Source organism: Pseudomonas sp. AN-B15 (assembly GCF_019056475.1).
GTDB classification, from domain to species: Bacteria; Pseudomonadota; Gammaproteobacteria; order Pseudomonadales; family Pseudomonadaceae; genus Aquipseudomonas; species Aquipseudomonas parakoreensis.
The window spans coordinates 513,906-571,576 of record NZ_CP049737.1 but is presented as its reverse complement, the minus strand read 5'-3'; the positions used below and the strand labels follow the sequence as shown (position 1 = coordinate 571,576).

The 57,671-nt window shown below is 61.0% G+C and carries 40 protein-coding genes (1 of these 40 only partly in view); 14 read left to right on the top strand and 26 right to left on the bottom strand.

The window, feature by feature from the left end:
• Window positions 1-1,799, top strand: the 3' portion of a protein-coding gene (locus GTQ41_RS02505; RefSeq protein WP_047290947.1) for a bifunctional O-antigen ligase/aminoglycoside phosphotransferase family protein. The gene continues 64 nt to the left of window position 1, outside the view; the window shows 1,799 of its 1,863 coding nt (coding positions 65-1,863); the start codon falls outside the window, past its left edge; the stop codon is at window positions 1,797-1,799.
• On the top strand, window positions 1,799-3,016 hold the full coding sequence (locus GTQ41_RS02500) for an acyltransferase (protein ID WP_047290946.1): 1,218 nt from the start codon (window positions 1,799-1,801) through the stop codon (window positions 3,014-3,016). The genes GTQ41_RS02505 and GTQ41_RS02500 overlap by 1 nt, the downstream gene beginning before the upstream one ends.
• Before the next feature lie 18 nt (window positions 3,017-3,034).
• On the opposite strand, the gene GTQ41_RS02495 is transcribed toward GTQ41_RS02500, so the two are convergent.
• The 16 genes from GTQ41_RS02495 to GTQ41_RS28760 all read right to left on the bottom strand — a co-directional run bounded on the left by GTQ41_RS02495 (window position 3,035) and on the right by GTQ41_RS28760 (window position 21,344).
• The gene (locus GTQ41_RS02495) at window positions 3,035-3,919 is read right to left on the bottom strand and encodes a glycosyltransferase (RefSeq protein ID WP_047291028.1); all 885 of its coding nucleotides are present in this window, start codon (window positions 3,917-3,919) and stop codon (window positions 3,035-3,037) included.
• A gap of 14 nt (window positions 3,920-3,933) precedes the next feature.
• Window positions 3,934-5,088, bottom strand: a complete 1,155-nt coding sequence (locus GTQ41_RS02490) for a glycosyltransferase family 4 protein (protein ID WP_047290945.1) — start codon at window positions 5,086-5,088, stop codon at window positions 3,934-3,936.
• Complete coding sequence (locus GTQ41_RS02485; protein WP_047290944.1) at window positions 5,085-6,521, bottom strand: PIG-L family deacetylase; 1,437 nt, start codon at window positions 6,519-6,521, stop codon at window positions 5,085-5,087. Before GTQ41_RS02485 ends, GTQ41_RS02490 begins: the two co-directional genes overlap by 4 nt.
• Window positions 6,522-6,529: 8 nt before the next feature.
• Window positions 6,530-7,426, bottom strand: a complete 897-nt coding sequence (locus GTQ41_RS02480; protein WP_047290943.1) for an antimicrobial resistance protein Mig-14 — start codon at window positions 7,424-7,426, stop codon at window positions 6,530-6,532.
• Window positions 7,426-8,556: a glycosyltransferase gene (locus GTQ41_RS02475; RefSeq protein ID WP_047290942.1), complete on the bottom strand. Its 1,131-nt coding sequence runs from the start codon at window positions 8,554-8,556 to the stop codon at window positions 7,426-7,428. Before GTQ41_RS02475 ends, GTQ41_RS02480 begins: the two co-directional genes overlap by 1 nt.
• Window positions 8,540-10,297: a carbamoyltransferase gene (locus tag GTQ41_RS02470; protein ID WP_041065832.1), complete on the bottom strand. Its 1,758-nt coding sequence runs from the start codon at window positions 10,295-10,297 to the stop codon at window positions 8,540-8,542. The genes GTQ41_RS02475 and GTQ41_RS02470 overlap by 17 nt, the downstream gene beginning before the upstream one ends.
• 171 nt (window positions 10,298-10,468) lie before the next feature.
• Entirely contained in the window at window positions 10,469-10,804 is a 336-nt protein-coding gene (locus GTQ41_RS02465) for a YceK/YidQ family lipoprotein (RefSeq protein ID WP_047290941.1), read from the bottom strand.
• A 213-nt stretch (window positions 10,805-11,017) separates the two neighbouring features.
• On the bottom strand, window positions 11,018-12,469 hold the full coding sequence (locus tag GTQ41_RS02460) for a lipopolysaccharide kinase InaA family protein (RefSeq protein ID WP_047290940.1): 1,452 nt from the start codon (window positions 12,467-12,469) through the stop codon (window positions 11,018-11,020).
• Window positions 12,469-13,221: a lipopolysaccharide kinase InaA family protein gene (locus tag GTQ41_RS02455; protein WP_047290939.1), complete on the bottom strand. Its 753-nt coding sequence runs from the start codon at window positions 13,219-13,221 to the stop codon at window positions 12,469-12,471. Before GTQ41_RS02455 ends, GTQ41_RS02460 begins: the two co-directional genes overlap by 1 nt.
• On the bottom strand, window positions 13,218-13,952 hold the full coding sequence (locus GTQ41_RS02450; protein WP_041065844.1) for a lipopolysaccharide kinase InaA family protein: 735 nt from the start codon (window positions 13,950-13,952) through the stop codon (window positions 13,218-13,220). The genes GTQ41_RS02455 and GTQ41_RS02450 overlap by 4 nt, the downstream gene beginning before the upstream one ends.
• On the bottom strand, window positions 13,952-14,758 hold the full coding sequence (rfaP, locus tag GTQ41_RS02445) for a lipopolysaccharide core heptose(I) kinase RfaP (protein ID WP_047290938.1): 807 nt from the start codon (window positions 14,756-14,758) through the stop codon (window positions 13,952-13,954). Before rfaP ends, GTQ41_RS02450 begins: the two co-directional genes overlap by 1 nt.
• The gene (locus GTQ41_RS02440; protein ID WP_047290937.1) at window positions 14,759-15,880 is read right to left on the bottom strand and encodes a glycosyltransferase family 4 protein; all 1,122 of its coding nucleotides are present in this window, start codon (window positions 15,878-15,880) and stop codon (window positions 14,759-14,761) included. It lies immediately after the preceding gene.
• Complete coding sequence (gene waaC, locus GTQ41_RS02435) at window positions 15,880-16,941, bottom strand: lipopolysaccharide heptosyltransferase I (RefSeq protein WP_047290936.1); 1,062 nt, start codon at window positions 16,939-16,941, stop codon at window positions 15,880-15,882. Before waaC ends, GTQ41_RS02440 begins: the two co-directional genes overlap by 1 nt.
• Window position 16,942: 1 nt before the next feature.
• Entirely contained in the window at window positions 16,943-17,977 is a 1,035-nt protein-coding gene (gene waaF / locus GTQ41_RS02430; protein ID WP_047290935.1) for a lipopolysaccharide heptosyltransferase II, read from the bottom strand.
• 305 nt (window positions 17,978-18,282) lie between these two features.
• A complete protein-coding gene (glnE, locus tag GTQ41_RS02425) occupies window positions 18,283-21,222 on the bottom strand; it encodes a bifunctional [glutamate--ammonia ligase]-adenylyl-L-tyrosine phosphorylase/[glutamate--ammonia-ligase] adenylyltransferase (protein ID WP_047290934.1) in 2,940 nt (979 codons plus the stop codon).
• Window positions 21,219-21,344, bottom strand: a complete 126-nt coding sequence (locus GTQ41_RS28760; protein WP_256198919.1) for a hypothetical protein — start codon at window positions 21,342-21,344, stop codon at window positions 21,219-21,221. The genes glnE and GTQ41_RS28760 overlap by 4 nt, the downstream gene beginning before the upstream one ends.
• 262 nt (window positions 21,345-21,606) lie before the next feature.
• On the opposite strand from GTQ41_RS28760, the gene aceE reads away from it, so the two are divergent.
• The 5 genes from aceE (at window position 21,607) to msrA (ending at window position 31,680) form a co-directional block, all read left to right on the top strand.
• The gene (gene aceE / locus GTQ41_RS02420) at window positions 21,607-24,252 is read left to right on the top strand and encodes a pyruvate dehydrogenase (acetyl-transferring), homodimeric type (RefSeq protein ID WP_003220999.1); all 2,646 of its coding nucleotides are present in this window, start codon (window positions 21,607-21,609) and stop codon (window positions 24,250-24,252) included.
• A gap of 11 nt (window positions 24,253-24,263) precedes the next feature.
• A complete protein-coding gene (gene aceF, locus GTQ41_RS02415; RefSeq protein ID WP_047290933.1) occupies window positions 24,264-26,222 on the top strand; it encodes a dihydrolipoyllysine-residue acetyltransferase in 1,959 nt (652 codons plus the stop codon).
• A 274-nt stretch (window positions 26,223-26,496) separates the two neighbouring features.
• Window positions 26,497-27,894, top strand: coding sequence for an alkaline phosphatase D family protein (locus GTQ41_RS02410; protein ID WP_047290932.1), 1,398 nt, complete (start codon window positions 26,497-26,499; stop codon window positions 27,892-27,894).
• A gap of 253 nt (window positions 27,895-28,147) precedes the next feature.
• Window positions 28,148-30,844 carry a bifunctional diguanylate cyclase/phosphodiesterase gene (locus GTQ41_RS02405; RefSeq protein WP_047290931.1) on the top strand — a complete coding sequence of 899 codons (2,697 nt, stop codon included), beginning with the start codon at window positions 28,148-28,150 and terminating at the stop codon, window positions 30,842-30,844.
• A gap of 170 nt (window positions 30,845-31,014) precedes the next feature.
• Window positions 31,015-31,680 carry a peptide-methionine (S)-S-oxide reductase MsrA gene (gene msrA / locus GTQ41_RS02400; protein WP_047290930.1) on the top strand — a complete coding sequence of 222 codons (666 nt, stop codon included), beginning with the start codon at window positions 31,015-31,017 and terminating at the stop codon, window positions 31,678-31,680.
• 124 nt (window positions 31,681-31,804) lie between these two features.
• Here the strand turns inward: msrA and GTQ41_RS02395 are convergent, their stop codons facing one another.
• The 4 genes from GTQ41_RS02395 to putP all read right to left on the bottom strand — a co-directional run bounded on the left by GTQ41_RS02395 (window position 31,805) and on the right by putP (window position 37,508).
• Complete coding sequence (locus GTQ41_RS02395; protein ID WP_041065871.1) at window positions 31,805-32,644, bottom strand: 23S rRNA (adenine(2030)-N(6))-methyltransferase RlmJ; 840 nt, start codon at window positions 32,642-32,644, stop codon at window positions 31,805-31,807.
• Between the two features lie 319 nt (window positions 32,645-32,963).
• Complete coding sequence (locus GTQ41_RS02390) at window positions 32,964-33,668, bottom strand: DUF4123 domain-containing protein (protein WP_047290929.1); 705 nt, start codon at window positions 33,666-33,668, stop codon at window positions 32,964-32,966.
• Window positions 33,658-35,673: a type VI secretion system tip protein VgrG gene (locus GTQ41_RS02385; protein WP_047290928.1), complete on the bottom strand. Its 2,016-nt coding sequence runs from the start codon at window positions 35,671-35,673 to the stop codon at window positions 33,658-33,660. Before GTQ41_RS02385 ends, GTQ41_RS02390 begins: the two co-directional genes overlap by 11 nt.
• A 350-nt stretch (window positions 35,674-36,023) precedes the next feature.
• Window positions 36,024-37,508 carry a sodium/proline symporter PutP gene (gene putP / locus GTQ41_RS02380; protein ID WP_047290927.1) on the bottom strand — a complete coding sequence of 495 codons (1,485 nt, stop codon included), beginning with the start codon at window positions 37,506-37,508 and terminating at the stop codon, window positions 36,024-36,026.
• 456 nt (window positions 37,509-37,964) lie between these two features.
• Here putP and putA point away from each other — a divergent pair, with 456 nt between their 5' ends.
• Together putA and GTQ41_RS02370 are read left to right on the top strand one after the other, a co-directional pair.
• Window positions 37,965-41,918 carry a trifunctional transcriptional regulator/proline dehydrogenase/L-glutamate gamma-semialdehyde dehydrogenase gene (gene putA, locus GTQ41_RS02375; protein ID WP_047290926.1) on the top strand — a complete coding sequence of 1,318 codons (3,954 nt, stop codon included), beginning with the start codon at window positions 37,965-37,967 and terminating at the stop codon, window positions 41,916-41,918.
• A 260-nt stretch (window positions 41,919-42,178) separates the two neighbouring features.
• Window positions 42,179-43,981, top strand: coding sequence for an acyl-CoA dehydrogenase (locus tag GTQ41_RS02370; protein ID WP_047290925.1), 1,803 nt, complete (start codon window positions 42,179-42,181; stop codon window positions 43,979-43,981).
• Window positions 43,982-44,123: 142 nt separating this feature from the next.
• Here GTQ41_RS02370 and GTQ41_RS02365 read toward each other — a convergent pair whose 3' ends face one another.
• From GTQ41_RS02365 to GTQ41_RS02355, 3 genes are all read right to left on the bottom strand, one after another.
• A complete protein-coding gene (locus tag GTQ41_RS02365) occupies window positions 44,124-46,061 on the bottom strand; it encodes a methyl-accepting chemotaxis protein (protein WP_047290924.1) in 1,938 nt (645 codons plus the stop codon).
• 99 nt (window positions 46,062-46,160) lie between these two features.
• A complete protein-coding gene (locus GTQ41_RS02360; RefSeq protein WP_007967308.1) occupies window positions 46,161-46,463 on the bottom strand; it encodes a cell division protein ZapA in 303 nt (100 codons plus the stop codon).
• A complete protein-coding gene (locus GTQ41_RS02355; protein WP_007967306.1) occupies window positions 46,460-46,690 on the bottom strand; it encodes a hypothetical protein in 231 nt (76 codons plus the stop codon). Before GTQ41_RS02355 ends, GTQ41_RS02360 begins: the two co-directional genes overlap by 4 nt.
• Window positions 46,691-46,968: 278 nt before the next feature.
• Here GTQ41_RS02355 and GTQ41_RS02350 point away from each other — a divergent pair, with 278 nt between their 5' ends.
• The 4 genes from GTQ41_RS02350 to selO all read left to right on the top strand — a co-directional run bounded on the left by GTQ41_RS02350 (window position 46,969) and on the right by selO (window position 55,437).
• Window positions 46,969-48,594, top strand: a complete 1,626-nt coding sequence (locus tag GTQ41_RS02350) for a methyl-accepting chemotaxis protein (RefSeq protein WP_047290923.1) — start codon at window positions 46,969-46,971, stop codon at window positions 48,592-48,594.
• Between the two features lie 200 nt (window positions 48,595-48,794).
• Complete coding sequence (locus tag GTQ41_RS02345; protein ID WP_041074130.1) at window positions 48,795-50,537, top strand: potassium/proton antiporter; 1,743 nt, start codon at window positions 48,795-48,797, stop codon at window positions 50,535-50,537.
• Between the two features lie 34 nt (window positions 50,538-50,571).
• Window positions 50,572-53,925 carry a mechanosensitive channel MscK gene (mscK, locus tag GTQ41_RS02340; RefSeq protein ID WP_047290922.1) on the top strand — a complete coding sequence of 1,118 codons (3,354 nt, stop codon included), beginning with the start codon at window positions 50,572-50,574 and terminating at the stop codon, window positions 53,923-53,925.
• A gap of 48 nt (window positions 53,926-53,973) precedes the next feature.
• Window positions 53,974-55,437 carry a protein adenylyltransferase SelO gene (selO, locus tag GTQ41_RS02335; RefSeq protein ID WP_047290921.1) on the top strand — a complete coding sequence of 488 codons (1,464 nt, stop codon included), beginning with the start codon at window positions 53,974-53,976 and terminating at the stop codon, window positions 55,435-55,437.
• 6 nt (window positions 55,438-55,443) lie between these two features.
• Here selO and GTQ41_RS02330 read toward each other — a convergent pair whose 3' ends face one another.
• Together GTQ41_RS02330 and GTQ41_RS02325 are read right to left on the bottom strand one after the other, a co-directional pair.
• Complete coding sequence (locus GTQ41_RS02330) at window positions 55,444-55,845, bottom strand: type II toxin-antitoxin system HigA family antitoxin (protein ID WP_047290920.1); 402 nt, start codon at window positions 55,843-55,845, stop codon at window positions 55,444-55,446.
• A complete protein-coding gene (locus tag GTQ41_RS02325) occupies window positions 55,842-56,138 on the bottom strand; it encodes a type II toxin-antitoxin system HigB family toxin (protein WP_047290919.1) in 297 nt (98 codons plus the stop codon). The genes GTQ41_RS02330 and GTQ41_RS02325 overlap by 4 nt, the downstream gene beginning before the upstream one ends.
• Before the next feature lie 193 nt (window positions 56,139-56,331).
• Here GTQ41_RS02325 and trxC point away from each other — a divergent pair, with 193 nt between their 5' ends.
• Entirely contained in the window at window positions 56,332-56,766 is a 435-nt protein-coding gene (trxC, locus tag GTQ41_RS02320) for a thioredoxin TrxC (RefSeq protein ID WP_047290918.1), read from the top strand.
• A 113-nt stretch (window positions 56,767-56,879) separates the two neighbouring features.
• On the opposite strand, the gene GTQ41_RS02315 is transcribed toward trxC, so the two are convergent.
• Entirely contained in the window at window positions 56,880-57,650 is a 771-nt protein-coding gene (locus tag GTQ41_RS02315) for a ParA family protein (protein WP_041074859.1), read from the bottom strand.
• Window positions 57,651-57,671 lie beyond the last annotated feature (21 nt).

The window sequence follows — 57,671 nt, the reverse complement described above, 5'->3', positions numbered from 1 at the left end:
TCCCCACCGGTTATTTCCTGCTCCTGTGCGCGCTGTTCTTTTTGCCGGGTCGAAGCCTTCATCACAAGTTGTTCTACGGGCTGTTCAGCATTCCGACACTGATCGCACTGTGCCTGCGCCCGCGTGAGCTCAAGGAGCTGCTGCGCGAGCCGGTTTTCGTCGCGGTCCTGCTGTTCGCTGCATGGGCGTTGCTCAGCCTCGCCTGGGGGCCGGGCGGGGAGCCGCTCGGCGGAATGTTCAAGCCGCCGCTGCATACCTTGCTGCTGTTTGCCGGCTGCTACCTGCTGGTGCGCTACCGCAGCGACATCCTGCAACCCTTGCTGTTCGGCGCAGCGCTGGTCGCCCTGATTGCTACCACCATTTTCCTGTTCATGTTCGCACGGATTTATGAACCGGGGATGCGCCTGATTGGCGGCGGCGCCTTCGATAATCCGCTGCTCAGCTCTCACCTGTTCGGGTTCTTCAGCGCCTACTGGCTGAGTGTGACCATGACCTGCAAGCGCCGCCAGATGATGTGGCTCAGCGTCCCGGCGATGGCCGTCATGTTCATGGCGGTGATCGGCACCGGCTCCAGAACGCCGCTGGTAGCACTGACCATGGCCGCGTTGTGGCTGTGTTTCATTTGCTGGAACCGACGCTCGGTAGGGTTACTGATCGCGCTGGTCCTGAGTGCCGCGACCGTTCTGACCCTGTTTGCGCAGATGATCATTGAACGTGGCGATTCCTACCGCCTGGAAATCTGGCAGAAAGTGCTGCACATGATTGCTGATCACCCCTGGATCGGCCATGGCTACAGCGCCAGCCTGGCTGTCGACCCCGGCAACGGTGTCAGTTTTCAGGAGCCGCACAGTTTTGTCCTGGGGGTTCTGTATTACGTCGGCATCATCGGCCTGCTGCCATGGCTGTTCTTCCTGCTATGGGGCCTGCTGAGCAGTTGGCGTCAGCGTGTACAGCCCATGCTGATCATTGCTTCGACCTGGCTGATATTCGGTATCGGCGCAGGCCTGACGGAAGGTGGCGGGATCATTTCGCGGCCCAAGGAGCACTGGTTCCTGCTGTGGATCCCGCTGGCACTGATCGCGGCGCTGAGCATCAATCAACGCGCGCGTCGGCTGTTGACCCTGCCCGTGCAAAAGCTGTCGGTGACAGGCCTTGAGCAATTGAGCCGCGAAGCCCGGATCATTGAAGAAGACGGCCTGGGCCCGAAAGTCCTGTGCCTGAACGATGGCAGCTTCCTCAAACTGTTCCGTCGCCGCCGCTGGTACACCTCCGGCAGCTTCAACCCCTACTCCGAGCGGTTCGCAGTCAACAGCGAACAACTGCGCCAGATGGGGATTCCCACCCCGCAAGTATTGAACGTTTACCGTCTCGATGATGGCAGCAGTGCCGTGCATTACGCACCGTTGCCTGGCCACACCCTGCGTCAGGTGCTGCAGAGCATTACCGCCCCGGCGGTGCGTCAGGCGTTGATCGAACGCTTCGGCAAATTCATGGCGCAATTGCATGAGAAAGGCGTGTACTTCCGCTCGCTGCACCTGGGCAACGTACTGGTACTGGAAGATGGCGAGTTCGGCTTGATTGATCTGGCCGACCTGCGCATCTACCCGACCCCGCTCAGCCTTTCGATGCGTCAACGCAATTTGCGTCATATGCAACGTTACACTGTCGACAAACGCTGGCTGTTCGAGGATCACCTCGATGCCCTGCTCCAGGGATACGCTGTGACGGCGTCCAAATCCGCAGTTGAAAATCTGCACAGGCAAGTGCTGGCCGGCAACACCCCGGCCCGAGTTCAGTGATGATCGAAACCAATCCTCTTATTGCGCTGGCAGCCTACCTGCTGGCCATCGTCACCTCCGCCCTGCTGTTGCGCGCGGTGCCGAAAATTGCCCGGCACCTGCAGCATTCCGGCGAAAGCCGCTATGCCAGCATCGACGGTCTGCGCGGCTATCTGGCGTTTGGTGTATTCGTGCACCATTCGATCATTACCTGGATCTTCTTGCGCACCGGCGTGATCGACTTCCCCCCGAGCAACTTCTATTCGATGCTGGGCCAGGGCAGCGTCGCGCTGTTCTTCATGATCACCGGGTTCCTGTTCTGGAGCCGCTTGCTCGCGCAGGGCCGCAACCACGACTGGCTGGCATTCGGCGTTTCGCGGGTTTTCCGCCTGTACCCGCTGTACCTGCCATTGATGCTGCTGGTGTTCGTCTCGATCTTCCACTTGCAGAGCTGGCAATTGAAAGAGCCGGGGCTGGAACTGTTCAAGCAGGTGCTTGCGTGGCTGACGTTCGACCGCCCGGACATCAACCAGTACCGACACTCCGGCATGCTGATATCCAACGTCACCTGGACGCTGGCCTATGAAGTGTTTTTCTACCTGGCACTGCCACTCGCCGGACTGGTGTTCATCTACCGCGGCAACTGGTTGCAGGTGGTGCTGTGCCTGATCGGCATCTACGCGCTGTACCAGATCATCGGTTGGGAGCATTCGCTGAAAAAGCACTTTCTGGCGAGTTTCCTCGGCGGTATCGCCGCCGCGTACTGGATTCGCCGCCCGGCGCTCGTGGCATGGAGCCAGTCACGCCTGGCGAGCATCATCGCCGTGCTCGCGCTGGTGGTTGCGTTCACCGCGTTCAGTCGGGCGTTCAAGACTGCGCCGCTGTTTTTGCTGACGCTGTTTTTCGTGATCGTGGCGTCCGGCAACAACCTGTTCGGCGCGCTGAAACCACGCAGCATTCGCTGGCTCGGCGAAATCAGCTACAGCACTTACCTGCTGCACGGTTTCGTCCTGTGGCTGATGGTGCAACGGCTGCCGCTGCTGCTGGATATCGATGCGCGGGAAGCTTCGGTGTACCTGCCCCTGGTGGCGATCTGCACGTGCCTGCTGATTCTGATCAGCAGCGTGACCTTCCTCTATATCGAGCAACCGGGCATGGCTGCCGGCAAGAAGGTTGTGCATTGGTTGCGCCAGCGCCAGAAGGGCGAAAAGGGCCTGCCGGAGAAAGTCGCTCGCTGAGTGTGAGCGACCAGGACCTCAGTCCTTTTCCAGCGGAGAAAAGAGCAAGCGCCCCAAGCCGCGCCAGGTCTTCTTGTTCCAGGCCTTGAACGGGATCTGCGCCAGCAGTTCGCGGGCCAGCTTGCGATTGCGGTTGGCGGTCTTGAGGAACATTGAGTTCAGCGCCTTGAAGCGTACTTCGTCATACAGCGGATGATCGCTGAACAGCGCATAGGTGCGCAGAATGTTCTCGATCATGAAGCGATGGTTCTTGTACGAGTTGGTAGCGTGCTTGCGGTAGCGCGCCATCACCACGTTCAAACCGTCGATGAAGTAGCCGGCGCGGGTCACTTTCAGCTCGATGTACAGGTCCTCAAGGCGAATCGTCGGATCGAAGCCACCCACCTTGTCCAGCGCCTCACGACGGATCATCAGCGTCGGTGCCGGTGGATACGGCTTGCGCTCAAGGAACATATCGTCGAAATCCAGACGGCGGAACGGCACGTCACGGCGCTGACGCTTCTCCGGGTAAAGGCTGCCATCGGCGTGCATCAATTCGATGTTGCCGGCGCAGATCCCGACTTCGGGCTTGCCGTCCATGTAAGCCACCTGGGTGGCGATTCTCTCCGGGTACATGATGTCGTCGGAGCCGAACGGCACGATCAGGCTGCCCTTGGCACGAGCGATGGCGCCGTTGAGGGTATTGGTCAGGCCCTGATTCTGCTGCACACGAAAATCGAAACCGTACTGCGCCTGCAACGCGCTGATGCGCTCGACACTGTCGTCCTTCGAACCGTCATCGACCACCAGCAGCTCGATGTTCTTGTAGGTCTGATTGAGGACGCTGAGGATGCTTTCCTCGATGTACGGGGCGTGGTTGTACGAGGCGATGATCACGGTGACGAGGGCGTTGGCTTCGCTCATGACTTGTTCTTCGCTCACGGCTGCTCCTTGCGGGCCTGCTCGAGGCCAGAGTCGATCAGGTCCAGATATTGCTGACGGAACACCTCGATGTCGTGTTGTTCCTGCAGGTAGCGATAAGCCTGCTCGCCCTTGGCCTTGAGTTCTTCATCCGATAGCGCGAGATAGTTGTCCAGCGCGGCGACCAGACTCGGTACATCCTTGGGTGTAATCGCCAAGCCACCGGCGCCTTCGATCAGCGGCAACATGGCCGGCACATTCGAGGCGATCACCGGCAGGTGTCCGCTCATGCCTTCGAGCAAGGCCAGGCCGAGGCCTTCGGCCAGCGAGGGCATGGTCCAGATGTCGAACGCACGCACGTATTGCAGGGCGTTTTCCTTGAACCCCAGCAGATGCGCACGGCCGCTCAAGCCCAGTTGCTCAATCTCCGCCGCCAGCGGCGCTTGCAGGCGTCCGGCACCGATAATTGCCAATTGAGTGTTCGGGTATTTGTCTTTCAGCGCGGCGAAAGCTTGCAACAGATAGGTGTGGCCCTTGACCGACACCAGCCGCCCCAGCGCGCCAATCAAACGCACATTCGGGTCGAGGCCCAACAACTCGCGGGCTTTGTCGCGGCTGTGCTGCAAGCCTTCGGCCTGCTCGATGTCGATGGCATTGGTAATGGCGTAGGTGTTCTGGTCGGTGAAGCCGCAATCGCAATCGAGCAGGTACTTTTTGACCGCCGGCGAAACGCCGACAAAGCGCCAGTGCCGATCGATCAGGCGCTGGGTCTGGCGGCGTCGGTAAAAGCGGTCGTATTCGCCAAAACCGTGGGAGATGCCAATGCACAGCGGCACCTTCAACCAGCGGTTGAGCGCCAGCATCATGTTCACCGGCTTGAAACGGTTGCAGATCACCACATCGAACTTTTCCCGACGGCAGAACTTGTACAGCTGCCACATCGCCCGCAGGCGCATGCCTTTGAGCGACTTGTCGGAAAACTCGAAGTACACCGAACGGTCAGCCCGGCTCACCGGCTCGCCCGGCCCCGGTTTGCCGCGCAGGAACGCCGCCGTGACTTCATAGCGATCCGCCGGTAACGCCTTGACGATCTGCTCGGCCAGGTCGGCGAAATCATGGGCTTTGACGTTGTAGTCGGGTTGCAGCTGCAACACCTTGGACCGTTGACTCATGACTCTCCCCGCTGATCGCCCGGTTCACCGTGTTTCAATAACCAGAACAATTCCTGGCGTCTGACCGCTTTTCGAAAAAACTCGTTTTCGCCGTACACCGACGCGGCCCGCCCGGCGAGCACACGCTGGATAACTCGGCGCAGGCGCCGCTTGAACGGTGCCGGCGGCTGCAGGTCATGCATCATGCCCAGCGCCATGGCCTTGTCCCGCTGCAACTCGATGGACAGCGACAGGCACAGCGGCTGCATCGGCACCGCCGCATCGAAGGCCGGCGGCAAGGCAATGCCCTGCCCGGTGTTGCCCATCGGCCAGCGGTCGTTGTCGTGCAAATGGTTGGCGTAACCGAGCAACGTCGGCTGCCAGTCGAGACTTTGGAGCGCCTGCAAAACCGCTTGCTGGGCGCAGACATGATCGGGATGCGGATCAAGGGTCGGGTGCGGCAACACGATCACGTCCGGACGGGCGCGCAGCAGCACTTCACGCAGGTCGGCCAGCAGGTTGTTCCAGGTCGGCGCACCATCGGCGTCGCCCGGCAGAGTGAACGGATTCAACTGACGAAACAGGCGCGTGTCATTCAAGTCCGCTTCGCGCGAACCTACTGCCTGATTCGGCGCAGCTTGCATCGCGGCCAGTTGCAGACAAAAGTAACCGAGCTGCACGCAGTGTTCCTGCGGGACACCGGCCCAACGCGGCACGGCGAGGCTGTCCCAGGCGCGCAACCGGCCCTTGAGCCGCGCCGCCTCGACCTTGTTCATGCCCATCTGTTGATAGTGTTCGGCTTCGATTTCGCCTGCGGTCAGGGTAACGATCCAGGCTTCGTCGGCCTGACTGTACAAGCCATAGGCCGCCAGTTCGGCGTCGTCGGCGTGCGGGGCAATGACCATCACCCGCTGACGACGGTAATCAGGCTGTTCCAGCGCCCACAACACCGGTTCGCCGGACACCCGGCAAAAGCGCCCGCGCAGGCGCAACTGGCCTTGCGACAGAGCTTGCGCCTGACCGCTGAGATTCAGATAGCGCAGGCCATTGACCCCGCGCTCGAAGGTTTGCGCATCCGGATTAGTCCCGCCGAGCAGTTCCACGCGCGGATCAAAGAAGCGTCCGAGCCAACTGCTTTTGACCTTTACCGCGAGGATCAACGTCGCTTCGTCGACCAGCATCACACCTTCATCCAGACGCAATTGTTCGCCGTTCAGATGCACCTTCGGCTGCGGCGTGAACGGTGGAAAGCTGTACTGGTAATCGTCTTTCGGCGAATAGAACAGGTGATCGGCAAACCACGCCTCGTGGGCGATCCAGCCAAGCACCGCGAGCACCAGCGGCAACCACCACGCCACCAGCACCCCGAGCGCGATCAACACGATCAGGGCGATCAGCAAGGTAATGCGTTTATTGCGCCGATGACGCTTGAGCAGTTGCTGTTTGCGGCTCATGGGCTGACTCATACGGTGAACACCGGCACAGGATTGCACCAGCGATCCTTGTATTCACGGTCGGCGCGACCGAAGGAAAACCGCAGCGGCTTGTTCAGTGCTCGCGCGTGCTCCCAGGCGCTTTGCGTATTGAGGAAGCTCAACACACTGCCAGGGCTGAATTCGCGGGTCTCGGGGTCGACGCCGCCGTTGATGTACTCGACGCTGATCCACTCCGGCGCTTCGACGCGGTACACCAGTTGAATGGCGATCGGCGCATCATTGAGGAAAATCACCGAGCCGATCAACAGTTCGCGCAGCAGCCCGATGACGTCGGCCATGCGCGCCGCGCCGGTGGCCGGAAAGCCCCAGCGGCGCTGGAACAGATCACAGTAGATCGCCGCCAGTTCGGCACTGGAAAACTCACTGACCGGACGCACCAGTCCACCCGCCTCTTCCAGCAAGCGCAGTTCGCGGCGCTGGTTGTAGCGAAACTTCTTCGACAATTCTTCGGGGGTGCGGGCCATGGCCAGTTGTTCGGTCTGCAACTTGAGGCCGCTGAAGCGGTTTTCGTTGAGCGCCGACAGATAGCGGGCGCGATGGCGCAGCGGCGCCTGGGCATCGGCGGCGGCCGGCAGGATCAACTCGGCATTGCCGAGGTCGAACAGGCCTTTCTTGCCGCTGCGCTTGAGCACGTCTTTGGACAGCGCCAAATCACGGCCCCAGGTCGGGATTGCCGCTTTGACTTCGCCGTCCTGCTCCCAGGCCAGATAACGCACCGGGATACCGGCCAGATCCGCCAGGCGTTCGACCACCAGCGGATGGGTCGCGACACTGCCGCCAAAACGCTGCCAGGCGCTGGCATAGGTGGAGGCGTCAACGGGCGACCAGCCACGTTCGCGCCAGCCTTGAAATCGGTTGAGCATCAGCCCCTCGGTGCCAGATCGGTAACTTGCGGCAGACGCCAGAAGGTGTCGCGCACCGCACGGTCGGAGAAACGCTCACGCAGACGATCGAGCATCAGCTCGGCGCACTGCCGGCGTTGCTGATCATCCATACCGGCCAAATGTTGCAGGCCTTGTGCAAGGTGTTCGGCATCGCCCAGCGGAAACAGAATGCCCACGCCTTCGACCACTTCCTTGGCCCCGCCACAGGCAGTGGCGAGCAAAGGCACGCCGGCGGCCATGGCTTCGAGCAGCACCATGCCGAACGGTTCGTGATCGGAGCTCAGGGCAAACACATCGAAGGCGCGGAAGTAATTGCGCGCGTCCGGCACCTGACCGAGAAACAACACCCGATCACCGATGCCCAGTTCGCGCGCCAGTTCCTTGAGATCCTGCTCCAGACGGCCCTTGCCGAGAATCACCAACTGACTGTTGCCCGGCAGACCCGGCAACGCGGCAGCAAAACCGTGCAGCAAGGTGGCCTGATCCTTGTCCGGGTGCAGCCGTCCAACGTTGCCGACAATGAACGCATCCGCCGCCAGACCGAGGGTCTCGCGGGCTTCGTGGGCTGACACTTGACTGGCCTGCAAGGCCGGCACATCGATGCGGTTGTACAAGGTCTGGATACGCGTCGACGGCCATTTCGGCAGGCAGCGCCGCATGTCGTCGCGCACGGCATCGGAGACGCCGAGCAGGCTCAGGCGCTTGCGGAAAATGTGCGCGAACAGCTTGCGCGTGCCGCGTTTGTAATCGTCAAACGCGTGGTGCACGCCAATCACCGGCAGCGACGTGCCGAGCAAGGCGATGTAGATCGGCTTGAAGCGATGGGCGATGCAGAAACTGAAATTGCGTGAAGCGGCGATCTTGCGCAAATCGCCGATGGCGCCCAGCTTCAGGCCACGAATGGCCTTGGAGCTGTATTCCATGAACAACACTTCATCGGAAGCACACGCTGCGGCCACCTCGCTATCGGCGGCCCCGGTCAGAAAGACCGTGGTCACCCGATAACCGGTGCCCGCGAACAGGCTGGCGTACTGCCGTGCGCAGTCGAGGAACGGCCCGTCATAGCCGTGACAGAACTGCAGCACATGGCGTTCAGCCGAGCGAGTCATAAGCGTTTGCGCCCTCTTTGACCACCAGAATGTCTTCCATGATCAGGTACTGAAGATCGGAACCGAAGAACATGTTCAGGGCATCGGTCGGCGAGCAGATCATCGGTTCACCACGACGGTTCAGCGAGGTGTTCAGCGACACGCCGTTGCCGGTGAGATTTTCCAGCGCCTTCATCATGTCGTAGTAGCGCGGGTTGTATTCGCGCTTCAGGACCTGGGCCCGGGAAGTGCCATCTTCGTGGACAACTTCCGGCACGCGGGTCTTCCACTCTTCCGCCACTTCGAAGGTGAAGGTCATGAACGGCGCCGGGTGATCGATCTTGATCATCTGCGGTGCAACGGTGTCGAGCATCGACGGGCAGAAAGGCCTCCAGCGCTCGCGGAACTTGATCTGGTGGTTGATGCGATCAGCCACACCGGCCACGCTCGGGCAACCGATGATCGAACGACCGCCCAGAGCACGCGGACCGAACTCCATGCGGCCCTGGAACCAGGCCACCGGGTTGCCATCGACCATGATTTTGGCGATCTGCTCCGGCATGTTGTCGAGCTTGCGCCAGGTCGGTTTGTTCTCGTGACGGGCGCACGCGGCGATCACGTCTTCGTTGCTGTAGGACGGGCCGAGGTAGACGTGTTCCATCTTCTCGACCGGCACGCCACGGGCGTGCGACACATAGGCCGCGGCACCGACTGCGGTGCCGGCGTCGCCGGATGCAGGCTGTACGAACAGCTCTTTGACGTCGTCACGGGCGATGATTTTCTGGTTGAGCTTGACGTTCAACGCGCAGCCACCGGCGTAGGCCAGCTTGCCGGTTTCCTTGAGCACGTCGCCCAGGTAGTAATCGATCATCTGCAGCGCGATTTTTTCGAACAGTGCCTGGATGCTGGCGGCGTAGTGGATGTACGGCTCGTCGGCGATGTCGCCCTCGCGCTTGGGACCCAGCCACTCGATCAGTTTCGGCGAGAAGTAGTAACCCTTGCCCTTCTCCTTGTAGCGACGCAGGCCGATCACGTTGGCGTAGTCAGTGTTGATCACCAGCTCGCCGTTCTCGAAGGAGGCCAGGCGCGAGAAGTCGTATTTGCTGGCGTCGCCATACGGCGCCATGCCCATGACCTTGAACTCACCGTCGAGCATGTCGAAGCCGAGGAACTCGGTGATCGCGCCGTACAGGCCGCCGAGGGAGTCCGGATCGAAAAATTCCTTGATCTTGTGGATCTTGCCGTTTTCGCCATAGCCGAAGAAGGTCGTGGCGTACTCGCCCTTGCCGTCGATGCCGAGGATCGCGGTTTTCTCTTTGAAACCCGAGCAGTGGTAGGCGCTGGAGGCGTGAGCCAGGTGGTGCTCGACCGGCTCGATCTTGATCTTCTTCGGATCAAAGCCCAGTTGCTCCAGGCACCAGACGATCTTGTTGCGATAACGCTTGTAGCGACGGTTGCCCATCAGGATCGCGTCGAGTGCACGATCCGGGGCGTACCAGTAACGCTTGGCATACTGCCAGCGGGCCTTGCCGAACAGGCTGATCGGGGCGAACGGAATCGCCACCACGTCAACGTCGGACGGCTTGATGCCGGCCTGTTCCAGGCAGAACTTCGCCGATTCGTAGGGCATGCGGTTCTTTGCATGCTTATCGCGGACGAAGCGCTCTTCTTCAGCCGCCGCCACCAGCTTGCCGTCGATGTACAAGGCGGCTGAAGGGTCATGGCTAAGGGCGCCGGACAGGCCAAGAATCGTCAATGCCACAGGGTCTAGCCTCTTTAGTCTGCATTCAGGCGCGATGCGCCTTGAAAATTGATGTGCCCTCGCACCGGGCGAGAGACAGCTAAAGGGCGGGATTATAGCGTAAACGTGGCGGGAATGACCCTGTGCGAATTGCCCTTGGTGAATCGGCCCGGTGAAACCTTGCTTTCACACTCAATAACCGCCCGCGCGCCAATAGATACCGAGATTGCCGTCACTGGCTTGGCGGTAATTCGTAGACGGCAACACCACCGTATCCAGCACCCCGGACAACGGCAGGTCGAGCAGCACGAACGGCTCCAGGACGCCGGAGGGGTCTGGGGACGCGTGGAGTACGCAGAAGTCGAACGCCAGCCCGCTGTAGCTCCGTGGAATCGACTGGCAATAGGTTTTCTGTTTGCGCAGGTCGCGGGCGACGTCAGCGTCCATCTGCCATACCGGGGCGGCAGTGCCGGAGCCGGATAAAAGCCATGCGCAGGTGCCCAGTGTTACAGCGCTTTGGATGCTCAAGGTTTGCCCTCCGAAGTGGTCAGGGCAAGCTGGCATCGGGGCTGGAACGGGCACAGCTCATGGCTTCTGGAGAAGCTGCAGGACACGTCAGTGGAGTTCGTCCGCTGTTGCTTAACCGGATTTTTTGGCGGCTTTAAAGCCCTATCGCGAGCAGGCTCACTCCTACAGGGGAATGCTTTCCCATGTGGGAGCCAGCCTGCTGGCGAAGGCGGCTCATGCCGCGCTGGAGATGTCCTTGGGCAACCGCTGATCGATCACCTGATACAACGCGCTGCTCTCGGGCCAGTTGCGCATGAACCGTGCCCGATCCCGTGCATAGGCCGCTGCGAAACTTCCGACAGAGCCGTGCTGACACATCGAATCCAGGTCGATCAACGCCCAGCGACCTTCCTGCCAGAACAGGTTATGCCCCTTGAAGTCGCCATGACTGATGCGCTCGGCAATCAATCGGGCGAACAGTTGATCCAGCGCCTGCAGCTCGGATTCCGGCGCCGCACCGCTTTCAACATACGGCGCAAAGCGCTCGATGATGTCCGGCCCCGGCAGAAACTCGGTCACCAGATAGGCGCGACTGCGCAGCCACAGAAAGCGCTTTTCCAGCACCGCCAGCGGTTTCGGTGTGGCGATACCGAGGAACGCCAGGCGATTGCCTTCACACCACGAGTGCCAGGCGCGGCTCGGGCGCCAAAAGCGCTTGAGCCAGTGCGCAAAGCCTTTGATGTTGTAGCGCTTGATCACCAGCGTGCGCCCGGCCACTTCGACCTTGCCAACACTCGCCGCGCCGCCGGTCTTGTACAGATGACCCTGATCGAGCAGCACATCGGCTTGATCCAGCACCGGCAGCATGGCTGCCTCTTCCTCACGACGGACTGCCCGCAAGCCAAACGCACCGCGCTGCACACTGAACAATGTGCACTCGCGGCCCACCTTGATCAGATAATCCTTCAGGCGCCAGGCGCGCACCTTGGCGATCTGTTTCTGCAGGGCTTCCAGCGGCAACGCATGCTCGCTGTTGCTCAGCAGGTAATACACCAGCAATTCTTCGGTGAACGGCTCCAGTGCCTTGGGCAACTGGGCGAAAAACACCCCGAGGTTTTCCAGCACCTTGTGCCGCGACAACGGCTGGCCAGCGGTCTCGGCACAGATCCCGGCACCGTCGATCAAGTACAACTGACCGCCCTGGCGCAGCAGGTTGTCGAGGTGCAGATCTTCCTGCCACAAGCCTTTGCCATGCAGTTGACCGATAGCGCCCAGTGCCTCGGCGAGCACCGCCGATTGCTCGTCCGCCAGCACCGGCAGCGATTCGACCTTCTGCCAGGCATCACCGAGGCTTTCGGCACCCTCAAGAAATTCGAACAGCAGCCAGCCGCCCTCGCCATCCTTCAGGCCATCCGCCAACAACAGCGGCGTGGTCAGTCCTTGTTCGGCGAGCAGTTTGACGCCCGTCAGCTCGCGCTGAAAATGCCGTGCAGCCTTGCTGCCCACCAGCAACTTGGCCAGCACCGGTCGCCCGCGCCAGACCCCGGCGCCGACATAACGCTGTCCCGGCAACACCCGCAGCAGGCTCAGCAACTGCAAATCCGCAGGACCGGCCGCATCAGCGAGGCTGATCGTCAGCGGCAGACTCGGCGCACGCCCGGCGCTTTTCAGTTCAGACAAGCGCATCAACGGGTCTCCTTGCGACTGCGCCGTGCGGTCAGGCGCGAAACCCAGCTGTCGACCAGCGAACTGTCGACGGTTTGATCGAGGTACGCCGCGAGCAACTCGCGCAATTGCGCCTCGCTCCATTCCGGCGCGCGACGCAGCAGCGGCTCCAGATCCTTGACCCGATCGCGCATGCCGAACAGCAGGGGCCGGGTCTTTTCCAGGTCGATCAACTGCGCCCGATAAGCGTCGCCCTCAGCCTGCAAGAAAATGTGCTTGGGATAAAAACAGCCGTGCACCTGACGCACGCCGTGCAGCTGGCGCGCCAGTCGTCCACAGGCTTTGAGAATGGCCGAGTGCTGCGCGGCGCTCAGCTCGGACCAGCGTTGCAACAGCGAGTCGAGATCATCCCAGCCGTCGAGGGCTCGGGTCAGCAGGATCGCCTGAACATCGCCCTTGACCTTGCGCTCGCCGAAAAACGCCGCTTGCAGTGCAGGAATTCCCAGCTTGTTGTAGCGGCTGATATTGCGAAACTCGCGGGCAAAACTCGGCTCGCCGAACGGCGCATGCAGGGTGCGGGTCAGGTAATTGCTCTGCCGTTTGAGATAGTAAGCCCGCCCTTCCAGCTCCAGACGGAACACGCTGCTCCAGCCACCGCCATCGGTGTTCGGTTCGTCCACGGCTTCGAGCTGCTTGGCCCAGAGCGCGTCGAAAGTGCCGAGGCCATGACGCTCAAGCAGCGCCCGGTCTTCAGCGGCCAGGAAATCAGTCATTCGCGTCCCTCGAAAAATCTCACCACGTGGCGAATCCGCTTCTTGTCGGCGGCATTGAGCCGGTCACGTCCGCGGTATTGCAGGTAGAAGCGCAGGCGCTGGGTGTTCGACAGGTGATATTTGGCCACCTTGTCGAGACAGGCCAGATCCTTGGTAATCCGGTATTTGAGCCAGAAGCCGCGCCAGAAATCGCCGTTCGGGCAGTCGATCAAAAACAGCTGCGCCTGATCGTCGATGAGCAGGTTGCGCCACTTCAGATCGTTATGGGTAAAGCGGTGGTCATGCATGGTTCGCGTGTAGCCTGCCAGTTGCCGGCTGATGCCATCGACCCACAGACGATCCTTGAGTTTCGGATCGTTGCGTTCGGCCAGCGCCGACAGGTCTTCGGTGCGCGGCAGCTCGCGGGTGATCATCGCGCCACGGGCATAGGCCGCGCCACGTCGCTCCAGACCCCAGGCCACCACTTCTGCCGTGGGAATGCCCCACTTGGCGAAGCGCTTGAGGTTCTGCCACTCCATCTTCACCCGCGGCTTGCCCAGGTAGCGGCGCAAACCTTTACCGGCGCCGACGTAGCGCTTGACGTAGTAATTGACGCCGTTGCGCTGCACGCGGATGACTTCGGACAGCGGATCACGGGTCAAACGCTCGCCCTGCAGGGCAAACACCGCTTCGAGGCTGCCGAAATCTTCGCTCAGTTCGCTGTATTGCGGCTCAAGAGTCCAACCCGCCATCAGAGCGCATCCCCGTATCGCTGTTTGCGCGCATAAAGCTTGTTGGCCTTGCCTTCGAGCCAGCTCAACAGCGGCGCTTCTTCTGCCAGGATCTGCCGCAGCGGTTGCTGGAAGTAGCCTTTGAGGAAACGCAACTTGTCGCGACGGGTCAGGCCGATGTCCAGCGCCGAAAAATACAGCGCGGCCAGATCCTTGTTGCGCCAGCGTTGCGTGATCTTTGCACGGGTCTGGGCGCGGTGCAGGTCGATCACCGAGAGCTTGAAATCGTCCGGCGTGACCGGTTTGTCGGTGTGCAGCAGGAAGTGGCAGATGTAGCAGTCGCGGTGGTTGACCCCGGCGCGGTGCATCATGCCGGTCATGCGTGCCACTTCAGCGATCAGCGCACGCTTGAGTTTCGGCTGCGGCGGGTTCTTGACCCAATCGATACTGAAGTCTTCGAGGCTGACGGTCGGCGCCAGCTCTTCGGTGACGATGAACGAATGCTGATCCGCCGGGTTGCTGCCCTTTTCGCCGTAAGCCACGGCGGTCATGGTCGGCACGCCGACTGCCTGCAAACGCTGGATCGCCTGCCATTCCTGCCCCGCGCCGAGCACCGGCAGCTTGGCGGTCAGCAGGTTCTTGAAGATCTCGCCCCAGCCGATGCCCCGGTGGATCTTGACGAAAAATCCGTTGCCGTCGACTTCCGTGCGCAGCGTGCGTCGAGCTTCCAGCTCGCGATAGACCTCGCCCTGCAAGCCTTCGACTTCGGCGAACGGGTCGCGTCCGGCCCACAGGCTCTTGAACGGTTCAGCCAGCATCAACTTCATTTAAGCGTGCTCCGCCAGAATCACATCGGCCGCGTGCTGCGGCATGCTGTAGAGGTCGGCCGTCTCGGCGAAGGCCAGACCATTGCGACTCCAGGCCGCGCGTGCAGCGTCGTCATTCAACATGTCAGTCAGGTACTGCGTCAGTTGCGCCTGCTCGAACGGTTCGTCCAGCACGCGCCCGGCGTCCGCCTCGGCGATGTAATGGGCGTAACCACAGACCGCGCTGACCAGCACCGGCAAACCGGCCACCAGCGCTTCGAGCAGCACGGTACCGGTGTTTTCGTTGTACGCCGGGTGGATCAACAGATCGGCGCCGAGCAGGAAACGCGGGATATCGCTGCGGCCCTTGAGGAACGTCACGTTTTCGCCCAGACCCAAAGTTGCACTCTGCATCTGGAACAATTTGGGGTCATCCTGGCCGATTACAAACAGCCGGGTGCGTTTCTTCAGTTCGGCGGGCAATGCGGCCAGCGCCTTGAGGCTGCGATCGACGCCCTTGGTCTTGAACCCGGAGCCGATCTGCACCAGCAGCAGTTCGTCGTCCTTGAGGTTGAATTCGGCGCGGAAACCGGCGCGAATCTGGTCGGCATCCGCCGGCCGTCGACGATCCTGGGCGATACCCGGCGGCAGCAGATGGAAGCGCTCCAACGGCGTGTCGTAGTGCTTGATGAACAGCGGCTGCTGCACTTCGGAAATCATCAGCACTTCGGTTTTCGCCTCTTTGGCGAACACCGCGCGCTCGTACTCGGCGAAGTGGCGATAGCGACCCCAGCGGCGGTACAGCGAATGGCGCAGGTTCTGCGCCTTGTCTTCGAAGCAGCCGTCGGCGGCGTAGTAGACATCCAGCCCCGGCATCTTGTTGAAGCCGATCAGCCGGTCCACCGGACGCTTGGCCAGATCCGCTTCCATCCATGCGCTGAGTTTCTCGTTGCGCCGATGGTTGAAGAACGCCTTGACCGGCGCCACCAGCACTTCGAAACCGGGCGGCACGTCGCCTTCCCAGATCAGGGTGTAGACTCGGATCTGGTGACCGCGCTTCTGGCATTCGAGGGCGATGCGCATGAAATCGCGCTGCAAGCCACCGAACGGGAAATATTTGTACAGGACAAAAGCCAATTGCATCAGCGCAGCTCCTCAGCCATTAACAACGTGCTCAGACGGCTGGCGACACGCTCGGGATTTACACGCGTGAAGCACAGAGGCTGCTCGCGCTTGAGGTCAAACTGACGGGCATCCTGCGCAGTCGGTTGGTAGGTACATTTCTTTTGCAGGCACGGAGCGCAAGGGAAATCACTGGCCATGTGAATCTGCACCTTGCCGTAGGCGCCGGTCAGGCCCGGGTTGGTCGGGCCGAACAGCGAAATCGTCGGCACATCCAGCGCGGCGGCAAGGTGACCAAGACCGGTGTCCACCGCCACGCAGGCCTGCGCACCGGCCAGCACTTTGCCGACCCCGGCCAGATTCAGCTTCGGCAGCACTTCGGCGTGTTTGAAACCGGCGGCAATGCGTTCGGCGCGGGCCTTCTCCTGCGGGTTGCCCCACGGCAGCTTGACCCCGACGCCCAGGTAGCCGACGCGCTCGGTCAGCTCGCGCCAGTAGGCTTCCGGCCAGTGCTTGGTGTCCCACGTGGTGCCATGCAGGAACACCACAAAGGCACTCTTGCGCGGCAATTCCACCAGACGCTCGACGTTGAGGCCGTAGTCGCCCAACCCTTTGGGCAGGTCATAACCAAGGGCGATGGCGAACAACTGACGCACCCGTTCGACCGCATGCTGCCCACGGGCTACCGCCAGTTTGCGGTCATAGAAACGTGCAGCGATCGGCTCGCGCGCCGAACCCTTATCGAGACCAGCCACCGGGGCTTTGACGTAGCGCGTCAGCCAGGCACTTTTCAGCAGGCCCTGAGCGTCGATCACCAGATCGTATTGGCTGGCGCGCACGCTTTGCTTGAAGCGCTTCCACTCGCCGCTCTTGAGGGTCTGCCAGAGGTTCTTGCGCCAGCGACGGATCGCCACCGGGATCACCTTGCCGACGGCCGGGTGCCACGTCGGGATCTCGGCGAAGCCTTCTTCCACCACCCAGTCGAACTTGATCCCGGGGATGGCCCGGGCCGCGTCGGTCAGCGCCGGCAACGCGTGAATCACGTCGCCCAGCGATGAAGTCTTGATCAGCAATACCCGCAACTTAATGAACCTCGACCACAGAGCCCTGCAGTTTCTGCAAGGCATCGTTGACCGCGTCCGGCATCAGCTGGCGCAGGCAGTTGTAATGGCCGAACCGGCAGGTACGGTCGAAGCACGGGCTGCAATCCAGACCCAGCCGAACGATTTCCACGTGCTCGGCCAGCGGCGGGGTGAAACCCGGCGACGTCGAGCCGTAGACCGCCACCAATGGACGGTTCAGCGCCGCCGCGACATGCATCAGGCCGGAGTCGTTGGAGACCACCGAATCGGCACAGGACAGCAGGTCGATGGCCTCGGCCAGCGAGGTGCCGCCGCTGAGGTTGACCGATTCTTCACGCAGGCCGGGAATCAGCCGTGCGCGGATGTCTTCGCCCACCGCGTGGTCGTTTTTCGAGCCGAACAACCACACCTGCCAGCCTTCGCGAATCCGCGCTTCGGCGACTTTGGCGTAATGCTCGGACGGCCAGCGCTTGGACTCGCCGAACTCGGCACCGGGGCACAGGGCCAACACCGGACGGTCGAGGGTCAGGCCGAACTTGGCCAGTGCCGCTTCGCGGGTCACCGGATCGATTTGCAGGCTCGGACGTGGATACGGTTTCGGCAGCTCGGCGTTCGGCTCGTAAGCCAGGGCCATGAAGCGCTCGATCATCAGCGGATAACGTTCCTTATCCAGCGTGCGCACGTCATTGAGCAGGCCGTAGCGGAATTCGCCGCGCCAGCCGGTGCGCTGCTTGATGCCGGCGAAAAACGGCACCAGCGCCGACTTCAGCGAGTTCGGCAGCAGGATCGCCTGATCGTACTGGCCGGCCAGGGATTTGCCGATTCGCCGACGCGTCGCCAGTTCCAGCGCGCCATGGCCGAGCGGAAAGCTCAAGGCCTTGCGCACTTCAGGCATGCGCTCAAGGATCGGCCGGCTCCACTCGGGGGCCAGCACGTCGATTTCGCATTGCGGGTGGCGCTGTTTGAGACACTGAAACAGTGTCTGCGCCATCACCATGTCACCGACCCAACTGGGCCCAACGATCAGAATATTCATGTGGTTTCCATAAACGAACCGGGGAGGCATTTACGCCTCCCCGCCTCGAGAATCACTGAGGGAGCGGCGCTGCTTGCGATGGGTCATTACCTTCAACATGACTGTCGACTGTCACTCCGCTATCGCGAGCAGGCTCGCTCCTACATGGTTTGTTCGTGTCTCAATCTGCAAATCACCACAAGTCCCTGTGGGAGCGTGGCTTGCCCGCGATGAGGCCATCACATCTGAAAGTGACGGTGGCTGACACTCCGCCATCGCGGGCAAGCCCGCTCCCACAAGGTATTCGATGCTTCAAATATCCGGTTTCAGCTTAGCCCCAACTCTTTCCAGATCCGCAATACCTGCCGGCGCTCCTCGACAAACTGGTCGCCTGCAATCACCCCGGCGTCCTTCTGCAAGGCCTGCCGGTGGGCGGCGGAGCGGTAAGCCTTATAGGCTTCGCGCAACAGGCTGGCGTCTTCGGCGGGCATCAGCCCTTCGTGTTCCAGCTCTTCCAGAATGCGGATGTTATCGGTCCAGCGCAGCAATGGCGGGTGGCTGTGCGACCACGCCAGGGCCGCGTATTGCACCATAAATTCAATATCGACGATACCTCCGGCGTCCTGCTTGAGGTCGAACGGCGCCATGGCCTCGAAGGCATTAGCCGCCGTACCGGCCGCGGTGCCCTTGGTGCCGAGGTTGTCGCGCATCTTGGCGCGCATCTCGCTGACTTCCTGTTGCAATTTCGCCAGATCCCGCGCTTTACCCAAAACCTGCGCCCGGACTTTCTCGAAGGCCTGGCCGACATCCTGACTGCCCACAAGCACCCGCGCCCGCACCAGCGCCTGATGCTCCCAGGTCCAGGCTTCATTTTCCTGATAGCGCTCGAAGGCTCCGAGTGAACTGACCAACAGCCCCGACGCGCCGGACGGGCGCAAACGCATGTCTACCTCGTACAGCTGACCGGAGTTGGTCTGCGCCGTCAGCAAGTGAATGATCCGCTGCCCCAGCCGGGTGAAGAACTGCGCGCCATCGATCGGTTTCGGCCCGTCGGTTTCCGCCTGCGGATCACCGTCATGGATGAACACCAGATCCAGGTCCGAACCATGCCCCAGTTCCAGCCCGCCGACTTTCCCATAACCGACAATGATGAAGCCCGGATCGCACAAACTGCAGTCAGTGCGCAGCGGCGTGCCGTACTTGGCCACGGTCTGGCGCCAGGCCAGCGCCAGCACTTGCTCGAGAATCGCTTCGGCCAGCCAGGTCAGGTAATCGCTGACTTTCATCAACGGCAGGCTGCCGGCGATTTCCGACGCGGCGACGCGCAAGCGGTGCGCGAGCTTGAAGTGACGCAGCGCCTCCATCTGCTGTTCGAGGTCGTCTTCGGGAATCCGCGTCAGCCGTTCGCGCAGCTCGGCGGCCAGTTCTGGCGCCAGTGGCGGCTTGAACAGGCGACCTTCATTGAGCAACTCGTCGAGCAGCAGCGGGAAACGGGTGATCTGCTCAGCAATCCACGGACTGGCCGCGCACAGCGTCAGCAAGCGCCGCAAGGCGCCGGGGTTTTCCGTCAGCAGGACTAAATAAGCCGAACGCCGCGCTACCGCTTCGACCAGCGGCAGCACCCGCTCCAGCACCAGATCCGGGTTGTCATGTTCCACCGCCTGAGCCAGCAGACGCGGAATAAACGCATCGAGACGTTCGCGACCCAGGCGCTGCATCGCGCGCAATTGCGGGCTGCCACGCAAACTGGCCAGCGCTTTCAGCGCTTTGCTCGCGTCCTTGAAGCCGCCCTCTTCCAATTGTCGGCAAGCGGCCTCCTCATCCTGCGCCTCTTCCCACAGCGGCAACCACTCACCACCGACCACCACCTCGCAGTCGGCGCCCTCTTCTTCATCGGGATCGGCGATCACCTGCGCGAAGTGCCAGGCCACACGGCCGCGCCAGAACATCAGCTTTTCGTGGAAGGCCTGCCAATCGGCGAAACCGAGCATAAAGGCAATGCGCGCCTGATCCTGAGCGCCGTCCGGCAACATCTGGGTCTGGCGGTCGGCAATCGCCTGGATCGCGTGTTCGGTGTAGCGCAGGAACTCGTAGCCTTCGCGCAATTCACTGATCACTGCCGGCGGCAGATAGCCTTGCCCTTCCAGCGTGCTCAATACCTTTAATAGAGGACGCTGCTGCAGGCTCAGATCGCGCCCGCCGTGGATCAACTGGAAAGCCTGGGCGATGAACTCGACTTCGCGGATGCCGCCGGAACCCAGCTTGATGTTGTCGGCCATGCCCTTGCGCCGCACTTCCTGCTGGATCAACTGCTTCATGGTGCGCAGCGCTTCGATCGCCGAGAAGTCCAGATAACGCCGATAGACGAAGGGGCGCAGCATGTCGAGCAACTGCGCGCCGGCAGTCTGATCGCCGGCCACCACCCGCGCCTTGATCATCGCGTAGCGTTCCCAGTCGCGGCCCTGATCCTGGTAATACTGCTCCAGCGCATTGAAGCTCAGCACCAGCGCGCCGGACGAACCGTACGGGCGCAGGCGCATGTCGACGCGGAACACGAAGCCGTCGACCGTCATCGGATCGAGGGCCTTGATCAGGCGCTGACCGAGACGAATGAAGAATTCCTGATTATCCAGCGCGCGTTTCACGCCGACGGTTTCGCCGCCCTCGGGGTAGGCGAAGATCAGGTCGATGTCCGACGACAGGTTCAACTCGACCGCGCCGAGCTTGCCCATGCCGAGGATGACCATCTGTTGCGGCAGACCGCTGCGCCGACCGGTTGGCGTGCCGAACTGATCGCAGTGGCGACGGTACAACCATTGATAAGCCTGATCGATGGTGGCGTCGGCCATGTCTGAAAGATCGCGGCAGGTCTGTACCAGATCGGCCTGGCGGTTCAGGTCGCGCCAGATGATTCGTACCTGATGGCGAGCGCGCTGGCGACGCAGGACACGACCGAGTTCATCTTCGCTTTGCGCGGTGTTCACGGCGGCGGCAATCTGCGCGCAGAGTTCACCCGGCGCGTACGGCCGGTCGAGTTCGCCGGACTGCACCAGCGACAGCAACATCAAAGGGTCACGAACGCTCTTTTCAATGACGAAATCGCTGGCGGCACCGACGCGGGCGAATTGCGCCCAACGCTCCGGTGTCCAGGTCGACAAGCCGTGATCGTCTTCCAGCGCGGCGACGGCCGTACGGAACGACTGCTCGGATCGAGTGACCAACGGCAGGAGAATGGCGGGGAGTTCAGCGAGCACGGGCAGGGTCATGGTCTATCCTTGATCGGCGTGTAAATGGCCGCTTGTAGTGTTTGATGAAAACCCGCTACGCGAAGGACTGTCGAACAAAAGTTAGAAATAGCTGAAATTTCTTCTTCTTTGGCATCCAGCATCAAACTTTCACCTTTTTCGGATGGTAATCGACCAACCTTAACGATTATTCTCACAACGCAGTCGGAGGCCACAAGCCTTTCCTCTGTAGTTTTACTACTCGTCTATACAGGCGAAAGGCTGAAATGCTCAAAGATTTGTAGTAAAACTACACGCCGCCGGAACAACCTGTCGGCAATCCAAGAATTTTAAATCGTCTGCCCACAAGGCCAGTCGCAAACTCAGGCAACCGATTCTGGAAGCCTTTCCGCCCTGGAGCAAGCCATGCAAGACCTCGATCCCGTCGAAACCCAGGAATGGCTGGACGCCCTGGAATCGGTTCTCGACAAAGAAGGCGAAGACCGTGCTCACTATCTGATGACCCGTATGGGTGAACTGGCGACCCGCAGCGGTTCGCAGCTCCCTTACGCCATCACCACGCCTTACCGCAACACCATCCCGGTAACCCACGAAGCACGCATGCCTGGCGACCTGTTCATGGAACGCCGCATTCGCTCGCTGGTGCGCTGGAACGCGATGGCCATGGTAATGCGTACGAACCTGAAAGATTCTGACCTGGGTGGTCACATCTCCAGCTTCGCTTCCAGCGCGACCCTGTATGACATCGGCTTCAACTACTTCTTCCAGGCCCCGACCGACGAACACGGCGGCGACCTGATCTACTTCCAGGGCCACACCTCGCCAGGCGTTTACGCCCGTGCATTCATGGAGGGCCGCATCACCGAAGACCAGATGAACAACTTCCGCCAGGAAGTCGACGGTCAGGGCCTGTCGTCCTATCCGCACCCTTGGCTGATGCCTGACTTCTGGCAGTTCCCGACCGTATCCATGGGTCTGGGTCCGATCCAGGCGATCTACCAGGCACGCTTCATGAAGTACCTGGAACACCGCGGTTTCATCCAGCCGGGCAAACAGAAAGTCTGGTGTTTCCTGGGCGACGGCGAGTGCGACGAGCCGGAATCCCTGGGCGCGATCTCCCTGGCCGGCCGCGAGAAGCTGGACAACCTGATCTTCGTCATCAACTGCAACCTGCAGCGCCTCGACGGCCCGGTTCGCGGCAACGGCAAGATCATCCAGGAACTCGAAGGCGTGTTCCGCGGTGCACAGTGGAACGTGACCAAAGTCATCTGGGGCCGTTTCTGGGACCCACTGCTGGCCAAGGACGTCGACGGCATCCTGCAACGTCGCATGGACGAAGTCATCGACGGCGAGTACCAGAACTACAAAGCCAAAGACGGCGCGTTCGTTCGCGAGCATTTCTTCAACACGCCTGAACTCAAGGCGATGGTTGCCGATCTGTCCGACGACGAGATCTGGAAACTCAACCGTGGCGGCCACGACCCGTACAAGGTCTATGCGGCGTACCACGAAGCGGTCAACCACAAAGAACAACCGACCGTCATCCTGGCCAAGACCATCAAGGGTTATGGCACCGGTGCCGGCGAAGCGAAAAACACGGCGCACAACACCAAGAAAGTCGACGTCGACAGCCTGAAGCTGTTCCGCGACCGCTTCGACATCCCGGTCAAGGATGAAGAGCTGGAGAACCTGCCGTTCTTCAAGCCAGAGCCAAACAGCGCCGAAGCCCGCTACCTGAGCGAGCGCCGTGCTGCACTGGGCGGTTTCGTACCGCAGCGCCGCGCGCAGAGCTTCAGCGTACCGACCCCGGATCTGGACACCCTGAAAGCCATCCTCGACGGCTCGGGCGACCGTGAAATTTCCACCACCATGGCCTTCGTGCGGATCCTCGCGCAACTGGTCAAGGACAAGGAAATCGGCCCGCGCATCGTGCCGATCATCCCGGACGAAGCCCGTACCTTCGGTATGGAAGGCATGTTCCGTCAGCTGGGCATCTACTCCTCTGTCGGCCAGCTCTACGAGCCAGTCGATAAAGACCAGGTAATGTTCTACAAGGAAGACCAGAAAGGTCAGATCCTTGAAGAAGGCATCAACGAAGCGGGCGCCATGAGTTCCTTCATCGCCGCCGGTACTTCGTACTCCAGCCACAACCAGCCGATGCTGCCGTTCTACATCTTCTACTCGATGTTCGGCTTCCAGCGTATCGGTGACCTGGCTTGGGCCGCTGGCGACAGCCGCACCCGTGGCTTCCTGATCGGCGGCACCGCCGGCCGTACCACCCTGAACGGTGAAGGCCTGCAACACGAAGACGGTCACAGCCACCTGCTGGCCGCGACCATCCCGAACTGCCGCACCTACGATCCGACCTACGGCTACGAGCTGGCGGTGATCATTCAGGACGGCATGAAGAAGATGACCGAAGAGCAGCAGGACATCTTCTATTACATCACCGTGATGAACGAGTCGTACCAGCAGCCAGCCATGCCGGCCGGTGCCGAAGAAGGCATCAAGAAAGGCATGTACCTGCTCGAAGAAGACACCCGCGATGCAGCGCACCACGTGCAACTGATGGGCTCCGGCACCATCCTGCGTGAAGTGCGTGAAGCGGCGAAGATCCTGCGTGAAGAGTTCAACATCGGCGCTGACGTATGGAGCGTCACCAGCTTCAACGAACTGCGTCGCGACGGCCTGGCCGTAGAGCGCAGCAACCGTCTCAAGCCTGGCCAGAAGCCCAAGCAGAGCTACGTTGAAGAGTGCCTGAGCGGCCGTAAGGGTCCGGTGATTGCCTCTACCGACTACATGAAGCTGTTCGCCGAGCAGATCCGTCAGTGGGTACCGTCCAAGGAATTCAAAGTCCTGGGCACCGACGGTTTCGGCCGCAGCGACAGCCGCAAGAAACTGCGTCATTTCTTCGAAGTCGACCGTCATTTCGTGGTGTTGGCAGCCCTGGAAGCACTGGCTGACCGTGGTGATATCGAACCTAAAGTCGTGGCCGAGGCCATCGTCAAGTTCGGCATCGACCCGGAAAAACGCAACCCACTGGACTGCTGAGGAGACATTTTGTGAGCGAACTCATTCGCGTACCTGACATCGGCAGCGGTGAAGGTGAAGTAATTGAACTGTTTGTGAAGGTCGGCGACCGTATTGAAGCCGACCAGAGCATCCTGACCCTGGAATCGGACAAGGCCAGCATGGAAGTGCCGGCCCCGAAGGCTGGTGTCATCAAGAGCCTGAAAGTGAAGCTGGGCGACCGCCTGAAAGAAGGCGACGAACTGCTCGAGCTGGAAGTCGAGGGCGCCGCGCAAGCGGCTCCTGCGCCTGCCGCTGCACCGGCCAAAGCCGAAGAAAAACCGGCTGCTGCCGCTCCTGCTGCTGCCGCGCCAGCCGCTGCCCCGGCTGCCGCTTCGGTGCAGCAAGTGCACGTGCCGGACATCGGTTCGTCGGGCAAGGCCCAGATCATCGAGATCCAGGTCAAGGTCGGCGACACCGTCGAGGCTGATCAGTCGCTGATCACCCTGGAATCCGACAAGGCCAGCATGGAAATCCCGTCGCCTGCCGCAGGCGTGGTCAAGGCCATCAGCGTCAAGCTCAACGACGAAGTCGGCACTGGCGACCTGATTCTGGATCTGGAAGTGGCGGGCGCTGCGGCCCCGGCTGCGGCCGCTCAGGCTCAGGCTGCTGCTCCGGCACCCGCCGCTGCGCCTGCTCCGGCTGCCGCTCCAGCCGCCCCGGTCGCCGACAGCGTTCAGGACATCCACGTACCGGACATCGGTTCGGCCGGCAAGGCCAAGATCATCGAAGTGCTGGTCAAGGCTGGCGACAGCGTTGAAGCCGACCAGTCGCTGATCACCCTCGAATCCGACAAGGCGAGCATGGAAATCCCGTCGCCTGCCGCGGGCGTGGTGGAAAGCGTTTCGATCAAGCTGGACGACGAAGTCGGCACCGGCGATCTGATCCTCAAGCTGAAAGTCAAAGGTGCGGCCCCGGCTGCGGCCCCGGCTCCAGCTGCCGCTGCGCCAAGCGCTCCGGCACCTGCCGCTGCTGCTCCGGCTGCCGCTGCCCCGGCTGCTGCCGCTCCGGTTGCTGCGCCGGCCAAGCCTGGCGCGAAAGTTCACGCCGGCCCTGCCGTGCGTCAACTGGCCCGTGAGTTCGGCGTAGAGCTGAGCGCTGTTGGCGCCAGCGGTCCGCACGGTCGCATCCTCAAGGAAGACGTGCAGGTTTACGTCAAGGCGATGATGCAGAAGGCCAAGGAAGCGCCAGCTGCTGGCGGCGCAACTGGCGGCGCAGGCATCCCGCCGATTCCGGTGGTGGACTTCAGCCGCTTCGGCGAAATCGAAGAAGTGCCGATGACCCGTCTGATGCAGGTCGGCGCGGCCAACCTGCACCGCAGCTGGCTGAACGTGCCGCACGTGACGCAATTCGACTCGGCGGATATCACCGAGCTGGAAGCCTTCCGTGTGGCGCAGAAAGCCGTCGCGGAGAAGGCCGGCGTCAAGCTGACCATCCTGCCGCTGCTGCTCAAGACCTGCGCACACCTGCTCAAGGAACTGCCGGACTTCAACAGTTCGCTGGCGCCAAGCGGCAAGGCGATCATTCGCAAGAAGTACGTCAACATCGGCTTTGCGGTCGACACCCCGGATGGCCTGCTGGTACCGGTCATCAAGAACGTCGACCAGAAGAGCCTGCTGCAACTGGCCGCAGAAGCTGCTTCGCTGGCTGAAAAAGCCCGGACCAAGAAGCTCTCTTCGGACGAGATGCAGGGCGCCTGCTTCACCATTTCCAGCCTCGGCCACATTGGCGGCACCGGCTTCACGCCGATCGTCAACGCGCCGGAAGTGGCGATCCTCGGTGTTTCCAAGGCAACCATCCAGCCAGTCTGGGACGGCAAAGCCTTCCAGCCGAAACTGATGCTGCCACTGTCGCTGTCCTACGATCACCGCGTGATCAACGGCGCTGCTGCTGCACGCTTCACCCAGCGTCTGGGCAGCCTGCTGGGCGACATCCGCACCATCCTGCTGTAAAGCGTTCGGCCCTCCGGCAACGGAGGGCCGACTGCGTTCCACGTTTTCGAGCGCCACACGCTCGTACCTCAACCCCGTCAGTTTGACGGGGCTTTTTTTGCACTGAAAAAAGTGCAGCGCCTCTTCCTACAAGTTCGGTTTACTTGAACTACGACTGCAGTCGAATTCGTCTCGATATTTTTCATCGACAGGCAACTAATCTCTGCCCTCGGATTAAATAACGATTTCCCTGCGTTATTTATAAAAAATGAAACTTACTCGAACGGACTCGAATATGTTCAAGCCAACTATTGGCCCGATTATCGGCCACACGACAACTCATCACGCGCGCATATTCATGCGCGCCGACAAGCAAGGCAATGCACCGGTATTTGCCGCCATTCGCTATCGGAAGTCTGGAACACAACAGTGGTCAGCTAGTACTTTCGCCGAACCCGATGCGCTGCGCGACATGACCGAAGTGTTCACCCTCAACAACTTGAGCAGTGACACCGAATATGAATACCAGACCGGCTGGTTCAGCCCGATGAATCCGGTCCATACCGTGGACAGTGTCGCCGAACTGCCGCTGCAGTGGCCGCGGGAAATCTATCGATTGCGTACCCGCTCAAGCAATGCCCTGCAGCCAAAGGCCTATATCGTCGGCTCTTGCCGCTATTTGCGCATGACGGCGGGGGTGCCGGTGCTGCCCCATCTGGGTGACCGGATCTTTGCCTCCATCAACCAATTGATCGAAGGTGCGCAGCCGCCGATCAGTGCCACCCTGATGACGGGTGATCAGGTTTATCTCGACGACCTTAATCTGTTCGCGCCTGATCGTGAATATAAGGACATCCTCAGCAAGTACCGTGCGGCCTTCTCTCAGCCGAATATTCAGCGTTTGATGTCCGGCACTTCGACTTATATGATCCTGGACGATCACGAAATCGAAGACAATTGGCCGGCGAATGCCGAACCATCAGATCAAGTGTTATATCGCAATGCAATGGCCGCCTATGAAATCTATCAAGTCAGTCACAGCCCGGCGCATGAACTTACAACTAACGAAAAGGTGAATCGGGCAAAACTCGAGCACTACTGGTATCAATTCAGTGACGCTGATATCGAATGGTTTGTGACCGACAGCCGCACCCGCCGCAACCTGTCAGCCGATGATCGCCGCATCCTCGATGAAGCGCAGGAACAGGCGCTGATCGAATGGCTGATCAATAGTCCGGCGCGGGTGAAATTCGTCGTGACCAGCGTAATGTTCTACCCGGATCGCCAACTGCTGGGCGACGACGCCTGGAAAGCTTTCCCGGAGCAGCGCCTGCGCCTGCTGGAAACCATCCGAACCCGACGCATCAAAAATGTCGTGTTTGTCTCGGGCGATGTGCATGGCTCGCTGACTTCGCGCCTGACCCACAGCGAAGACCCGGACTTCGAAGTCCATACCATCGTTTCCTCACCGTTTTACAACAGCAAGCTGCTGCCCTATGCCAAGGCGTCAACGTTCATCCTCGATCGACCGCTGGCGCGCACGGCGATGGGTGATTATCAGCATGAGTTGACCAGCCCGGTCATCAGCGAAGACAACTTCGCCCATGTAGTCGTCGAGACTGATCAAATTCTGGTCAATTACCATGATCGTGATGGCAAGAAGCTGCAATCGATCAGCCTGAAATTACGCTGATATCTTGAAAGATCGCAGCCTTCGGCAGTTCCTACATTGGCATGCATCCACTGCGGGAGCTGCCGCAGGCTGCGATCTTTTGCTCTTTTCAACCACCTACTGGAGAAATGCTCTAAGCGGCCGACACATTCTTATAGCACTTGGCCTTCATCTCTCTTGTCAGTCGGTGCCGCAATGATGCAACCTTGCCGCAGGCAACAGTAAAGAGGGCGCGAGCCCGGCGCGTTCAGCATATTTCCAAGCGAGTTCCTTCATGAAGAGCCAACCCGATGCCGCCAGCCGTATGGCGGCCGAGGTAGTGACGCAGTTGCCTGTGCCCTCGCGGCTCGGCATGCTGCGTTTCGAGCGCTTGAATGAAGCCAGTTGGGCGATGCTGTTTCTCGACCCCAACTGCGAACGCCAGTTTGGCCAGCCGGCCGTCGAATTGTGTGCCCTGGTCGGCTCGCCCTACGCCAGCCTGATGGAGCCTGAAGCGCGCTATCAACTGCACGACACCATTCAGCAACAACTGCGCGACAGCCCGCATTATCTGGTGCGCTACACCTTGCACACCGCCGCTGGCGTGTTGAGCATCCTCGAGCTGGGCGAAGCCTATAAGCAGCACAATCGGCACTTGCTGCGCGGTTATCTACTGGCGGTCGATGATGTCTTCGACGAAGCGCCAGCGCTGCCCTCGGTCGACCTCGAAACCCAGAACTCGCGCCTGCAGATCGCCCTTGAACTCAACCAGCGCGCCCAGCAGGAACAACTGCAGCACCTTGATCGGGTGCGCGCCCAGCAGGACCTGATTCTGCTGCTCGCCCGCCAACGCTACAGCAGCCACAACTCGCTGCAGGAAGCCGCCGAACTGATCACCCGCTGCGCCTGCGATATCTATGAAATCGACTGCGCCAGCCTGTGGAACCTCGAAGGCAATCTGTTGGTGCCGATTTCCGCGTATCACCGCGCAACGCAGGAATACCTCCTGCCGGAGGTGATCGACATCAGCGGCTTTCCCGACTACATGGAAGCGCTGCACGGCAGCCGCGCCATCGACGCGCATAATGCGATGCGCGACCCGCGCACACGCGAGATGGCAGAGGCCCTGCGCCCGCGCGACGTCAACGCCATGCTCGACGCCAGCATCCGCGTCGACGGCCAGGTGGTCGGCGTGCTCTGCCTGGAGCAGACCGGCGTCACCCGCGCCTGGCAGTCCGATGAAATCGCCTTTGCCGGTGAGCTGGCGGATCAATTCGCCCAGGTCATCAACAACCACAACCGCCGCACCGCCACCAGCGCCCTGCACCTGTTCCAGCGCGCAGTGGAGCAAAGTGCCAACGCCTTTTTGCTGGTCAATTGCGACGGTGTGGTCGAGTACGTCAACCCGAGTTTCACCGCGATCACCCAGTATTCCACCGAAGAAGTCCACGGCCAGCGCCTGTCGGAACTGCCGGCCCTGGAAAACCTCAGCGAGCTGCTGTTCGACGCGCCTTCGGCGCTGGCCAAGAGCAATAGCTGGCAGGGCGAATTCAAGAGCCGGCGCAAGAACCTCGAACCCTACTGGGGCCAGTTGTCGATCTCCAAGGTGTATGGCGACAACCGCGAACTGACGCACTACATCGGCATCTACGAAGACATCACTCAGACCAAACTGGCGCAGCAGCGCATCGAGCGTCTGGCGTACACCGACAATCTGACCAACCTCGGCAACCGCCCGGCGTTTATCCGCAATCTGGACGAGCGCTTCGCCCGCGATAGCGATACGCCGATCAGCCTGCTGCTGGTGGACATCGACAACTTCAAGCGAATCAACGACAGCCTCGGTCACCAGACCGGCGACAAACTGTTGATCAGCCTGGCCCGGCGTCTGCGCAACAGCCTCAGCCCGAGCGGCAGCCTCGCGCGGTTTGCCAGTAACGAGTTCGCCGTACTGCTCGACGACACGGATCTCGCCACCGGCCAGCAGATCGCCAACCAGTTGCTGGCGACCCTCGACAAACCGATGTTCGTCGACAACCAGTTGATCAGCGTCACTGGCTCCGTGGGCCTGGCCTGCGCGCCGCTGCACGGACGCGATCCGCAAACCCTGATGCGCAACGCCGGCCTCGCTCTGCACAAAGCCAAGGCCAACGGCAAGCATCAGGTGCAAGTCTTCACCGAAGCGCTGAATGCCGAGGCCAGCTACAAGCTGTTCGTCGAGAACAACCTGCGCCGCGCCCTGACCCAGAACGAGCTGGACGTGTTCTACCAGCCCAAGCTATGCCTGCGCAGCGGTCGCCTGCTGGGCATGGAAGCACTGCTGCGCTGGAACCACCCCGAACGCGGGATGATCCGCCCGGATCAGTTCATCAGCGTGGCCGAAGAAACCGGCCTGATCATTCCGATCGGCAAGTGGATTGCCCGCCAGGCCTGCCGCATGAGCAAAGCGCTGACCGCCGCGGGCATGGGCAATCTGCAAGTGGCGATCAACCTGTCACCCAAGCAGTTCTCCGATCCCGATCTGGTCGCGTCCATCGCCAACATCCTCAAGGAAGAAGCGCTGCCGGCCAGTCTGCTCGAACTGGAGCTGACCGAAGGTTTGCTGCTGGAAGCCACCGAAGATACGCACTTGCAGCTCGATCAGCTCAAGCGCCTGGGCCTGACTCTGGCCATGGACGACTTCGGTACCGGTTACTCGTCGCTCAGTTACCTGAAGAAATTCCCGATCGACATCATCAAGATCGATCGCAGCTTCATCCACGAAATCCCCGACAACCAGGACGACATGGAAATCACCTCCGCGGTGATCGCCATGGCGCACAACCTGAAGCTCAAGGTCGTGGCCGAAGGCATCGAGACCGCCGAGCAGCTGGCGTTCCTGCGTCGCCATCGGTGCGACGTCGGCCAGGGCTACCTGTTCGACCGGCCGATCCCCGGCGGCGAGCTGATTCAGGCGCTCAAGCGCTACCCGCGCGGCCCGCTCTGCCTGTAGCCCCTGTAGGAGCTGCCGAAGGCTGCGATCTTTTGATCTTGTTTTCAAAAAGCAAAATCAAAAGATCGCAGCCTTCGGCAGCTCCTACATTGGGTAGTGATTAAACGGGCATCATTCGGCACACTGGCGGTCTGATTTTTTACATCCCATCCTGACTGAGAGGAACGATCATGGTTCTGCGCTCGGAAATTCTGGTGAACAAAAACGTGCTACCGACCAAAGACCAAGCTCTACCCGGCCGCGAAACCGCGATGACCCTGCCTGAAAAGCATTTCGTCTTCGAAGAAACCCCGTTGCTCGGCCCGTTTTTCCAGGACGTCGACTTCGCGATCTTCGGTCTGGGTTGCTTCTGGGGCGCGGAGCGCCGTTTCTGGCAGCGCGAAGGCGTGGTCAGCACCGTGGTCGGTTACGCCGGCGGCTACACGCCGAACCCGACTTACGAAGAAGTCTGCTCGGGCCTGACCGGCCACGCCGAAGTGGTGCTGGTGGTGTATGACAAGGCCAAAGTCAGCTATGAAGAGCTGCTGGCGATGTTCTGGGAACTGCACAACCCGACTCAGGGCATGCGCCAGGGCAATGACATCGGCACTCAATACCGCTCGGTGATCTACGCGACCTCGCCAGAGCAACTGGACGCGGCGCTGAAGAGCAAAGCGGTGTATCAGGCTGAACTGTCGAAGGCAGGCCTGGGCGAAATCAGCACCGAAATCGAACAGGCGCCGACCGTGTATTTCGCCGAGGCCTATCACCAGCAATACCTGGCGAAAAACCCTGAAGGTTATTGCGGGATCGGCGGCACCGGCGTGTGCATGCCACCGAGCCTGGCGGGTAACTAAACCCCAAAGCATCGCGGGCAAGCCCGCTCCCACAGGTTTAGCGCCGACTTCAAAATGGCGCAGTACTTTGTGGGAGCGGGCTTGCCCGCGAAGGCGTCCGTTCAGACACCGCTAAAACAGTTGATCAGCTTTCAGCAATCAACCAATCCATCTGCCATCCACCCTGAGTCTGCCCAAGCTTCTTCGACAACCACGGCAGCAACTCACGCAATTCTTCCTCCAGCCCCCACGGCGGATTGGCAATCGCCATCCCGGAGCCGTTCAGGCTGTTCGGCGTATCCAGCGGATGCACCAGCAGTTCCACGCGCAGCAACTTCGGCGCGCCGGTACCGGCCAGATCCTGATAGAAACGGCGCAACGCACGCTGATCCTTTACCGGATACCAGATCGCCGCGACGGTCTGGCGCATGCGGCCAATCGCCTCTTTCAGCGACGCCGCACACTTTTGCATCTCGTCGAGCTGTTCGAACGGCGGATCGATCAGCATCACCGCCCGCTTCTCCTGCACCGGCAGCATCGCCCGCGCCACGTGCCAGCCCTCGCCCAGATGCACCTTGACCCGACGATCGCCGGCCATGTTCTCCTTGAGCTGCACGCCGTCTTGCGGGTGTTTCTCGTTGAGCATCACCCGATCCTGCGGCCGGGTCAGACGCCGCGCCAGCTCCGGTGACCCCGGGTAGTAACGCAACTGGCCATCCGGGTTCATCTCGTGCAGCACCTTCATGTAATCGGCGGTCAGCGCCGGCAAATCCGGCTGATCCCATAAGCGCGCGATGCCTTCCAGGTACTCACCGGTACGGTTGGCCTGATCGCCCTGCAAGTCATACAGACCGATACCGGCGTGCGTATCGAGATAGGCAAACGGCTGCTCCTTGCGCGACATCAGGGCGATGAGGCGGGTCAAAGTCAGGTGTTTGAACACATCGGCGTGATTGCCGGCATGGAAGGCGTGACGATAATTCATGGCTGCTCCTGCGAGGGCCGTGAAGTTTACCTTTTACCGGGCGGCAAGTCAGGGGTTGGGGGCTGAGCGGCCCTCTTACACCTTAAGATCCGGCCCAATATCTGTGGCGAGGGGATTCATCCCCGATGGGCTGCGCAGCAGCCCCCTATTCCGTCACATGTTTTATTTGATGCTCCACGATGACAGGTCTTGGGGCCGCTTCGCTGCCCATCGGGGATGAATCCCCTCGCCACAGTTCAGGTACCTCGACAACCCATCGAAAGCTTTATCAAAACCCAGGACGCGAACATCGCTGATCCGAGGACTTCGCCCGGAAATTTCATTCTGCTTCGTCCTGCAAATGGTCCAATAACGCCGATTGCGACGTTTCTTCCGACGCTGAAACCTGGAAAAACCGCCTGACCTTGCAACGTAAAACCGGCTCGGGAAAGGCCTCGAACAAGGCAGGATGCTCCTCGCTCAGCCACTGCACAGCATTGCCGATGCGAATGTCATCAGCAGTTGCGGCCAAGACCGATCCCGTTACTTTCCACCAAGGAAACACTCGCCCCGAAACCTGCGCCCTGCCCCCGATCTCCACGGCCTGTCCATTGATCAAGCCGCGCGAAATCACCGGCATCAACTGCGCAGATTGCACTTCGTCGGACTGCAGGATCGGCAACACAAAACGCCCATCCCAGAAGCGAAAAAACACCGCTGCGCCGTCCGGCATCAGCACTTGAGTCAGGCTGCGAAAGTGCTCAACTACCACCTCCAGGCTCGCCGAGGACACCGCCAACCACCCCCAGTCGCGAGACTCGGTAGAGGCCACCCAATCGAGAAACGCACTGTCCGCCGCGACAACTCCTACAAAGGGCATTACCGCGTCCCACTCGGCGTAGATCGTGTCCGCCCAGATCGGGTGGGGTCCGACCAGCGGAGGCCTGGCGTCGCTGGCATTACTGAAAATCGCGAACAGTTGCTCCGCAGGTTTCAGCGGCTCACGCGCCAGCCACGCTGAAGGCGTCAGGCACTCAGGCTGCACAAACACCGTCCTTGCAGCGCTCGCACTCTTCGCAGAATGGCGCATCACCTTTAAAGCTCATGATTTGTGCGGCGGTGAGCATGGCCGCCGGTGCCGCTGCAAGTTTCGCTGGCAGTCCCGGCACACTAGGTGCCGCGCCCATCGCCGTCATCGGCGCGCCACCGACCTGAATTGGCACGCTACTGAAGATCCCGCCAGGCCCGATGTTGATCCACTGCCCGCCGGCCTGAATCGTGGCGCTCGCGCCGCCATCGATCACCACTTGCTGCCCGGCACTGACGTGGATTTGTGCGCTGGCGCTGGTGGCCTGGTTGCTCACCCGAATATGCCGATCGCCGACCACCGTCAGGTGATCGTCCTGTTTGACTTCGATCTGGCGCTGGCCGTGAGTGATGCGTTGTTCGTCGGCCTTCAACTCATGTTTGGCGGTGCCCGTGACGACGATGCTGCGCTGGTTGTCGACCTGCACCTGCTGGTCGTGCAGTACATGCTGGGTCCAGTTGCGCTGGGCACGCAGGTAGATTTCTTCGGCGCCCTTTTTGTCGTCGATGCGCAGTTCGTTGTAACCACCGCCACCGGGGCTGCTATGGCTGCGGAAGATGCTGCGGGTCTTGTCCGCCGGGAGGTCCAGCGGCACCGGGGTCGCGGCATTCGGCAGGCACCCCATCACCAACGGTTTGTCGGCGTCGGCGTCGATGAAACCGACCAGCACTTCCATGCCGACTCGCGGGATCAACACGCTGCCGTATTGGTCATGTGCCCAACCGGTTGCCACACGCAGCCAGCAACTGGAATGCTCATTCAGCTCGCCGTCGCGGTCCCAGGCCAGTTGCACCTTGACCCGACCGTACTCGTCGCAGTGGATTTCCGCGTCGTGCGGCCCGGTGACGACGGCAGGTTGATAGCCAAGCATCCGGGGCTTTCCCGGGCCGAGGGCTGGGCGGAAGAACACATCCCACGGCGTAGCAAGAAAGGTATTACGGTAACCCTGGAATGTTTCCCCATCGCTGGTGACCGATTCCTCCAGCACTTGCGGCTGTCGCCCACGGTGTTCGATGGCGGTGAGCAGCCACAGGTCATTCCAGTCCCGGCGCGGGTGTTCGGTCAGTTGCAGAAAATGTCCGCACACCAGTGCAGAGACGTCGCTGATGCCTTCGGCCTGACGGTAATCGGCGACATGTCGCTCAAGCGTGCGCTGCGCCAGATGCTTACCGGTCTCGCGATCGTTGAACTGGCCGGGAAAACGATAATCCTCCAGTACCGGGCGCTGCTCGCTGTCGCTGTGGCTTTGCAGTTGCAAGTGCGGTTTCTCAAAGTTGTAGTCGCGCCGGGTGACCACGCTGGTGCGGGTTTCGACCCGGACATTGAAACGCTGGACGGCGGGCGCACCAGCCGACATGCCGCTCCCCGGCAAATACAGCGTCGGCTCGGCCAGTCGCGGGAATACCGTTTGATCGTCGCCGAACACGAGTAGATGCCCGTCGGGACTGTGCTGAAAATGAAAATGAATGCCGACCTCGGCACACAGTCGTTGGATGAACGCCAGATCGCTCTCGGCGTACTGCACACAATATTCGCGCACCGGGTAATCACTGCCGAGACGAAACTCGAAGGCGTCGCGCAGGATCGCGTGGTCTTTGAGGATCCGCGCCACGATCTGCGGCACCGTCTGATGCTGAAAAATCCGCTGGTTGATGCGATGCCCGAGGTACGTAAGACGCGGTACCAGGCTCAGGTGATAGCGCGTCAGACGTTTCCCGGAATCACCCTGCCCGACTCGATAAATCTGACCATGGACACCGGAACCTTCTGCATCGAAGCTCAGGAACGCCTGACTATGCAGCAGGCTCTCGAGGTCCAGGTCGGGCCGTTCACTGACCAGTTCCAGGTCGAAGCGAAAGGGTTGGCTGATGGCTTCCTTGCCCGTGAACTCAAGGACTTTGAGATCAAATTGGGCGCCTTCAAGGGTCAACGTGAAACGCGGTTGATTGGCAGGCGCGAACATCCGATGTGTCTCTGCAGATTGAGGGCGGGCGATTCTGCATGAGGGGCAAGGGGTGTTGGGTGGGTGACGGGAAAATCAGATTTGCCCTACTTTTTCTGGCGAAAAAGCCTTCGGATATTGGCGCAATCGACTACAGACATATCCCCCAAAACCACCACTGGACCTGTGGGAGCTGGCTTGCCAGCGATGAGGCCGGCACATCCAACTTATGCGCTCACTGACACACCGCCATCGCTGGCAAGCCAGCTCCCACAGGGTTCTCCAAGTTCTTGAGAAATCACGGGCATAAAAAAACAGCCCGCCTCCTTGTAGGAAACGGGCCGTTTTTCTGTGAGCCGCAGCTCAGTGCATCACTTGTTCAGATGGAAATCTTTTTCCGCTGCCTGGAAGCGCTGCACCATGCCAGCAGTCGGCGCGCCGAGCTTGCTGACGATGTAGATCGCCAGGCTGGCGAAGATGAAGCCCGGGATGATTTCGTACAGGCCCATCACCTCGAAATGCTTCCACACCACCACGGTGATGGCGCCGACCAGGATGCCGGCCAGTGCGCCATTGCGGGTCATGTCTTTCCAGATCACCGAGATCAGCACCACTGGACCGAACGCGGCACCGAAACCGGCCCAGGCGTAGGACACCAGGCCCAGTACGCGGTTTTCCGGGTTGGCGGCCATGGCGATAGCGATCAGTGCCACCAGCAACACCATCGCGCGGCCGACCCAGACCAGTTCAACCTGGGAGGCGGATTTGCGCAGGAAGGTTTTGTAGAAGTCTTCAGTCAGGGCGCTCGAGCACACCAGCAGCTGGCAACTCAGGGTGCTCATGACCGCGGCGAGAATCGCCGACAACAGGACACCGGCGACCCACGGGTTGAAGAGGATTTTCGCCAGTTCAATGAACACCCGCTCGTGGTTCTCGGTCACCGGACCGGCTACTTCCGGGTGCGCCGAGAAGTAAGCGATGCCGAAGAAGCCCACGGCGACGGTGCCGCCCAGGCACAGGATCATCCAGGTCATGGAGATGCGACGGGCGTTGGCAATCGATTTCACCGAGTCAGCGGCCATGAAACGCGCGAGGATGTGCGGCTGACCGAAGTAACCCAGACCCCAGCCCATCAGCGAGATGATGCCGATGAAGGTGGTGCCCTTGAGCATGTCGAAGTTGCTTGGGTCCTGGGCTTCGATGGCGAGGAACGTGGTATCGACGCCGCCGGTGGCCAGCAACACGATGATCGGCGTCAGCAGCAGGGCAAAGATCATCAGCGTGGCTTGCACGGTGTCAGTCCAGCTCACCGCAAGGAAACCGCCGATAAAGGTGTAGGCAATTGTCGCCGCAGCACCGGCCCACAGCGCCGTCTCGTAGGACATGCCGAAGGTGCTTTCGAACAGACGGGCGCCAGCCACGATGCCGGACGCGCAGTAAATGGTGAAGAACACCAGAATCACCACCGCCGAGATAATTCGCAGCAGGCCGCTGTTGTCTTCGAAACGGCTGGCAAAGTAGTCCGGCAGGGTCAGCGCATCACCGTTGTGCTCGGTTTGCACGCGCAGACGGCCGGCGACGAACAGCCAGTTCAGGTAAGCGCCGATGATCAGACCGATGGCGATCCAGCTCTCGGACAGGCCGGACATGTAGATGGCGCCCGGCAAGCCCATCAACAACCAGCCGCTCATGTCGGAAGCACCGGCGGACAATGCCGTCACCACGCTGCCGAGGCTGCGACCGCCAAGAATGTAGTCAGAAAGGTTGTTGGTGGAGCGATAGGCCATGAGGCCGATCAGTACCATTGCTGCGATGTAGATCACGAACGTGATCAGTGTTGGATTGCTTACGCTCATTAAGTACGCCCTGGCTTTGTTTTTATGTAGCAGCAGTGATCAATCGTACGCAAACGACGACGTTTGGCAGACGAATCGGGATCCCGCGCATTTAGGACTGATGTTTCCCCAGGAAAGCCACCAGCCGATACACCGGATACTTCCGGTTGCACCTTGGGCGCGAATGCTATGCAACAAAGTAAAAAAGGTGCAACCAGTTTCTGGCGATTAAGTTGCACCTAGTCGGATATACCGATAAATACGCCGTTTTTGCTCCTTTTTAGCGCAGTCACGGCGCTCCGCTAGAAGTAAAAGCACCAAGCAAGAGCAGCACTTCAGTACCAGAAAATAATTCCTGACGAAGCGTTAATTTTTCCGACAAAAAAAGGGTTGCACCCGGTTGCACCTCTTTCGGCGCACGGCTAATCTTGCCGCCAGCTGATGCCACGCAACTGTGGCAACCATGAGGATAAAAATATGGCTACCACCACCCTTGGGGTCAAACTCGATGACCCGACCCGCGAGCGCCTGAAGGCTGCCGCGACCTCGATTGATCGCACACCGCACTGGCTGATCAAGCAGGCAATTTTCAATTACCTGGAAAAACTCGAGGGTGGTGCAACCCTGACCGAGCTGAACGGTTTGACCGCCAAGGACAGCGACGACGCCGGTGAAGTCCACACCGATCACGCGCACCAGTGCTTCCTCGAATTCGCTGAAAGCATCCTGCCGCAATCGGTACTGCGCGCTTCGATCACGGCCGCCTACCGTCGCCCTGAGCCGGAAGTGGTGCCGATGCTGATCGAGCAGGCGCGCCTGCCGGCTCCGATGGCCGAAGCCACCAACAAACTCGCCGCGACCATCGCGGAAAAACTGCGTAACCAGAAAAGTGCCGGTGGTCGTGCAGGCATTGTTCAGGGCCTGCTGCAGGAATTCTCCCTTTCGTCCCAGGAAGGCGTGGCGCTGATGTGCCTGGCCGAAGCGCTGCTGCGCATCCCGGACAAAGGCACTCGCGATGCACTGATCCGCGACAAGATCAGCACCGGCAACTGGCAGCCGCACCTGGGCAACAGCCCCTCGCTGTTCGTCAATGCGGCGACCTGGGGTCTGCTGCTGACCGGTAAACTGGTGTCGACCCACAACGAAGCCGGCCTGACCTCATCGCTGAGCCGAATCATCGGCAAGAGCGGCGAGCCGATGATCCGCAAGGGCGTCGACATGGCCATGCGCCTGATGGGCGAGCAGTTCGTCACCGGCGAAACCATCGCCGAAGCACTGGCCAACGCGAGCAAGTTCGAAGCCAAGGGCTTCCGTTATTCCTACGACATGCTCGGTGAAGCGGCGCTGACCGAACACGACGCGCAGAAGTACCTGGCGTCGTACGAACAAGCTATCCACTCGATTGGTAAAGCGTCTCACGGTCGTGGGATTTATGAAGGCCCGGGCATTTCCATCAAGCTCTCGGCCCTGCACCCGCGCTACAGCCGTGCGCAGTACGAGCGCGTGATGGACGAGCTGTACCCGCGCCTGCTGTCGCTGACCCTGCTGGCCAAGCAATACGACATAGGCCTGAACATTGACGCCGAGGAAGCCGACCGCCTGGAGCTGTCGCTGGATCTGCTCGAGCGCCTGTGCTTCGAACCGCAACTGACCGGCTGGAACGGCATCGGTTTCGTGATTCAGGCTTATCAGAAGCGTTGCCCGTACGTGATCGACTACGTGATCGACCTGGCTCGCCGCAGCCGTCATCGCCTGATGATCCGTCTGGTGAAAGGCGCGTACTGGGACAGCGAAATCAAGCGCGCCCAAGTCGAAGGCCTGGAAGGCTATCCGGTCTACACCCGCAAGGTGTACACCGACGTTTCCTACATCGCCTGCGCACGCAAACTGCTGTCGGTGCCGGAAGTCATCTACCCGCAGTTCGCCACGCACAACGCCCACACCCTGTCGGCGATTTACCACATTGCCGGTCAGAACTATTACCCCGGCCAGTACGAATTCCAGTGCCTGCACGGCATGGGCGAACCGCTCTACGAGCAGGTTGTCGGCAAAGTGTCCGAAGGCAAGCTGAACCGTCCGTGCCGCGTGTACGCACCGGTCGGCACCCATGAAACCCTGCTGGCGTACCTCGTGCGTCGCCTGCTGGAAAACGGCGCCAACACCTCGTTCGTCAACCGCATCGCCGACCAGTCGATTTCGATTCAGGAACTGGTGGCCGACCCGGTGGCGCAGATCGAGCAGATGGCGACCGTGGAAGGTGGTTTTGGCCTGCCGCACCCACGCATCCCGCTGCCGCGTGACCTGTACGGCGCCGAGCGCGCCAATTCCGCCGGCATCGACATGGCCAACGAACATCGTCTGGCCTCGCTGTCCTGCGCCCTGCTCGCCACTGCGCACAACAACTGGAAAGCCGCGCCGATGCTCGGTTGCGCTTCCAGCAACGAAGCTCCAGCGCCAGTGCTGAACCCCGCGGATCACCGTGATGTGGTCGGTCACGTGCAGGAAGCTACCGTCGAAGACGTCGACAACGCGATCCAGTGCGCGCTGAATGCTGCGCCCATCTGGCAGGCCACCCCGCCAGCCGAGCGTGCGGCGATTCTGGAACGTGCCGCTGACCTGATGGAAGGCGAGATCCAGCCACTGATGGGCCTGCTGGCCCGTGAAGCCGGCAAGACCTTCGCCAACGCCATCGCCGAAGTGCGTGAAGCGGTCGACTTCCTGCGTTATTACGCGGTGCAGGCGCGCAACGATTTCAGCAATGACGCCCACCGCCCACTGGGCCCGGTGGTGTGCATCAGCCCGTGGAACTTCCCGCTGGCCATCTTCAGTGGTCAGGTCGCTGCCGCACTGGCCGCCGGCAACCCGGTACTGGCCAAACCGGCAGAGCAGACGCCACTGGTTGCCGCGCAAGCCGTACGTTTGCTGCTGGAAGCCGGGATTCCCGAAGGCGTGCTGCAACTGCTGCCGGGTCGCGGTGAAACCGTCGGTGCCGGTCTGGTCGGTGATGAGCGCGTCAAAGGCGTGATGTTCACCGGCTCTACCGAAGTTGCGCGTCTGCTGCAGCGCAACATCGCCGGTCGCCTCGACAGCCAGGGTCGTCCGATTCCACTGATCGCCGAAACCGGCGGGCAGAACGCGATGATCGTCGACTCCTCGGCGCTGACCGAGCAAGTGGTGATCGACGTGGTGTCCTCGGCCTTCGACAGTGCCGGCCAGCGTTGCTCGGCCCTGCGCGTGCTGTGCCTGCAGGAAGATTCCGCCGACCGCGTCATCGAAATGCTCAAAGGCGCGATGGCTGAAAGCCGTCTCGGCAACCCTGAGCGCCTGTCCGTGGACATTGGCCCGGTGATTGACGCCGAAGCCAAGGCCGGTATCGACAAGCACATCCAGGCCATGCGCGACAAAGGTCGCAGCGTGTATCAGGTGGCTATCGCCGACAGTGAAGAAGTCAAACGCGGCACCTTCGTCATGCCGACCCTGATCGAGCTGGAAAGCTTCGACGAGCTGCAGCGCGAGATCTTCGGCCCGGTGCTGCACGTAGTGCGCTACAAGCGCAAGGACATCGACCAGTTGATCGGCCAGATCAATGCCTCCGGTTATGGCCTGACCCTCGGCGTACACACCCGCATCGACGAGACCATCGCCAAGGTGATCGACAACGTCAACGCCGGTAACGTCTACGTCAACCGCAACATCGTCGGTGCCGTGGTCGGCGTGCAGCCGTTTGGCGGCGAAGGCCTGTCGGGGACTGGCCCGAAAGCCGGTGGTCCGCTGTACCTCTACCGTCTGCTGTCGACGCGTCCTACGGACGCCATCGAACAGTCCTTCGCTCGCGGTGATGCACTCGTCGCCCCGGACGTGCGTCTGCGTGAAGCCATGAGCAAACCGCTGAACGCTTTCAAGGCCTGGGCCGAGAGCAACCAATACGCCGAACTGAGCACCCTGTGCGTGCAATACGCCGCGCAGTCGCAAAGCGGTATCACCCGCGTGCTGGCCGGCCCGACCGGCGAGAAAAACAGCTACGCGATCCTGCCGCGTGAACACGTGCTGTGCCTGGCGGACGTCGAAGGCGATCTGCTGACCCAACTGGCGGCGGTCTTGGCGGTCGGTGGCTCGGCGGTATGGCCGGAATCCGACATCAGCAAGGCCTTGTTCGCACGCCTGCCGAAGGACGTTCAGGCGCGGATCAAACGGGTTGCCGACTGGCACAAGGATGAAGTGGTGTTTGATGCGGTTCTGCATCACGGTCATTCCGACCAGTTGCGTGGCGTGTGCCAGCAGATTGCCAAGCGTGCCGGTGCGATCGTTGGCGTTCAGGGCCTGTCCCAGGGCGAGACCAACATCGCGCTGGAGCGCCTGGTGATCGAGCGCGCACTGAGCGTCAACACGGCGGCGGCGGGGGGTAATGCGAGCCTAATGACTATCGGTTAAAAACCGTTAAGCCGGGTACTGCACAGGTGCCCGGTTCAGCAGAAAAAACTGTGGGAGCTGGCTTGCCAGCGATAGCGATGTGTCAGCCACCATTAATGGTGATTGCTCCGCCGCCATCGCTGGCAAGCCAGCTCCCACAGTTGTTTTGGGGTGTTTGCAAAGTTGTTGCGGGGCTCCAACATCACGCCCATCAATCATCCTGTTCAGCCTTTATCAGCACGCCTAGACTCGGCCCAACCCCAATTTACAGGTAGGCCGCCATGTCCGAGACGCTGCTCAGTTCCCGCAATCTGGCTTTCGAGCTGTACGAAGTCCTCGATGCCGAGGGCCTGACCCGGCGTGAGCGCTTTGCCGAGCACAACCGTGAAACGTTCGATGCGGCCATCGGCACGGCGCGCAACATCGCCGAGAAATACTTCGCACCGCACAACCGCAAGGGCGACGAGAACGAGCCGCGCTACGAAAATGGTCAGGCGGTTCTGATCCCGGAAGTGAAACCGGCGGTGGACGCATTCCTCGAGGCGGGTTTCCTCAACGCCGCGCGCAGCTTCGAAGCCGGCGGCATGCAATTGCCGACGCTGCTGTCGCAAGCGTGCTTTGCGCACTTTCAAGCGGCGAACGCGGCGACCACTTCCTACCCGTTCCTGACCATGGGCGCGGCCAACCTGATCGAAAGCTTCGGCAGCGACGAGCAGAAACAGCGCTTCCTGCAACCGATGATCGACGGCCGTTTCTTCGGCACCATGGCCCTGACCGAACCGCACGCCGGTTCGTCGCTGTCGGATATTCGTACCCGCGCCGAGCCGGCGTCTGACGGCACCTATCGCCTGAAGGGCAACAAGATCTTCATTTCCGGCGGCGATCACCCGCTGTCGGAAAACATCGTGCACATGGTCCTGGCCAAGCTGCCGGATGCGCCGCCGGGGGTCAAAGGCATTTCGCTGTTCATCGTGCCGAAGTTTCTGGTCAATGCTGACGGCAGCCTCGGTGCGCGCAACGATGTGCTGCTGGCCGGGCTGTTCCACAAGATGGGCTGGCGCGGCACCACCTCGACGGCACTGAACTTCGGCGACAACGGTGAGTGCGTAGGCTATCTGGTAGGCAAGCCGCACCATGGCCTGAGCTACATGTTCCAGATGATGAACGAGGCGCGGATCGGCGTCGGCATGGGCGCAGTGATGCTCGGTTACGCCGGCTACCTGTATTCGCTGGAATACGCCCGCGAACGCCCGCAAGGCCGAGTGCCGGACAGCAAGGATCCAACCACCGCGCCAGTGGCGATCATTCAGCACGCCGATGTCAGACGCATGCTGTTGACGCAAAAGTCCTACGTCGAAGGGGCGTTTGATCTTGGCCTGTACGCGGCGCGACTGTTCGATGACACCACAACGCTGGAGACCGAAGCCGAGCGCAAACAGGCCCATGAGTTGCTGGATCTGCTGACGCCGATCGTCAAATCCTGGCCGTCGGAGTTCTGCCTGAAGGCTAACGAACTGGCGATCCAGATTCTCGGCGGCCACGGTTATACCCGCGAATACCCGGTTGAGCAGTATTACCGCGACAACCGCCTGAACCCGATCCACGAAGGCACCCACGGCATTCAGTCGCTGGACTTGCTCGGGCGCAAACTGGCGCAGAACGGCGGCGCCGGATTGAAGCAACTGATCCGCCTGATCGCCAACACCGCCGAGCGCGCGACCGCGTACGAATCGTTAACGGCATTGCGTGAGCCACTGGAGCAACTGGTGGCGCGCCTGCAAACAGTCACCATCGGCCTGCTGACCGATCTGGCGCAGGGCAAGGTCAACAGCAGCCTGGCGAATTCGGCGCTGTACTTGAAGGTATTCGGGCACACGGTGATTGGCTGGCGCTGGCTGGAACAGGCGATCCGCGCCGAGGAAGGTCTGGCCAAAGGCAATGCGGCAGATGCTGACTTCTATCTGGGCAAGCTGCAGGCGGCGCGCTTTTTCCTGACGTGGGAAGTTCCGGGCTGTCACCATGAGCTGACGTTGCTGGAGGCGCGGGATGATACGTGTCTGGCGATGCAGGATGCGTGGTTTTGATCCGGATTTTTTGTCGCTGCTGATGCCGTCTTCGCGGGCAAGCCCGCTCCCACAGGGTCATGTGGCGTTCACATATTAAGTGACCTGTCACAAGACCTGTGGGAGCGGGCTTGCCCGCGAAGAGGCCCGAACTGACAACACATCAGCTCAACTTGAACCCACCCATCTGCCGCGCCAGATCATCCGCCAATCGCTGCAACATCTGACAATCCTCACGACACGCCCGCACCTCGCCCGCCGTGGCCCGGGCCAGATCGGAAATCCCCTGCACGTTGCGATTGATCTCTTCAGTCACCGCCGACTGCTCTTCCGTCGCGGTCGCCACTTGATGGTTCATGTCACTGATGCGCTCGACCTGCCCGGTAATCGCGGTCAGGGAGGCGCCGGTACGCTGGCTCGACTCAACCCCCGTGCCGGTCGCCGCCTGCCCGGTACGCATCGATGACACCGCATTCTCCGCGCCTTGCTTGAGGCTGCCGATCATCTGCTGGATCTCGTCGGTAGACGCCTGAGTCCTGCGCGCCAAGGTGCGTACTTCATCGGCCACCACGGCAAACCCACGGCCCATGTCCCCGGCCCGCGCGGCTTCGATGGCAGCGTTGAGCGCCAGCAGGTTGGTTTGCTCGGACACCCCGCGGATCACCGCCAGCACCGAATCGATCGACGCCACCTGATGCGCCAGTTCACCCACCGCGCCCGCCGCCACGCCAATCTCATCGGACATGCTTTCGATATGACGAATCGAACCGCCAACCACCTCCCGTGCCTGCAGCGCTTCATCCCGGGCGGTTTGTGAGGCGAGTGCGGCGTTGCCGGCGTTCTGCGCGATTTCCTGCACGGTCAGGCCCATCTCGTGCACCGCCGTGGCAACCATGTCGGTCATTTCCTGCTGGCGCCCGGAACGTTCGGCGGTGTTTTCCACCACCTTCGCCACTTGGCCGACCGCCGTGCGCAAGCGTTCGCTGGTGGTCAGGACTTCGCCGATCAGCCCGCGCTGACTGTCGAGGAAACGGTTGAAGCCCCGAGCCAGATCGCCCAGCTCATCGGCGCGGCTGGAATCTAACCGATGGGTCAAATCTCCACCGCCGCTACCGATCGCTACCAGCGCGGCTGTTACCTGACGAATCGGTCGCACCAGCCCTTGAGCCAGCCATACCACCAGCGCCAGGCACACCAGCGCCACCGCCAGACCGATACCGCCGCTCATCCACATCGCCTTGCGGGCTTCGGCGTAGATCTGCGCTTGCGGCACTTCGGCCACCAGCGTCCAGCCCAGATCGCGCAGCGGCAGGCTGAAGGCGAGGAAGTCTTCGCCATCGCGCTGGAACGAGCTGTTGGTGGCGACTTTTTGACCCATGACCGCTTGCGCCGCCGACGCACCGATTTGCTCCGTGAGGGTGCGCTTGCCGCTGAACTGCGCCTCGGGATGGACCTGGATCAAACCGTCGGAACGCACGAGATAGACCTTGCCGCGCTCGCCAAAGCTGAAGTTGTGGATCAGCTCCGACAGCTCTTTCATGCTCAAGCCCAGCCCGGCGACACCGACCACTTTGCCGGCCTGCTCGACCTTCAAGTCGATGAACAGCGCCAATTCTCCGGTGGCGCCATCGTTGTCGATGTTCAGGGTGCGCGGCTGGTTGCTGTCGAGAAAGGAATAGAACCAGGCATCGGCTGGTTTGGTCCGGCTGAGCGTGCGATCCAGGCCTTTTTCGGTGATGTAGTGATTGGAGTCGCTGCCGATGATTAACGCAGTGAAGGCTTTATGTTCGGCGCGGATGCCTTCCAGATACTGCGCGAAAGCCGCTGTTTTGCTGCTGTCTTCACCCGAGGCCAGCCAGTCACGCACCATGCTGTTGCTGGCGATGTCTTTGGCGGCGGTCAGCGGCTGGACGAGGATGCGTTCGATATCGTTGCGCGTCGCTTCGATGCTCGACGGCAGCGCTTGTTCGACCAGATAGCTCTGGGCGAGGCGGTTGACCACCAGGGTATAAATGCCAACCACGATCAGGATGCTGACCAGCAGGGCGGTGCCCATGCTGAGAATCAACTGCCATTGAATACTGCGTCGCCACAACTGCATGGAGCACCCCCAAAGAATAAGTGGCCGAAACAATGCAACAGCCGTGCCGATTGTATACAACCTGATCGACAATCTATTCTTTGGTTGTGCCCAACCCCATCAGCCCTGATTGATGGTCTTGGCGATGGTGTCGACCGTGGCGCTGACTTGCTCTTGGTAACGGTCGAGTTCCTGCTGGTGCTGCTTCTTCATTTCGATCTGCTGCGAGCACAGGTTCATCGCTGCCAGCACCAGCAAACGGTCACCGATCAGCGTCGGGTATTTGCGTTTGGTGTCGGCCAGAGCGGCCTTGAGCATCAGTGCGGCGTCCAGCAGGGTCTGTTCTTCCCCGGCCGGTGCCTTGATCGAATAGTCCTCCCCGAGAATGGAGATGACTTTTACCCCTGCGGTGCCGTGGTTCATGCGCTGACAGGACCTGCGTTGACGCGATCAACCAAGGCCTGGATGCGTGCTGCCGTGGCGCCGTGCTTCTCTTCCTGTTCCATCAGGCTCAGTTGCAGGCTTTCGTTTTCATCCTTGGCCTGGGCCAGTTCCGTGGACAGGGTCTGGTTGGTTTGCGCGAGGGTCTGGTTCTGTTGCACCAGGTCGCTGACGAGCTGTTCCAATTGGCTGAGGGATGCTTCCAACATTTTGATCTTCCAGGCGTTTTTCAAAGGGCGCGTACGATAAAGAAAAGTCACTGCGGATGCCAGGGTTATACCGGCGCAAGGCCTTGATTTCCCTGGCGGCCGACCGTTCTCGCGAGTTTAAAAGACTGTGATCTGCCAATCTGGTTCCTGCACTTCGTCGCTCAGCCCCCTATGCGACAAATACGCACAGCGCCTCAAGACTTTAGTCGTATGACCGATAAGTCATCCATACAGCAGTCTCAGCCCGCATGGATGCGGCCCTTTCTGGTATCCGCGCCATGTCCCTTCGCAATATGAATATCGCCCCCCGGGCGTTCACCGGCTTCGCCCTGATCGGCGGCCTGATGCTGATTCTCGGCGTGTTCGCCCTGAATCAGATGAGCAAAATCCGCGGCGCTGCCGAGGACATCACCAACAGCAGCGTGCCGAGCATCAAGAACCTCGACGAGTTCACGCAGCTGACCTTGCGCCTGCGGGTGCTGTCGTATCGCTTGCTGGTCAATCGCGAGCCGGACGTGCAGCAGAAGACCATGGAACTGCTGGACACCCGCAACCAGCAGATCCGCGCCGCCCAATCGGCCTATGAGCCGTTAATCAGTGGCCCGCAGGAACGCGCAGCCTACGATCAATATGTGCAGCTGCTGGGCCAGTACCGGCAGATCGAAGACCGGATGAAGAGCCTGTCGCGCAACAATCAGGTGGACGAGTTGCGCAACCTGCTCAACACCGAGTTGCTGAACAACTCCGAAGCGATGAACACCGTGCTCAACCGCCTGATGCAGATCAACGGCGAGCAGATCAGCCAGACCAATCAAGAGGCGGTCGACCAGTATTCCTCGGCGTTCAATCTGGTGGTCACCCTGCTGGTCGTGGCCACCGGCCTGACCTTCCTGTTCGCCTGGCTGCTGACCATCAGCATCACCAAGCCGATTTCCAAAGCGCTGGACGCGGCGGAAACCATTGCCGAGGGCAACCTGACCCAGCCGATCCACGTCGACGGCAGCGACGAAGCCGGGCGCCTGCTGGCGGCCATGGCCAAGATGCAATCGAAGCTGCGCGACACCTTGCAGCGCATCTCCGGCTCGGCCACCCAGCTGGCTTCCGCTGCCGAAGAGCTGAACAGCGTCACCGACGAAAGCGCCCGTGGCCTGACCCAGCAGAACAACGAAATCGAGCAGGCCGCCACCGCGGTCAACGAGATGACCAGCGCCGTGGAAGAAGTCGCGCGCAATGCGGTGAGCACTTCGGAAGCCTCGAAGAACGCCACCACTTCGGCGGGCGACGGCCGTGATCTGGTACAGGAAACCGTCAGCGCCATCGAACGCATGAGCGCCGATGTACAGAGCACTGCGACCCTGATCGGCGATCTGGCGAATGAGTCCCGTGACATCGGCAAGGTGCTGGACGTGATTCGTGGTCTGGCGGATCAGACCAACCTGCTGGCCCTGAACGCGGCGATCGAAGCGGCGCGTGCCGGTGAAGCCGGGCGTGGTTTTGCCGTGGTGGCGGACGAAGTGCGTGCGCTGGCGCATCGCACCCAGCAGTCGACCAGCGAAATCGAACGCATGATCGGCAGCATCCAGAGCGGCACCGAACACGCCGTGGACTCGATGCGCAACAGCACCGAGCGCGCCGAATCGACGCTGAACATTGCGCGGGGTGCCGGGATGTCGCTGGACACCATCAATACCGCGATCGTCGAGATCAACGAGCGCAATCTGGTGATCGCCAGCGCTGCCGAAGAGCAGGCGCAAGTGGCCCGCGAAGTGGATCGCAACCTGGTGAACATCCGCGACCTGTCGGTGCAATCGGCCACCGGCGCGAATCAGACCAGTGCGGCGAGTAACGAGCTCTCGCGCCTGGCGCTGGACCTGAACAACATGGTCGGGCGGTTCAGCCTGTAACGTTTAAAAAGCAAAAAGATCGCAGCCTGCGGCAGCTCCTACATGGGATTGATTTACACCCTGTAGGAGCTGCCGCAGGCTGCGATCTTTTGATCTTGAAAAAAGCTTTTTGACAGCATCACATTTCAACAGGTTAAATCGCTGGCACGCAGACTGCATGGTCAGTTTGTGCCCGTCTTTACGCTTCTGGAGTACTGCCTTTGAATGCGACGACCATCAACAGCCTGTTCTTGATCGGCGCGTTGCTGGTAGGTGCGAGCATTCTTGTCAGCTCACTGTCCTCCCGTCTCGGCATTCCCATTCTGGTGATCATCCTCGCGGTCGGCATGACCGCCGGGGTCGATGGCGGCGGGATCATTTTCGATAACTACCCGACGGCCTATCTGGTCGGCAACCTCGCACTGGCGGTAATCCTCCTCGACGGCGGCTTGCGCACCCGGGTTTCGAGTTTCCGCGTGGCCTTGTGGCCGGCGCTGTCACTGGCGACGGTCGGGGTGTTGATTACCACCGGGCTGACCGGCATGGCCGCCGCGTGGCTGTTCGACCTGAACCTGATTCAGGGCCTGCTGATCGGCGCCATCGTCGGCTCCACGGACGCCGCTGCGGTGTTCTCGCTGCTCGGCGGCAAAGGCCTCAACGAACGGGTGACCGCCAGCCTGGAAATCGAATCCGGCAGCAACGACCCGATGGCGGTGTTCCTCACCGTGACCCTGATCGACATGCTCGCCAGCGGCCAGACCGGCCTGCACTGGAGCCTGCTGACGCACCTGATCCGCGAGTTCGGCATCGGCGGCGTGATCGGTCTGGGCGGCGGCTGGCTGATGCTGCAACTGGTCAACCGGATCAACCTCGCCACCGGCCTGTACCCGATTCTGGTGATCGCCGGCGGTCTGGTGGTGTTCGCCCTGACCAACGCCCTGCACGGCAGCGGCTTCCTCGCGGTGTACCTGTGCGGTCTGGTGATCGGCAACCGCCCGGTGCGCAGCCGTCACGGCATCCTGCATATGCTCGACGGCATGGCCTGGCTGGCGCAGATCGGCATGTTCCTCGTGCTGGGGCTGCTGGTCACTCCGCATGACTTGCTGCCGATCGCCCTGCCCGCCCTCGGTCTGGCGCTGTGGATGATTCTGTTCGCCCGGCCGCTGTCGGTGATCGTCGGCCTGCTGCCGTTCAAGGCGTTCCATGGTCGCGAGAAAGCGTTTATTTCCTGGGTCGGTCTGCGCGGCGCGGTGCCGATCATTCTCGCAGTGTTCCCGTTGATGGCCGGGCTGCCGAATGCGCAGCTGTACTTCAACCTCGCGTTTTTCATCGTGCTGGTGTCGCTGCTGGTGCAGGGCACAAGCCTGCCGTGGGTCGCCAGACTGCTCAAGGTGACAGTGCCGCCGGAGCCGGCGCCGATCTCGCGTTCGGCGCTGGAAGTGCACATCACCAGCGAGTGGGAACTGTTCGTTTACAAGCTCGGCGCCGAGAAATGGTGCATTGGTTCACCGCTGCGCGAACTGAAAATGCCCGAAGGCACACGTATCGCCGCGCTGTTTCGTGGCCAGCAACTGCTCCATCCGTCGGGTAGTACCGTGCTGGAAGTCGATGATTTGCTGTGTGTTATCGGCCATGAACACAACCTTCCAGCCCTCGGCAAACTGTTCAGCCAGGCACCGCAACGCGGTCTGGATCTGCGTTTCTTCGGTGACTTCGTCCTCGAAGGAGACGCCCAGCTTAAAGCGGTTGCAGCGCTGTACGGGTTGCCGGCCGAGGGCATTGATCCGGACATGACCCTGGGCGCGTTCATTGCCCAGAAGGTGGGCGGGGCGCCGATCGTTGGCGACCAGGTGGAGTGGAACAACACCCACTGGACGGTCGCGGTCATGGACGGGAACAAGATCGGCAAAGTGGGCGTCAGATTCCCCGAAGGAAGTCGCCCGGGTCCCGGTCTCTTCCTCTAAACTGCGTCCACTCTCACTTGCTTGACCGGTCTCTATGCCTACCCTGCGCTCTTTCTTTTTCGCGGCCCTGCTGGGCCTGAGTCTTTCCGTCGGCCCGCTGTATGCCGCTGAACCGCCGTCCAGCGAAGCCGTGCAGGCCAGCCTGGACAAACTGGCCGACAGCAAACTGCCGGATGCCGACAAAAAGACCCTGCAAACGGTCCTGCAAACCACGCTCAACCAGCTCAACAGCCGGCGTGATTACGAGCAGAAGCTGATCGACCTCAAGCAGCAACTGGCCTCCGCCCCGCGGCAGACCATCGAGAACACCCGCGAACTCACGCGCCTCAAGGCCACGGCAGTGGTGCCGGTGGCGCAGCGTTTCAGCAAAGAGTCGATCCAGCAGCTGGAGCAGATCCTCACCGATCGCTCGACCCAGCAAAGTGACCTGCAAAAAGCCCTGGCCGATGCCAACAGCCTGATCATCACCGCCCAGACTCGCCCAGAGCGTGCGCAGGCAGAAATCTCTGCCAGCCAGACGCGCATCCAGCAGATCAACAACATCCTCAAATCCGGCAAGGACAGCGGCAAGACCGTCAGTGCCGAGCAACGCGATCAATTGAACGCCGAGCTCGCCGCGTTGAACGCGCTGATCCCGCTGCGCCGCCAGGAACTGGCCGGCAACAGCCAGTTGCAGGATCTGGGCAACAGTCAGCACGACCTGCTCACGGAGAAGTCCGACCGACTCGATCGCGAGATCCAGGAACTGCAGACGCTGATCAACCAGAAGCGTCTGGCACAGTCGCAGGAAACCGTCACCCAGCAATCGATCGAGGCTCAGAAGGCCGGCGGCAGCAGCCTGCTCGCCACTGAAAGCGCCGCCAACCTCAAGCTTTCCGATTACCTGCTCAAAAGCACCGACCGCCTCAACGAAGTCACCCAACAGAACCTGCAGACCAAACAGCAACTCGACAGCCTGACCCAGAGCGACTCGGCCCTCGACGAGCAGATCAACGTGCTCAAGGGCAGCCTGCTGCTGTCGAAGATTCTCTATAAGCAGAAGCAGGCGTTGCCGCGGCTCAAGGTCGACCGCGATCTGGCGGACCAGATCGCCGACATTCGCCTGTATCAGTTCGAAGTCAGTCAGCAGCGCGAACTGCTGAGCAACCCGGCGACCTACGTCGACAACCTGCTTTCCACCCAGCCGCCGGAGCAAGTCACCCCGCAACTGCGCAAGAGCCTGATGGAACTGGCCAACACCCGCGCCGACCTGCTGGAACGTCTGAACCGCGAGTTGAGCGCGGTGCTCAACGAATCGATCACCCTGCAACTCAACCAGAAACAACTGCTGAGCACCGCGCAGAGCCTGCGTGCGACCCTCGACGAGCAAATGTTCTGGATCCCCAGCAACAAGCCACTGGACGCGGAATGGCTTCGCGGCGTGCCGGAGCGGCTCAAGCGGCAGATCGATACCCTGCCGCTGGCCTCGAGCCTGAGCGAGCTGACCGACGGTCTGACCCAGCGTCCGCTGCTGTTTCTGCCGCTGGCCCTGCTGATCGGCGCTCTGCTGTGGCGGCGCAAGGCGCTGTATGCACGGCTGAACAAGGTTCACCAGGACATCGGCCACTTCAAGCGTGACAGCCAGTGGCATACCCCGCAGGCGATCCTGATCAACATACTGCTGGCGATGCCGGTGGCCCTTGGCCTGGCGCTGTGCGGGCTGGCCCTGCAGATCGACGCCCGCGGGCAGAACGCCAACATGGGCGCGGCGCTGCTGCAAATGGGTCAGGCGTGGCTGGTGTTCTACACCGCTTACCGGATTCTCTCGCCAGGCGGTGTGGCCGAGCTGCATTTCCGCTGGGACAAGCCGCAGGTCGAGTTCCTGCAGGGCTGGATCCGTCGCCTCGGGCTGGTGGTGATGGCGCTGGTGACCGTAGTGGCGGTGGCCGAGCTGCAACCGGCGGCGCTGGCCGACGACGTCATCGGCATGCCGGTGGTGCTGACCTGCTACGCGCTGATGGCGTGGCTGCTCAGCCGCCTGCTGATCAGCAGCCCGGCCCACGAAAACACCTCCTTGTTCCGCAAGGCCGTGGGCGTGATGTTCACTCTGTTGCCAATCGCGCTGTTCGTCGCGGTGTGCTTCGGCTACTACTACACTGCGCTGAAACTCAGCGACCGGTTGATCAACACCCTGTACCTGCTGATGTTCTGGCTGGTGATCGAAGCCACGTTCGTGCGCGGTCTGGCGGTCGCTGCACGCCGCCTGGCCTATCAGCGCGCCCTGGCCAAACGTCAGGCGGCCAAAGAGGCCGGCGACGGCGAAGCGGTGATCGAAGAGCCGACCCTGGACATCGAGAAGGTCAACGAACAGTCGCTGCGCCTGATCCGTCTGGCGCTGCTCGGTGGCTTCATCGCCGCGTTGTACTGGGTCTGGGCCGATCTGATCTCGGTGTTCTCGTACCTCGACAACATCACCCTCTACGAATACACCAGCGGCACCGGCGCCAACATGAGCATGGTGCCGATCAGCATCGGCGACATGCTCGGCGCGCTGATCATCATCGGCATCACCTTCGCCCTGGCGCGCAACTTGCCGGGTCTGCTCGAAGTGTTCGTGCTGTCGAAACTCAATCTGGCGCAGGGCAGCGCTTATGCGACCACGACGCTGCTGTCCTACGTGATCGCCGGCGTCGGTTTCGTTTCCACGCTGTCGACCCTCGGCGTCAGCTGGGACAAGTTGCAGTGGCTGGTGGCCGCGCTGTCGGTCGGTCTCGGTTTCGGTATGCAGGAGATCTTCGCCAACTTCATCTCCGGCATCATGATCCTGTTCGAACGCCCGGTGCGGATCGGTGACACCATCACCATCGGCAACCTGTCGGGCACGGTCAGCAAGATCCGCATCCGCGCCACCACCATCACCGATTTCGACCGCAAGGACATCATTGTCCCGAACAAGACGTTCATTACCGGGCAATTGATCAACTGGTCGCTGACCGATACCATTACCCGCGTCACGCTGAAACTCGGTGTGGATTACGGCTCCGACCTGGATCTGGTCAAGGAACTGCTGCTCAAGGCTGCCCGGGAAAACCCGCGCGTGCTCAAGGAACCCGAGCCGCACGTGTACTTCCTCAATTTCGGCGAAAGCACCCTCGATCACGAACTGCGTATGCACGTACGTGACCTCGGTGACCGCAACCCGGTGATCGATGAAGTGAACCGCTTCATCAACCGCGAATTCAAGAAGCAGCACATCAACATCTCGTTCCGCCAGATGGAGGTGTACCTGAAAAACCTTCATGGCCAGGAATACAAGCTGGTACCCATCGAAGACGAGAACAAAACCATCGTCCCGATCGGCGCGGAGCAAAAGCCGCTGCAAGAGCCGCCGCCGGCCAAACTCGACTAACCGGACTGATCCCAGCAGAATGCTCGGACATTCTGCTGGAGCCGGCCCTTGAAAGCCCTCGACGAACTGACCTTCGACAATCGCTTCGCCCGCCTGGGCGACGCGTTCTCCGCCCATGTGCTGCCCGAGCCGATCGACAACCCGCGTCTGGTCGTCGCCAGCCCGGCGGCGCTGGCCCTGCTCGATCTCGAGCCGACGACGGCGGACACTCAGGAATTCGCCGAACTGTTCGGCGGCCACACGTTGTGGGCCGATGCCGAGCCACGGGCGATGGTCTATTCCGGGCACCAGTTTGGCGGCTACACACCGCAACTGGGTGACGGTCGCGGGCTGTTGCTCGGCGAGGTGTATAACCAGGCCGGCGAACATTGGGATCTGCACCTGAAGGGCGCCGGGCAGACGCCGTTTTCGCGCATGGGCGATGGCCGCGCGGTATTGCGTTCATCGATCCGTGAATTTCTCGCTTCCGAAGCGCTGCACGCGCTGAACATCCCGTCTTCACGCGCGGCCTGCGTGATCGGCTCCGACACTCCGGTATGGCGTGAAAAGCAGGAACGCGCGGCGATGGTGCTGCGTCTGGCGCCGAGCCACATTCGCTTCGGCCACTTCGAATATTTCTATTACACCAAGCGTCCCGAGCAGCAGAAGCAGCTCGGCGAGCATGTATTGGCGATGCACTATCCCGAATGCCTGGAGCAGCCGGAGCCGTATCTGGCGATGTTCCGCGAAATTGTCGAGCGCAATGCCGAACTGATTGCCAAATGGCAGGCGTACGGCTTCTGCCACGGGGTGATGAACACCGACAACATGTCGATCCTCGGCATCACCTTCGACTTCGGCCCGTTCGCCTTTCTTGACGATTTCGATGCCCACTTCATCTGCAACCATTCCGATGATCAGGGTCGCTATTCGTTCAGCAATCAAGTGCCGATCGGCCAGTGGAACCTCAGCGCCCTGGCCCAGGCGCTGACGCCGTTCATCAGCGTCGAAGCCCTGCGCGAAACCCTCGGCCTGTACCTGCCGCTGTTCCAGGCGCACTACCTCGACCTGATGCGCCGCCGCCTCGGCTTCACCAGCGCCGAAGATGACGACCAGAAATTGCTCGAAGACCTGCTGCAGCTGATGCAGAACAGCGGCGTCGACTACAGCTTGTTCTTCCGCCGCCTCGGCGAAGATTCAGCAGAACAGGCTGTCGCCCAATTGCGCGATGACTTCGTCGATATCAAAGGCTTCGACGCCTGGGGCGAACGCTACGTGGCACGGGTTGCCCGCGATGGCGACAGCGATCAGGAACAGCGCCGCACACGGATGCACGCGGTCAATCCGCTGTACATCCTGCGCAACTATCTGGCGCAAAAGGCCATCGATGCTGCCGAACAAGGCGACTACTCCGAGGTGCGCCGGCTGCATGCGGTGCTGAGCAAACCGTTCGACGAACAGCCGGGAATGGAAGGCTATGCCGAGCGGCCGCCGGAGTGGGGCAAGCATCTGGAGATCAGTTGTTCGTCTTGAGGCAGACTAGATGAATACGTCTACAGGCACCTTGAAGTAGTCGGCCAGCCAGCGAACTTGCCGCAAGTTCAACTTGCGCTTGCCGTTCAGAATTTCCGAAACAACAGATTGAGTACCCACACCCGGCAGGTCGCTCTGAGTCAGTCCATGTTCGCGCATCAGGTAGCCAAGGACCTCTTCGCCGCTCGCCTCGGCCATCGGATGGTGTGTGCGATCCCACTCCCCAATCCAGTCACTGATGATGTCCACCAGACTCGCGAGCGGATGCGAGCCATCATCACCAGTTATCTCAAGGATCTCGTCAACGGCCTGAACCAAGACGTCGTAATCCTCTTCATTTTTCGGTTTTCGCAGCAACGGAGAGACAAACTCCCAGTGCTCGGCAACTGTCTTGATCAAACTACTCATACCTTTCCCTCCTTCCATTTGCCCCGATCGTATTCGCGGTGGTCGAGCACATGCTTGATGTAGAGCCTTTGTGACCGATAACTGACAAAAGCGATTAGCCTCAATTTGTTGCCACCAATGTCGAAAACGTGGAGATCACCCACCTTGTCGGTGGCAGGAAATATCGACTTCATTGCCGCGAAGTCCTTTGGATAACTCCTGCTTGCCAGACGAAACCATTGCGCTAGCGCGCTTGCTGCCTGTGGCCACTGCTCCTTGGCCTCACGAATGGGTTTTTCACTGAACACATGCATGCAACATCCTTATCGCATTCTGCTATGGGGAGTTAATCACAAAACAAAATTATCGCAACTTGCGATACACCCAGGCAGACCAACGGTCTGCCTGGGTACGACTCAGCCTAGATCCAACATTGACATCCGCATGATTGAAAATATGAGCAAACGTCTCCAACTAGGATTTATCGCCCTTCACTGGACCTCGCTCATGACCACCCAATTACTGATCCCCTGCCCCGCCTGCAATGGCCTCAACCGCATCCCCGCCGAACGCCTCGCCGACCAGCCAAAATGCGGGCGCTGCAAGTCCGAGGTGCTGCGGAGCAAGCCGTTCGAACTCAAGCAAGGCGATTACGCCAGCCAGATCAAGGGTGATCTGCCGTTGTTAGTGGATGTGTGGGCGGACTGGTGTGGGCCGTGCAAGTCGTTTGCGCCGGTATTCGAGCAGGCGGCGGCGCAGTTGGCAGGCAAGTGCCGGCTGGCCAAGCTCGACAGTGAAGCCAATCAGCAGTTGTCGGCGCAGCTGGGGATTCGTTCGATTCCGAGTTTGATTCTGTTCAAGAACGGCCGGGAAGTGGCGCGTCAGAGCGGGGCGTTTCCGTTGCCGCAGTTGCTGGCGTGGCTGCGTAGCCAGGGCATCTGACCCTCCACAGGACCCCATGTGGGAGCGAGCCTGCTCGCGAAGGCGCCCGTTCAGTCAACCGAGATGTTGAACGTGCTGGCCGCTTCGCGAGCAGGCTCGCTCCCACAGGAAAATCAGTGATCTTCGAGCAGATTGTGCAGTTCAACGAACTGCTGCGTCAGTTTGTGCCGTGGGTCGAGGTGGATCAGCGGGGTGCTGGCCTGGTGCGACTCGCGCATGCGCACCGAGCTGTTCAGATACACCGGCAGCACCGGCAAGCCCTCGGCAATCAACTCATCGAGAATCTGCTGCGGCAGACTGGCCCGGGCCTGGAACTGGTTGACCACGATGCCTTCGACTTCCAGGCCGTCGTTGTGGTCCTCCTTCAACTCTTCGATTTCCGCCAGCAGCCCGTACAGCGCCTGACGCGAGAAGCTGTCGCAATCGAACGGAATCAATACCCGATCGGCGGCGATCAGCGCCGACACCGCATAGAAGTTCAGCGCTGGCGGCGTATCGAGATAAATCCGGTCGTATTCGCCGTCCAGTTCATCGAGCAATTTGCGCAGCTTGTTGATTTTGTGCTTGGCCTCAAGCTTGGGCTGCAGATCGGCCAGTTCAGCGGTGGCGGTGATGATGTGCAGGTTGTCGAACGGGGTTTCGTAGATGTCGGCCTGGTTTTTCTTCGAAAACGGCCCCGATGACAGGGTCTGTTTGAAGAAGTCGGCAATGCCCATGGGAATGTCATCGCCAGTGAGCCCGGTCAGATACTGAGTGGAGTTGGCCTGGGCATCGAGGTCGACCAACAGCGTACGATAGCCCTCGCTGGCACTCACTGCCGCCAGATTGCAGGCAATGCTGGATTTGCCCACACCACCTTTCTGATTGAACACCACGCGCCGCATGACAAAACCTCCGTGTATCAA

Coding starts and splice junctions, on each gene's coding strand:
- GTQ41_RS02500 (WP_047290946.1), top strand. CDS start 1,799: ATGATCGAAACCAATCCTCTTATTGCGCTGGCAGCCTACCTGCTGGCC.
- GTQ41_RS02485 (WP_047290944.1), bottom strand. CDS start 6,521: ATGAGCCGCAAACAGCAACTGCTCAAGCGTCATCGGCGCAATAAACGC.
- GTQ41_RS02365 (WP_047290924.1), bottom strand. CDS start 46,061: ATGCAGTTGTGGCGACGCAGTATTCAATGGCAGTTGATTCTCAGCATG.
- GTQ41_RS02405 (WP_047290931.1), top strand. CDS start 28,148: ATGAAGAGCCAACCCGATGCCGCCAGCCGTATGGCGGCCGAGGTAGTG.
- GTQ41_RS02460 (WP_047290940.1), bottom strand. CDS start 12,469: ATGCGCTTGTCTGAACTGAAAAGCGCCGGGCGTGCGCCGAGTCTGCCG.
- glnE (WP_047290934.1), bottom strand. CDS start 21,222: ATGACCCTGCCCGTGCTCGCTGAACTCCCCGCCATTCTCCTGCCGTTG.
- GTQ41_RS28760 (WP_256198919.1), bottom strand. CDS start 21,344: ATGCTGGATGCCAAAGAAGAAGAAATTTCAGCTATTTCTAACTTTTGT.
- GTQ41_RS02410 (WP_047290932.1), top strand. CDS start 26,497: ATGTTCAAGCCAACTATTGGCCCGATTATCGGCCACACGACAACTCAT.
- mscK (WP_047290922.1), top strand. CDS start 50,572: ATGCCTACCCTGCGCTCTTTCTTTTTCGCGGCCCTGCTGGGCCTGAGT.
- rfaP (WP_047290938.1), bottom strand. CDS start 14,758: ATGAAGTTGATGCTGGCTGAACCGTTCAAGAGCCTGTGGGCCGGACGC.
- GTQ41_RS02490 (WP_047290945.1), bottom strand. CDS start 5,088: ATGAGTCAACGGTCCAAGGTGTTGCAGCTGCAACCCGACTACAACGTC.
- GTQ41_RS02315 (WP_041074859.1), bottom strand. CDS start 57,650: ATGCGGCGCGTGGTGTTCAATCAGAAAGGTGGTGTGGGCAAATCCAGC.
- msrA (WP_047290930.1), top strand. CDS start 31,015: ATGGTTCTGCGCTCGGAAATTCTGGTGAACAAAAACGTGCTACCGACC.
- GTQ41_RS02440 (WP_047290937.1), bottom strand. CDS start 15,880: ATGCAATTGGCTTTTGTCCTGTACAAATATTTCCCGTTCGGTGGCTTG.
- GTQ41_RS02360 (WP_007967308.1), bottom strand. CDS start 46,463: ATGAACCACGGCACCGCAGGGGTAAAAGTCATCTCCATTCTCGGGGAG.
- aceE (WP_003220999.1), top strand. CDS start 21,607: ATGCAAGACCTCGATCCCGTCGAAACCCAGGAATGGCTGGACGCCCTG.
- GTQ41_RS02495 (WP_047291028.1), bottom strand. CDS start 3,919: ATGAGCGAAGCCAACGCCCTCGTCACCGTGATCATCGCCTCGTACAAC.
- putP (WP_047290927.1), bottom strand. CDS start 37,508: ATGAGCGTAAGCAATCCAACACTGATCACGTTCGTGATCTACATCGCA.
- GTQ41_RS02355 (WP_007967306.1), bottom strand. CDS start 46,690: ATGTTGGAAGCATCCCTCAGCCAATTGGAACAGCTCGTCAGCGACCTG.
- GTQ41_RS02385 (WP_047290928.1), bottom strand. CDS start 35,673: ATGTTCGCGCCTGCCAATCAACCGCGTTTCACGTTGACCCTTGAAGGC.
- trxC (WP_047290918.1), top strand. CDS start 56,332: ATGACCACCCAATTACTGATCCCCTGCCCCGCCTGCAATGGCCTCAAC.
- GTQ41_RS02350 (WP_047290923.1), top strand. CDS start 46,969: ATGTCCCTTCGCAATATGAATATCGCCCCCCGGGCGTTCACCGGCTTC.
- GTQ41_RS02450 (WP_041065844.1), bottom strand. CDS start 13,952: ATGGCGGGTTGGACTCTTGAGCCGCAATACAGCGAACTGAGCGAAGAT.
- GTQ41_RS02370 (WP_047290925.1), top strand. CDS start 42,179: ATGTCCGAGACGCTGCTCAGTTCCCGCAATCTGGCTTTCGAGCTGTAC.
- GTQ41_RS02325 (WP_047290919.1), bottom strand. CDS start 56,138: ATGCATGTGTTCAGTGAAAAACCCATTCGTGAGGCCAAGGAGCAGTGG.
- GTQ41_RS02395 (WP_041065871.1), bottom strand. CDS start 32,644: ATGAATTATCGTCACGCCTTCCATGCCGGCAATCACGCCGATGTGTTC.
- putA (WP_047290926.1), top strand. CDS start 37,965: ATGGCTACCACCACCCTTGGGGTCAAACTCGATGACCCGACCCGCGAG.
- waaF (WP_047290935.1), bottom strand. CDS start 17,977: ATGAATATTCTGATCGTTGGGCCCAGTTGGGTCGGTGACATGGTGATG.
- GTQ41_RS02330 (WP_047290920.1), bottom strand. CDS start 55,845: ATGAGTAGTTTGATCAAGACAGTTGCCGAGCACTGGGAGTTTGTCTCT.
- GTQ41_RS02455 (WP_047290939.1), bottom strand. CDS start 13,221: ATGACTGATTTCCTGGCCGCTGAAGACCGGGCGCTGCTTGAGCGTCAT.
- GTQ41_RS02475 (WP_047290942.1), bottom strand. CDS start 8,556: ATGACTCGCTCGGCTGAACGCCATGTGCTGCAGTTCTGTCACGGCTAT.
- GTQ41_RS02480 (WP_047290943.1), bottom strand. CDS start 7,426: ATGCTCAACCGATTTCAAGGCTGGCGCGAACGTGGCTGGTCGCCCGTT.